At 71.7% G+C, this 57,671-nt stretch carries 50 protein-coding genes (1 of these 50 running past the window's edge); 31 read left to right on the top strand and 19 right to left on the bottom strand.

Going from position 1 to position 57,671, the window contains the following annotated elements; genetic code table 11:
* From ACWEKM_RS15415 to ACWEKM_RS15435, 5 genes are all read left to right on the top strand, one after another.
* Positions 1-714 (top strand): ABC transporter ATP-binding protein (locus ACWEKM_RS15415; protein WP_451621670.1); only part of this gene is annotated, 714 nt, incomplete at its 5' end.
* Positions 715-724: 10 nt separating this feature from the next.
* A complete protein-coding gene (locus tag ACWEKM_RS15420; RefSeq protein ID WP_451621671.1) occupies positions 725-1,486 on the top strand; it encodes a GntR family transcriptional regulator in 762 nt (253 codons plus the stop codon).
* 288 nt (positions 1,487-1,774) lie between these two features.
* Positions 1,775-2,698 (top strand): TauD/TfdA family dioxygenase, encoded by a 924-nt coding sequence (locus ACWEKM_RS15425; RefSeq protein ID WP_451621672.1) that lies wholly within the window; start codon positions 1,775-1,777, stop codon positions 2,696-2,698.
* Positions 2,695-3,303 carry an O-methyltransferase gene (locus ACWEKM_RS15430; RefSeq protein WP_451621673.1) on the top strand — a complete coding sequence of 203 codons (609 nt, stop codon included), beginning with the start codon at positions 2,695-2,697 and terminating at the stop codon, positions 3,301-3,303. Before ACWEKM_RS15425 ends, ACWEKM_RS15430 begins: the two co-directional genes overlap by 4 nt.
* Positions 3,296-4,120 (top strand): 2-phosphosulfolactate phosphatase, encoded by an 825-nt coding sequence (locus tag ACWEKM_RS15435; protein WP_451621674.1) that lies wholly within the window; start codon positions 3,296-3,298, stop codon positions 4,118-4,120. Before ACWEKM_RS15430 ends, ACWEKM_RS15435 begins: the two co-directional genes overlap by 8 nt.
* Before the next feature lie 174 nt (positions 4,121-4,294).
* Here the strand turns inward: ACWEKM_RS15435 and ACWEKM_RS15440 are convergent, their stop codons facing one another.
* Positions 4,295-5,794: a peptide MFS transporter gene (locus ACWEKM_RS15440; protein WP_451621675.1), complete on the bottom strand. Its 1,500-nt coding sequence runs from the start codon at positions 5,792-5,794 to the stop codon at positions 4,295-4,297.
* A complete protein-coding gene (locus ACWEKM_RS15445) occupies positions 5,791-7,194 on the bottom strand; it encodes an NAD(P)/FAD-dependent oxidoreductase (protein WP_451621676.1) in 1,404 nt (467 codons plus the stop codon). The genes ACWEKM_RS15440 and ACWEKM_RS15445 overlap by 4 nt, the downstream gene beginning before the upstream one ends.
* A 380-nt stretch (positions 7,195-7,574) precedes the next feature.
* On the opposite strand from ACWEKM_RS15445, the gene ACWEKM_RS15450 reads away from it, so the two are divergent.
* From ACWEKM_RS15450 to ACWEKM_RS15460, 3 genes are all read left to right on the top strand, one after another.
* Positions 7,575-8,015 (top strand): Lrp/AsnC family transcriptional regulator, encoded by a 441-nt coding sequence (locus ACWEKM_RS15450; RefSeq protein WP_451621677.1) that lies wholly within the window; start codon positions 7,575-7,577, stop codon positions 8,013-8,015.
* A gap of 70 nt (positions 8,016-8,085) precedes the next feature.
* Positions 8,086-11,043, top strand: a complete 2,958-nt coding sequence (locus ACWEKM_RS15455; protein ID WP_451621678.1) for an aminotransferase — start codon at positions 8,086-8,088, stop codon at positions 11,041-11,043.
* A 282-nt stretch (positions 11,044-11,325) separates the two neighbouring features.
* Positions 11,326-12,969, top strand: a complete 1,644-nt coding sequence (locus ACWEKM_RS15460; RefSeq protein ID WP_451621679.1) for an amidohydrolase — start codon at positions 11,326-11,328, stop codon at positions 12,967-12,969.
* Between the two features lie 94 nt (positions 12,970-13,063).
* Here ACWEKM_RS15460 and ACWEKM_RS15465 read toward each other — a convergent pair whose 3' ends face one another.
* Together ACWEKM_RS15465 and ACWEKM_RS15470 are read right to left on the bottom strand one after the other, a co-directional pair.
* On the bottom strand, positions 13,064-13,858 hold the full coding sequence (locus tag ACWEKM_RS15465; RefSeq protein WP_451621680.1) for an alpha/beta fold hydrolase: 795 nt from the start codon (positions 13,856-13,858) through the stop codon (positions 13,064-13,066).
* Positions 13,859-14,099: 241 nt separating this feature from the next.
* On the bottom strand, positions 14,100-14,819 hold the full coding sequence (locus tag ACWEKM_RS15470) for an IclR family transcriptional regulator (protein WP_451621735.1): 720 nt from the start codon (positions 14,817-14,819) through the stop codon (positions 14,100-14,102).
* 118 nt (positions 14,820-14,937) lie between these two features.
* On the opposite strand from ACWEKM_RS15470, the gene ACWEKM_RS15475 reads away from it, so the two are divergent.
* The 16 genes from ACWEKM_RS15475 to npdG all read left to right on the top strand — a co-directional run bounded on the left by ACWEKM_RS15475 (position 14,938) and on the right by npdG (position 31,543).
* Entirely contained in the window at positions 14,938-15,771 is an 834-nt protein-coding gene (locus ACWEKM_RS15475) for a 2-keto-4-pentenoate hydratase (protein WP_451621681.1), read from the top strand.
* On the top strand, positions 15,768-16,724 hold the full coding sequence (locus ACWEKM_RS15480; RefSeq protein ID WP_451621682.1) for an acetaldehyde dehydrogenase (acetylating): 957 nt from the start codon (positions 15,768-15,770) through the stop codon (positions 16,722-16,724). The genes ACWEKM_RS15475 and ACWEKM_RS15480 overlap by 4 nt, the downstream gene beginning before the upstream one ends.
* Positions 16,721-17,740 carry a 4-hydroxy-2-oxovalerate aldolase gene (dmpG, locus tag ACWEKM_RS15485; RefSeq protein WP_451621683.1) on the top strand — a complete coding sequence of 340 codons (1,020 nt, stop codon included), beginning with the start codon at positions 16,721-16,723 and terminating at the stop codon, positions 17,738-17,740. Before ACWEKM_RS15480 ends, dmpG begins: the two co-directional genes overlap by 4 nt.
* A gap of 148 nt (positions 17,741-17,888) precedes the next feature.
* The gene (locus ACWEKM_RS15490) at positions 17,889-18,587 is read left to right on the top strand and encodes a TetR/AcrR family transcriptional regulator (protein WP_451621684.1); all 699 of its coding nucleotides are present in this window, start codon (positions 17,889-17,891) and stop codon (positions 18,585-18,587) included.
* 681 nt (positions 18,588-19,268) lie between these two features.
* The gene (locus ACWEKM_RS15495) at positions 19,269-20,621 is read left to right on the top strand and encodes an MFS transporter (RefSeq protein WP_451621685.1); all 1,353 of its coding nucleotides are present in this window, start codon (positions 19,269-19,271) and stop codon (positions 20,619-20,621) included.
* On the top strand, positions 20,618-21,772 hold the full coding sequence (locus ACWEKM_RS15500) for an asparaginase (protein WP_451621686.1): 1,155 nt from the start codon (positions 20,618-20,620) through the stop codon (positions 21,770-21,772). The genes ACWEKM_RS15495 and ACWEKM_RS15500 overlap by 4 nt, the downstream gene beginning before the upstream one ends.
* 102 nt (positions 21,773-21,874) lie before the next feature.
* Positions 21,875-22,840, top strand: a complete 966-nt coding sequence (locus tag ACWEKM_RS15505; protein WP_451621687.1) for a PDR/VanB family oxidoreductase — start codon at positions 21,875-21,877, stop codon at positions 22,838-22,840.
* A gap of 78 nt (positions 22,841-22,918) precedes the next feature.
* Entirely contained in the window at positions 22,919-24,175 is a 1,257-nt protein-coding gene (locus tag ACWEKM_RS15510; RefSeq protein ID WP_451621688.1) for a Rieske 2Fe-2S domain-containing protein, read from the top strand.
* The gene (locus ACWEKM_RS15515) at positions 24,165-25,025 is read left to right on the top strand and encodes an alpha/beta fold hydrolase (RefSeq protein WP_451621689.1); all 861 of its coding nucleotides are present in this window, start codon (positions 24,165-24,167) and stop codon (positions 25,023-25,025) included. Before ACWEKM_RS15510 ends, ACWEKM_RS15515 begins: the two co-directional genes overlap by 11 nt.
* Before the next feature lie 37 nt (positions 25,026-25,062).
* Complete coding sequence (locus ACWEKM_RS15520; RefSeq protein WP_451621690.1) at positions 25,063-25,233, top strand: hypothetical protein; 171 nt, start codon at positions 25,063-25,065, stop codon at positions 25,231-25,233.
* Positions 25,223-26,575, top strand: a complete 1,353-nt coding sequence (locus ACWEKM_RS15525; RefSeq protein WP_451621691.1) for a M20 family metallopeptidase — start codon at positions 25,223-25,225, stop codon at positions 26,573-26,575. The genes ACWEKM_RS15520 and ACWEKM_RS15525 overlap by 11 nt, the downstream gene beginning before the upstream one ends.
* Complete coding sequence (locus ACWEKM_RS15530) at positions 26,572-27,507, top strand: DODA-type extradiol aromatic ring-opening family dioxygenase (RefSeq protein WP_451621692.1); 936 nt, start codon at positions 26,572-26,574, stop codon at positions 27,505-27,507. The genes ACWEKM_RS15525 and ACWEKM_RS15530 overlap by 4 nt, the downstream gene beginning before the upstream one ends.
* 121 nt (positions 27,508-27,628) lie before the next feature.
* Positions 27,629-28,486, top strand: a complete 858-nt coding sequence (locus ACWEKM_RS15535) for an alpha/beta fold hydrolase (RefSeq protein ID WP_451621693.1) — start codon at positions 27,629-27,631, stop codon at positions 28,484-28,486.
* A complete protein-coding gene (locus ACWEKM_RS15540; protein WP_451621694.1) occupies positions 28,483-29,532 on the top strand; it encodes an LLM class flavin-dependent oxidoreductase in 1,050 nt (349 codons plus the stop codon). The genes ACWEKM_RS15535 and ACWEKM_RS15540 overlap by 4 nt, the downstream gene beginning before the upstream one ends.
* A complete protein-coding gene (locus ACWEKM_RS15545) occupies positions 29,529-30,857 on the top strand; it encodes an MmgE/PrpD family protein (protein ID WP_451621695.1) in 1,329 nt (442 codons plus the stop codon). Before ACWEKM_RS15540 ends, ACWEKM_RS15545 begins: the two co-directional genes overlap by 4 nt.
* Positions 30,858-30,883: 26 nt before the next feature.
* On the top strand, positions 30,884-31,543 hold the full coding sequence (npdG, locus tag ACWEKM_RS15550; RefSeq protein ID WP_451621696.1) for an NADPH-dependent F420 reductase: 660 nt from the start codon (positions 30,884-30,886) through the stop codon (positions 31,541-31,543).
* Positions 31,544-31,630: 87 nt separating this feature from the next.
* Here the strand turns inward: npdG and ACWEKM_RS15555 are convergent, their stop codons facing one another.
* The 7 genes from ACWEKM_RS15555 to ACWEKM_RS15585 all read right to left on the bottom strand — a co-directional run bounded on the left by ACWEKM_RS15555 (position 31,631) and on the right by ACWEKM_RS15585 (position 38,928).
* On the bottom strand, positions 31,631-32,776 hold the full coding sequence (locus ACWEKM_RS15555) for a phosphotransferase enzyme family protein (RefSeq protein WP_451621697.1): 1,146 nt from the start codon (positions 32,774-32,776) through the stop codon (positions 31,631-31,633).
* Positions 32,773-33,573 (bottom strand): ABC transporter ATP-binding protein, encoded by an 801-nt coding sequence (locus ACWEKM_RS15560; protein ID WP_451621698.1) that lies wholly within the window; start codon positions 33,571-33,573, stop codon positions 32,773-32,775. The genes ACWEKM_RS15555 and ACWEKM_RS15560 overlap by 4 nt, the downstream gene beginning before the upstream one ends.
* 134 nt (positions 33,574-33,707) lie before the next feature.
* On the bottom strand, positions 33,708-34,628 hold the full coding sequence (locus ACWEKM_RS15565) for an ABC transporter permease (RefSeq protein WP_451621699.1): 921 nt from the start codon (positions 34,626-34,628) through the stop codon (positions 33,708-33,710).
* Positions 34,625-35,695: an ABC transporter substrate-binding protein gene (locus ACWEKM_RS15570; RefSeq protein ID WP_451621700.1), complete on the bottom strand. Its 1,071-nt coding sequence runs from the start codon at positions 35,693-35,695 to the stop codon at positions 34,625-34,627. The genes ACWEKM_RS15565 and ACWEKM_RS15570 overlap by 4 nt, the downstream gene beginning before the upstream one ends.
* A complete protein-coding gene (locus tag ACWEKM_RS15575) occupies positions 35,692-35,838 on the bottom strand; it encodes a hypothetical protein (protein WP_451621701.1) in 147 nt (48 codons plus the stop codon). Before ACWEKM_RS15575 ends, ACWEKM_RS15570 begins: the two co-directional genes overlap by 4 nt.
* On the bottom strand, positions 35,835-36,794 hold the full coding sequence (locus tag ACWEKM_RS15580; RefSeq protein WP_451621702.1) for an ABC transporter substrate-binding protein: 960 nt from the start codon (positions 36,792-36,794) through the stop codon (positions 35,835-35,837). The genes ACWEKM_RS15575 and ACWEKM_RS15580 overlap by 4 nt, the downstream gene beginning before the upstream one ends.
* 1,423 nt (positions 36,795-38,217) lie before the next feature.
* Positions 38,218-38,928, bottom strand: coding sequence for a GntR family transcriptional regulator (locus tag ACWEKM_RS15585; protein WP_451621703.1), 711 nt, complete (start codon positions 38,926-38,928; stop codon positions 38,218-38,220).
* 248 nt (positions 38,929-39,176) lie between these two features.
* On the opposite strand from ACWEKM_RS15585, the gene ACWEKM_RS15590 reads away from it, so the two are divergent.
* The 7 genes from ACWEKM_RS15590 (at position 39,177) to ACWEKM_RS15620 (ending at position 47,511) form a co-directional block, all read left to right on the top strand.
* Positions 39,177-40,211 carry a sulfurtransferase gene (locus tag ACWEKM_RS15590; protein WP_451621704.1) on the top strand — a complete coding sequence of 345 codons (1,035 nt, stop codon included), beginning with the start codon at positions 39,177-39,179 and terminating at the stop codon, positions 40,209-40,211.
* A 458-nt stretch (positions 40,212-40,669) separates the two neighbouring features.
* Positions 40,670-41,458, top strand: a complete 789-nt coding sequence (locus tag ACWEKM_RS15595; RefSeq protein WP_451621705.1) for a GntR family transcriptional regulator — start codon at positions 40,670-40,672, stop codon at positions 41,456-41,458.
* Positions 41,459-41,495: 37 nt separating this feature from the next.
* Positions 41,496-41,723: a 4Fe-4S dicluster domain-containing protein gene (locus ACWEKM_RS15600; protein ID WP_123762442.1), complete on the top strand. Its 228-nt coding sequence runs from the start codon at positions 41,496-41,498 to the stop codon at positions 41,721-41,723.
* A 14-nt stretch (positions 41,724-41,737) separates the two neighbouring features.
* The gene (locus tag ACWEKM_RS15605) at positions 41,738-43,081 is read left to right on the top strand and encodes an ABC transporter substrate-binding protein (protein ID WP_451621706.1); all 1,344 of its coding nucleotides are present in this window, start codon (positions 41,738-41,740) and stop codon (positions 43,079-43,081) included.
* Positions 43,078-43,962 (top strand): ABC transporter permease, encoded by an 885-nt coding sequence (locus ACWEKM_RS15610; RefSeq protein WP_451621707.1) that lies wholly within the window; start codon positions 43,078-43,080, stop codon positions 43,960-43,962. The genes ACWEKM_RS15605 and ACWEKM_RS15610 overlap by 4 nt, the downstream gene beginning before the upstream one ends.
* The gene (locus tag ACWEKM_RS15615) at positions 43,946-44,713 is read left to right on the top strand and encodes an ABC transporter ATP-binding protein (RefSeq protein ID WP_451621708.1); all 768 of its coding nucleotides are present in this window, start codon (positions 43,946-43,948) and stop codon (positions 44,711-44,713) included. Before ACWEKM_RS15610 ends, ACWEKM_RS15615 begins: the two co-directional genes overlap by 17 nt.
* Positions 44,710-47,511 (top strand): fumarate reductase/succinate dehydrogenase flavoprotein subunit, encoded by a 2,802-nt coding sequence (locus tag ACWEKM_RS15620; RefSeq protein ID WP_451621709.1) that lies wholly within the window; start codon positions 44,710-44,712, stop codon positions 47,509-47,511. Before ACWEKM_RS15615 ends, ACWEKM_RS15620 begins: the two co-directional genes overlap by 4 nt.
* Positions 47,512-47,585: 74 nt before the next feature.
* On the opposite strand, the gene ACWEKM_RS15625 is transcribed toward ACWEKM_RS15620, so the two are convergent.
* The 8 genes in view from ACWEKM_RS15625 to ACWEKM_RS15660 are tightly spaced (at most 58 nt apart) and all read right to left on the bottom strand, a layout consistent with a single transcriptional unit that may run on beyond the window.
* The gene (locus ACWEKM_RS15625; protein WP_451621710.1) at positions 47,586-48,263 is read right to left on the bottom strand and encodes a GntR family transcriptional regulator; all 678 of its coding nucleotides are present in this window, start codon (positions 48,261-48,263) and stop codon (positions 47,586-47,588) included.
* Between the two features lie 58 nt (positions 48,264-48,321).
* On the bottom strand, positions 48,322-50,109 hold the full coding sequence (locus tag ACWEKM_RS15630) for a thiamine pyrophosphate-binding protein (protein ID WP_451621711.1): 1,788 nt from the start codon (positions 50,107-50,109) through the stop codon (positions 48,322-48,324).
* A 45-nt stretch (positions 50,110-50,154) separates the two neighbouring features.
* The gene (locus ACWEKM_RS15635) at positions 50,155-51,384 is read right to left on the bottom strand and encodes a M20 metallopeptidase family protein (protein ID WP_451621712.1); all 1,230 of its coding nucleotides are present in this window, start codon (positions 51,382-51,384) and stop codon (positions 50,155-50,157) included.
* Positions 51,381-52,316 (bottom strand): LLM class flavin-dependent oxidoreductase, encoded by a 936-nt coding sequence (locus ACWEKM_RS15640; protein WP_451621713.1) that lies wholly within the window; start codon positions 52,314-52,316, stop codon positions 51,381-51,383. The genes ACWEKM_RS15635 and ACWEKM_RS15640 overlap by 4 nt, the downstream gene beginning before the upstream one ends.
* A complete protein-coding gene (locus tag ACWEKM_RS15645) occupies positions 52,313-54,379 on the bottom strand; it encodes a hydantoinase B/oxoprolinase family protein (protein WP_451621714.1) in 2,067 nt (688 codons plus the stop codon). Before ACWEKM_RS15645 ends, ACWEKM_RS15640 begins: the two co-directional genes overlap by 4 nt.
* Positions 54,379-56,499: a hydantoinase/oxoprolinase family protein gene (locus ACWEKM_RS15650; protein WP_451621715.1), complete on the bottom strand. Its 2,121-nt coding sequence runs from the start codon at positions 56,497-56,499 to the stop codon at positions 54,379-54,381. Before ACWEKM_RS15650 ends, ACWEKM_RS15645 begins: the two co-directional genes overlap by 1 nt.
* A complete protein-coding gene (locus ACWEKM_RS15655; protein WP_451621716.1) occupies positions 56,496-57,332 on the bottom strand; it encodes an ABC transporter permease in 837 nt (278 codons plus the stop codon). The genes ACWEKM_RS15650 and ACWEKM_RS15655 overlap by 4 nt, the downstream gene beginning before the upstream one ends.
* On the bottom strand, positions 57,329-57,671 hold the final stretch of the coding sequence (locus ACWEKM_RS15660) for an ABC transporter permease (protein WP_451621717.1). Its footprint extends 602 nt past the window's final position; 343 of the gene's 945 nt are visible here — the last part of the coding sequence; its start codon lies beyond the right edge, outside the window; its stop codon occupies positions 57,329-57,331. Before ACWEKM_RS15660 ends, ACWEKM_RS15655 begins: the two co-directional genes overlap by 4 nt.

Below are 57,671 nucleotides of genomic sequence, written 5' to 3' on the forward strand. Positions count from 1 at the left end.
CGCCTCGGACCCGTCATGGGATCGCGGCCCGCCCAACTGTCCGGCGGCCAGCGCCAACGCGTCGGCATCGGCCGCGCACTGGTACGCGAACCCGACGTGCTCCTGATGGACGAGCCCCTGTCCAACCTCGACGCCGAACTGCGCGGCGAACTGCGGACGGAGATCCGCCGCCTGCAGCGCCACAGCGGCACGACCACCTTCTACGTCACCCACGACCAGGCCGAAGCCCTCGCCCTCGCCGACCGGCTCGTCGTGATGCGCGACGGACACATCGAACAGGACGGCCCACCCGAACACGTCTACCAAAAGCCCGCCACCCGGTTCGTCGCCTCCTTCCTCGGCGCCATGAACATCCTCGAACCGGCCGGGCCACACATCACACTGCCCACGCCCCTGCGCACCACACCCGACGGGGACCGGCCCGGCTGCTTCGGAGTCCGGCCTGAAGACCTCCGGGTGGTGACCGGCCCCGAACACGCCACCGATGCACAACTCGTGCTCCACGGCACGGTCGAGGGAAACGAACTGCTCGGCCGGGAACGCCTGGTGCAGTTCCGCACCGGCGGCGACCAACGCGTCCGGGTACGGATCCACGCCGACCAACCGGTGCCCGACAGGATCACCTGCGTCGCGAACACCGCGGACATCCACCTCTTCGACAGCACGGGACAGCGGCTACCAGGCACACTGCCGCTGTCGAGTCGATCACGATAGGAGAGTTACGATGTCCAACGGGGCTGTGCCGAACTATCTCGCGCTTGCCGACTTGCTCGAAACCTCGATCGCCACCATGAACGGCGGCGACCGGTTGCCGAGCGAGAACGAGCTCGCGGCACTGCACGGAGTGAGCCGGGTGACCACCCGCGCGGCTCTCCAGGAACTGGAGCGCAGGCACCTGGTGCGGCGCGCCAAGGGCTCCGGTACGTTCGTGGCCCTGCGTTTGGTGTTCACCATCAGGCCCGACCTGCCGCCGAGTTGGACCCAGACGGTCCGCCGCGGGGGCGGTGAGCCGTCGGTGAAGTCCGTGGACGCCGTCCTCACCCTGCCCGATCCGGAGACCCGCGAACGGCTCGAACTCGGTGTCAAGGACAAGGTGATCCGGTTGCGCCGGATCAACCTGGTCAACGGCCTGGTGGCCAACACGATGCTGAGCTATCTGCCGGCCGATCTCGCACCGGGCTTCCGTGACCTCCTCGCCGCGGGTGGCTCGCTGCACACCATCCTGACCAGCCTCGGCCACCACCCCCAACGTGAGTGGACACGCGTCGACATGCAGGTCCCGGACGAGGAGATCGCGGCCGACCTCGAACTGGAAGGCCGACCTCGGGTCTGGTGCCTCACCAGCCTGGTCGTCGACGGGCGCCATGGCCGGCCCCTTGAGTTCGGCCGTGGCTGGAGCAGGCCGGACGTGTTCGACATGCGCATGGAGTACGAGAACGAGCGCCGCACTCGCAGCTGGGGCGCAGCAAAGACTCATGCGCAGTGATCTGCATGCGCGCACCGGCCCCGGTGCTGTCGTGCACCGACCTCGGTGCTGTCGTGCATGTGCCCGGCAAGCCACTTGACGGCACGGTCGCGGCATGAGTTGCGCCGAGCCGGTGCGGGGAGCCTCGTCGGCAGTCGCCTCCTGATGTGACTGCCACATCCCCCGCGTCGCCGCTCCACCTCGCGAGCGACCACCTCAGAAAACCTCAGAACCCGCGGCGGTGCCGGTCGACGGCCCGCCGTAAGCGGCTGAGCCGCTTCGATACCCAACCCAGGAAGGAAAGCCGGCATGGAAACCACTCGTCCGGCGGCAGGCCGTAGCGCCCCGCCCGCGCTCGACGCGCACTCGATCCATGACGCACTGCGACAGGCCGCCGAACGCATCGACCTGACGGCGGAAGAACTGGAGCCGCCCGCGGTGCAGCAGGCGGTGCTGGAGGAGTTGACGCGGACGGTGCCCGCACTCGCCGACCTCATCCGCCAGGCCCGCGCACAGGTCGAGGTCCACGGCGGGGTCCGCTTCACCGGACTGCCCGTGACCTGCGACGTCGCGCTGATCGGTCTGCTCGCCGCATTCGGGCAGCCGACCAGCAAGGGGAACGGCGCCACCGCCGAGCGTCTCATCTACGAGGTCGCCCCCGACGATGCGGCCGCCGGTCCGACGCACCTGTCCAAGGGGCGCGCCGCCCAGGAACCGCACACCGACTCGCCCGTCCAGCAACGGCCGCACGAGTTCCTGGCGCTCGCGTGCGTGACCGGCGACCCCGCCGGTGGCGGGCTGTCCACAGTGGTCCACGCCGGTGACATAGCGGCCGTGCTCGATGAACGCGACGGCGGCGCGACGACCGCACTGCTGCGCGAGGAGACTTTTCCCTTCCTGGACACACCGCTGCGCCTGGCCGAACCGCCGGTGATCGCGCCCGTCCTGCGGTGGACCCCCGAGGAGCAATGGCGGGTGCGGTGGCGGCACGACGCGCTCATCGCAGGCTTCGAACGGCACCCCCGCGCCGCCAGTGCCGCACATCGCGCGGCCGTGGAGGCGTTCGCCACCGTGGCCGCCGACCCGGCGCTGACCGCGACGCTCCAGCTGACCCCCGGGGACATGCTGCTCCTCGACAACACCCGTGTGCTGCACGGTCGTACCGCGATCACCGGCACCGCGGCGCGACGACTGAAGAGAATAAAGCTGATCGGCGAAGGGAACGTGGCATGACGACGGCAGCAGGCGGACCCGAACACCTCGCCGGCGCTCTCGAACTGGCTGCCCGGTTCGATCTCCCCGCGATCCGGCCCCAGCACAACAACCCGACGTCCTGTCTGCCCGAGGTCGGCAGGTTGCTGGCGACGCTCGCCGCGAGCGCGCGACCGGAGGCCGTCGTCCTGGAACTGGGTACGGGCGCCGGGGTCGGCACGGCCTGGCTCGCGCACGGCCTGGCTCCGGGCGCCCGGCTGGTCACGATCGAGGCCGAGGCCGAGCGGGCCGCCGCGGTCGCCGCGCTGTTCGCCGGGGACCCCCGGGTGAGCGTGGTCCACGGCGACTGGCACGCGGTCGAACCCCCGCCCGGCGGCGTGGGCCTGCTGTTCGCGGACGCGGGGCTGCGCCGTGAACTCCACCCGCCGGCCTGGGACGAGATCGTCGACCTGCTCCACATCGGTGGGCTGCTCGTGTTCGACGACCTCACCCCGCCCGGCGGTCCGGCGCCGTTGCACAACGAAGAGGACAAACGGCGGTTCGTCCTGGGCCATCCACGGCTGCGGGGCGTCGAAGTGGCCGTGTCCCCGGAGTCGAGCGTCCTGATCGGAGCGCGCCATGCCTGAGTCCGGCATGTCGGACCTGCCGAGTGCCCCGTTCGAGCCCTGGCCGACCGCGCAACTGCATGTCGAGTGGGGCAGGCAGGCCGCCCGGCTCGCGGCCGACCGTGGCGACGCGGTCGTGGTCGTGGACACACTCACCTTCTCCACCACGGTGACGATGGCGGTCGGCCGGGGCGCGGCCGTGCTGGCACTGTCCCGTGCCGAAGTCGCCCGGCTGGGCGGTCCGGACGGGGTCGCACGGACCTACCGGGTACCGCCGCCCGCGCTCACCCGGGACCGGACGGATGCGAAGCTCACGTTGTCGCCCAGCAGCGTCGGCAACATCGTCGGTGGTGACGAGGTCGCGTTGACCTCGCTGAACGGCGCGGAGATCGTCCGCAGTGCGCGGCACGCCGAGGTGCTGCTGGCCGGCTGTCTGCGGAACCGGACAGCGGTCGCCCAATGGTGTGCCCATGCCCTCACCAGCGGTGCGGTCCGCCGGGTGACCATCATCGCGGCCGCCGAGCGCTGGTCGTCGGTGCTCGATCTCACCGAGGGGATGCGTCCCGGCATCGAGGACTGGCTCGGTGCCGGTGCGATCGCGGCCGCGGCGGCCGCGCGCGGGGTGAGCCTGTCGACCGAGGCGAAGGCCGCCGCGTCGACCTATGCCGTTGCCGAGCGCGACGGCTTGGACGGGTGGCTACGCGGTTCGACCACCGGCCGCGAGCTGATCCAGAAGAGCTTCGGGCCCGACATCGACGAAGCCGCCCGGCTCGACCACGACGAGACCGTGCCACGGCTCGACGACCGGGGATTCTTCCTCTCCGCCGACCGCACCTGACCAACCCGGACAGGTCTGATCTGGACCGCTGCCTCACGCCGGGCGGGGACGGCTGTCGCCGGTCTGCCTCGCCCCGTACCCCACGTCTGCGGCTGCCGCCGGCGGGTTACGGGAGTACGAACCGTGGTCTCTCGCCGGGGGTTTGTAACGGTGAGGACCAGTCGGTGGATGAGGTCAGCGGTCCAGGCCCGCGCCGAGGAGGCGCCCCAGAGGCGTGCGTCCTGCGAACAGCGTCAGGCCCAGTGCGATGCCGCCCGCTGCGCTGAGGGCGAAGTAGGGGCCGTTGTCGATGGCCGTGAACAACTGGCCCAGCAGACCTGAGAGAGATGAACCCAGGGCGAGGGTGAGGAAGTTCAGGGCGACCATCTGGGAGCGGAACTTGTCCGGGCCGATCCTTGTGGCGAGGGAGAGCCCGATGGGTCCGATGAGGACTTCGGAAGATCCGGCAACCACCATGAACAGGAGGATGAGGAGGAGGGGGATGTCGGATTCTCCGGTGGCTTCGATGACGATGAGCAGGAACAGATAGGCGCAGCCGAGCTGGGTCAGGCCGAGGGCGACCTTGGTGACGGGCCCTGGTTGACGTTCCCCGAGCGTGCTCCACACCCGGGCGATGAGTGGAGTGATGAGGACGGCTGCGAGGGGGGCGGCGGTCGTGACCCAGGCGGCCGGGAAGGCCCATCCACCGATGTGCAGGTCGATTCGTTCGGTGATGAGGATCGATATCGCGGTGAAGTTCTGCCAGAGAAACCCGAAGTACAGGCCGGAGGTCAGAAAGAGGGGCAGGTATCCCAGGATGCGCCGCCGCTCGTCCTTGGTGACCGATGACGCGGTGGTCATGATGAGGAAGGAGGCCGCGGCGGCCACCAGTGCGGCGATACTCACCACCGTGGACAGGTTCTGCGCCCGGAGCAGGCCGGCGGCCACGGCCGTGCCCACCGCGGCGAGGCATACGAGAGCCACGACGATGACGAGTGGACGGCGGCTCGCGGGCAGCGGGTTGCTGACGATCCGGGCGCGCTCGGGCAGGTGCTTCATCGAAACGGCGTACTGGATGAGTGCGGCGCCCATACCGAGCGCGGCCAGACCGAACCCGTAGTGGAAGCCCCATTCGTTCTGGGCGAAGCCGGTCGTGAGCGGCCCGACCACGGCGCCGATGTTGATCGCCATGTAGAAGTAGGAGAAGCCGGCGTCCCGATCACGTTGATCCGGGTTCTGGTCCAGCACGAAACCCACGATCGAGGTGATGCTCGTCTTCAGTGCGCCGGTGCCGAAAATGATGCACAGCAGTCCGGCGCCGAGGCCGCCGAGGCCGGGTGAGAAGGCCAGCACGATGTGCCCGACCGTGATGACGATGGCACCGGACAGCACCATGTACTGCGGGCTGACCAGCCGGTCCCCCAGCCAGGCCCCGAGCACCTGCGACAGATAGACGGCGCCGCCGTAGGCGCCGACGATGCCCGCCGCGACGGCCGGGTCCATGGCGAGGCCGCCGTCCGCCACCGCGTAGAGCAGGTAGAACGAAAGGATGCCCTGCAGGCCGTAGAAGGAGTAGCGCTCCCACAGCTCGGTGAAGGCCATGCTCCGCAGGGCGCGCCGGGAGGCGGGCCCGGGCGCCCCCGGCACCGCCTTCGGCCCGCGCGTATCCAGCATCTGCTGCGATGGGGTGTTCATTCGCTGAGTCCTGCCAGGCGGGAACCGAAACGGGCGATGAGCGAGGTGTTCTGGGAGTGTCGGCTTTCCTCCCAGCGGTCGGCGATGCCGAAGAGCCGGTACATGGCGTGCACGCCGATCCAACGCAGTGGTTCGGGCTCCCAGCGTCCGGAGTCGTGGTCGTTCCACGGAAGCCGGGTCAGCGCGGTGTCGCGACCGGCGGCCCGGTCCAGGAGTGTCCTTGCCGCGAGTTCGGTGGCCGCCATGCCGTGTCCGGCGTATCCACGCGCCACGCCGATTCTGCTGTACGGGTCGAAGTGGACTCCGGCGCACCAGTCACGTGTGACACCGATGGCGCCCCGCCAAGCGTGTTCGATCGTGAACTGTACGTCGGGGAAGAACATGCGAAGGCGTTCGCTCAGCATGCGCACGGTGCGGGCGTCCACAGTGCCCTGGCCGGGCATGCCGGAATGGAAGGCGTAGGGGGTGCCGCGGCCGCCGATGGCGATACGGCCGTCCTCGGTGCGCTGTGCGTAGATGAAGGTGTGCGCGCCGTCGTCGAGGCATTCGCGCCCCTCCCAGCCGATCCTCTCCCACACACGTCCGGGGAGCTGGTTGGTGACGACCATGGAGGAGTTGATCGGGATCACTTCCCGCTTGCCGAGGCCGCGGGCGTCGCTTTCGATCTGCCCGGAGAACGCCTCCAGACAGGACAGAACGGTCTTGGCGTGTACGGTCCCGCGCGAGGTCGTCACCGCACCGGGCGCGATACGGGTGGCACGGGTGCCCTCCACGATGCGTACGCCCTTGGCCTCCACGACCGCGGCGAGACCTTGTACCAGCTTGGCGGGGTCGACGCGCACCGTGCTGCGAGCGAAGAGGCCGCCCAGCGCCGGATCGATGGCGATCCGCTTCTTCACGGCTTCGGCGTCGAGGAGTTCAAGATCCTCCGCACGGTATCCGTTGGCGAGGTTCGCGGCGTACGCGTGCTGGAGTCGCTTCATCGCCGCCGGGGTGGTGGCCACGTTCAGATGGCCGCCCCGGTGCTGATCCGCCTGTATTCCTTCCGTCTCCAAGATCCTGAGCGCGTTGTCGATGGACGCGTCCATCTCCCGCTGGAAGGACGCGACGGCGGCCGCGCCGTCCCGCCCCCGCTTGCTCACGGCCTTGGCGAATACGGCCCGGTTGCCCGGGAGGAGCGGGGAGAGCCAGCCGCCATTGCGTCCGGAGGCTCCGTAGCCGACCTCGTTGGCCTCCACGACGGTGATCTTCGCTTCGGGGCGTTCGACCATCGCGTGGTAGGCGGCCCAGATACCGGTCAGGCCGCCGCCGACGATGACGAAGTCCTGCTCCTCGTCCGGCAGACCGATGCGCTGCCGCGACGGGCCGGTCTGCCCGTCCGCGGTGCGAGCGGACCTCATCCAGTGTGATATTTCGCCGTTGCGATACGGGGTCATCAGTGCTCCGACCTGGATGCGTGTGATGCGGGAAGCAGGACTTCAGTAGGTGGGCGGTGACGTCGTCCAGAGGGCTCTGGACTCGTGCGTGTGTCGCACCCACGGTGTGCTCAGGTGGAGCGTTCGCCTGCTGCGACGTAGCCGGGAACCGACGCCCCGTCGGCGTCGGCTCGGTCAGTCGACATGGCCGGGAACTTAACAGGGCTGCGGCGCGCTCACAAGAGTCCACCGCCCAAGATTCGCTCGATTCTGTCGTCCGCACAGTTGATTCGAGCGAGAAGATCCGTCATTGTGCTTGAAACGACTGCATGGCTTGGTGTTCATGCAGAAGAGAGGGGCACTTCATGGACGACATCGACCGGGCCATCCTGCGGGAGCTGCAGGTCGACGGTCGCATCCCCTACGCCGAGCTGGGACCGAAGGTGGGGTTGTCGCCTTCGGCCGCGAGGCTCCGGCTGCAACGGTTGATCGACACCAAGGCGGTCCAGGTCGTCGGGGTGACCGACCCGATGACCATGGGACAGCAGGCGATGGCGCTCCTCGGCCTGCGCATCGGCGGCGATTCCCGCGCGGTGGCCGATGAACTGTCCCGGCATGACGAAGTCGTGTACACGGTCCTGACCTCCGGTCGCTATGACCTGTTCGCCGAGGTCGTATGCGGTCGCCCTGGTGATCTTCTGGACTTCATCAACGACGTCGTACGGGCCGTCGAGGGTGTCACATCCGTGGAGACCTTCACCTACTTCGCGATTCACACCCACCGCTTCTTGTGGGAAGTCGACTAGGCCCGAGCACCCGAGCATCCGCGCCCGGCCCGCCCACACCACGCTCCACCCACCAGCCGAGGAATCCCGCATGCTGCACGACGAGCACCACACCATCGACTTCTTCGCCCAGGACGCTCTTCCCGCACCACAGGTGACACCGGCCCAGGCGGAGCGCATCTGCGCCGAGCACCTCGGCATCGACGCTCGTGCGGAGGCGCTGGGAAGCCAGCAGGACGCCAACTTCCTGCTGCGTGCCGACGATGGGACGGCCTTGGCTGTTCTGAAGATCGCCAACCCCGCCTTCAGCCCTACGGAGATCGAGGCCCAGGACACGGCCGCCGACCTGATCGCCGCGGCCTACCCGGAACTGCGCATCGCCACCGTCCTGCGCCGCCCCGACGGCTCCCCGCGGTGCGCGACGGTGGACACCGAGAGCGGGCCGGTCATCGCGCGGCTGCTGCGCTACCTGCCCGGCGGCCCGCTCTCGGGACCGCGGCACCTGTCCCCGAGCACGGTGGCGGCCATGGGCACGATCGGCGGAAAGATCAGCACCGCCCTGGGCGACTTCCGGCACCCGGGCCTCGATCGCGTTCTCCAGTGGGATCTGCAGCACGCCGACCGCGTCGTCGCAAAGCTCGCGGAGCACATCGACGAGCCCGAGCAGCGCGCCGCCGTCCAGGCCGCGACCGCGGACGCCTGGGCGCAGGTCCAGAAGCACGCCGCCGTACTGCCGTCGCAAGCCGTGCACCTCGACCTCACCGACGACAATCTGATCTGTTCTCCCGACCGCCACCTGCCCACGCCCGACGGAATCATCGACTTCGGTGACCTGGCCACGAGTTGGGCGGTCGGCGAACTGGCCGTGCCGCTCTCCTCGATGCTCCACCACGACGGTGTCGAGCCGCACCACGTGCTGCCCGCCGTCCGGGCCTTCCACGCCGTGCGGCCGCTCTCCCTCCAGGAGGCGGAGGCGCTCTGGCCGCTCGTGGTCCTGCGCGCCGCCGGCCTGGTCGTCAGCGGGCGCCATCAGGCCGCCGTCGACGAGGACAACGCCTACGCCAAGTCCGCGCTCGACCGTGAGTGGCGGATATTCGAGCAGGCCACCCGCCTGCCGCTGCCGGTGATGAGCCACCTCGTCAAGGACGCGATCGGCCTGGCCGACCTGCCTGCTCAAGCCGATGCACCGGTGCACTCCCTGCTGCGAGGTCTCGCCGCCGACGACATCACCCTCCTCGACCTGTCCACCGGCGCCGACTCCACGGACCACGGTGCCTGGCTCGAAGCCGGCACCGAGGACCGGCTGTCGGCCACCGCGCTCATGGACGGGGCGGCTGCGGTGGCCACCCGGTACGCGCATGCGCGGCTCACTCAGGCTCCGGCGTTGTCAGCCGTGTCCGCTCCCACGGTACCCACCGGCATCGACCTGTGGCTCGGCCGGGCCACCGTGGCGCAGGCTCCCCGCGCGGGGACGGTCCTCGCCGCGGCACCGGACCGTGTGGAGATCGGCTACGGCCCGCAGGTGCTGACGTTGTCCTTCGCCCGCACGGTCGACCCGGTGGTCTGCGCCGGCTCGGCGGTCGAGGCGGGCGACGACCTCGCCCATCTGCCCTCCGGAACCTCGGTCCACGTCGCGCTGCGCACCGCCGACAGCCCTGGCGTCCCTCCCTTGGTGCGCCCCGAGTACGCCGCCGGCTGGCTCGCGCTCACCGCGGACCCCGCCCCGCTCATCGGTCTCCCGGCCGCCGACGGTGCGGAGCACCGGGATCTGCTCGACCGACGTGACGCCGTGTTCGCGACCGTGCAGGAGCACTACTACGCCAAACCGCCCCGCATCGAGCGTGGTTGGCGTCACCATCTGCTCTCCACCGACGGCCGCTCCTACGTCGACGTCGTCAACAACGTCACCCCCTTGGGCCACGCTCACCCTCGCGTCGAGCGGGCGGTCTCCCAGCAGTTGCGGCGGCTCAACACCAACTCGCGATTCCACTACGCCTCGGTGGTGGAGTTCACCGAGCGCCTCGCTGCCCTCCTGCCCGAGCCGCTGGACACGGTGTTCCTGGTCAACTCCGGTTCCGAGGCGGTGGATCTGGGCCTCCGGCTGGCCATCGGTGCCTCGGGACAGCAGGACGTCGTCGCACTGCGCGAGGCATACCACGGCTGGACCTACGCCTCCGACGCGATCTCCACCTCGCTCCAGGACAACCCGAACGCCCTCGCCACCCGTCCGAACTGGGTCCACACCGTGGACTCGCCCAATTCCTATCGCGGCCGGCACCGCGGGGCGGATGCGGTGCGCTACGGGCCCGAGGCCGCCGCGGTGATCGACGAGCTGGCCGCTTCCGGCCGCCCGGCAGGAGCCTTCCTCAGCGAGACCTTCTACGGCAACGCCGGTGGAGTGCCCCTGCCCGACGGCTATCTCGCCGAGGTGTACGCGGCGGTCCGCCGGCACGGCGGCCTGGCCGTCGCCGATGAGGTCCAGGTGGGCTACGGCCGTCTGGGACATTGGTTCTGGGGCTTCGAGCAGCAGCAGGTCGTCCCGGACATCGTGTGTGTGGCCAAGGCCATGGGCAACGGCCATCCCCTCGGCGCCGTGATCACGTCAAAAACGGTTGCCGAGCGCTACCGTGACCAGGGCTATTTCTTCTCCTCCACCGGTGGCAGCCCGGTCTCCAGCGTCGTGGGCCTCACCGTCCTGGACGCCCTGCTCGATGAGGACCTCCAAGGCAATGCGGTGCGCGTCGGCGGCCGTCTGAAGAGCCGCCTTGAGGCACTGGCCGACCGCTACGGCATCATCGGCGCCGTCCACGGCTCGGGCCTCTACCTCGGCCTCGAACTCGTCCGCGACCGCGTCACCCTGGAACCCGCCACAGAAGAGACCGCCGAGCTGTGTGACCGCATGCTCGACCTCGGCGTGGTCGTACAGCCGACCGGTGACCACCTCAATGTCCTGAAGATCAAGCCGCCGCTGTGCATCGACGCCGCCGCGGTCGACTTCTTCACCGACATGCTGGACCGCGCCCTCGCCCAACTCGGGTACTCCGGCTGACTCCGGTGCGGCGCGCCGGCCGGCGCGCCGCACCGGCAGCGATTCTCAACTCCCAAGGGGTGTATGGGTGTTGGGTCAGCACCTGGCAACCTCGCCCATCTGCTCGGCACCCTCGCCATGGCAGCACCCCGTTCCCGGGCCTCGCCGTAACGACGCAGGCCAGGGTCGACTGGTCGACGCTCGTCGTCCTCCCTACGGCCGGACTCCTCCATCTGCTGTTCCCTCGCTCCCCCGACCTCCCGGCCGAGCGGCGCGACGTCGAAGAAGAAGGGCTGCTCGATCTTGCACACTGACCTGATCATCACCGGCGCCAGGGTCCGCATCGCAGCGAAGCGCTGGGCCGAGGCCATCGCCGTCCGGGGCGGACGGATCGTCGTCCTCGGCGCCGAGGACGAGATCCGGGCGCTGGCCGGACGGCGCACCGAGCGCATCCACGCCCCCGGCGGCCTGGTGCTCCCCGGTTTCCAGGACGCGCATGTGCACACGCCTTTCGGCGGACGGAACCTGCTGCGGGTCTGGCTCAACGACCTCGTCGGCCGCCAGGCGTACCTGGACGCGATCGCCGCCTACGCCCAGGCCCACCCCGACGAAATGTGGATCACCGGCGGCGGCTGGGCCATGGAGCACTTCCCCGGCGGCACCCCCCGCAAGGAGGACCTGGACGCCATCTGCCCGGACCGTCCCGTCTTCCTGTTCAACCAGGACGTGCACGGCGCCTGGGTCAACTCCCGCGCGCTCGAACTCGCCGGGATCACCAAGAACACCCCGGACCCCACCGACGGCCGCATCGAACGCGACCCGGTCACCGGTGAGCCCACCGGGACCCTGCACGAGGGAGCGGCCTACACCGTCAACGACCGGATCGTCCCACTTCCGGACCAGGAGGAATGGCGGGCCGCGATCCTGGCCGGCCAGGACCATCTGCACGCCCTCGGCATCACCGGCTGGCAGGACGCCTGGGTCACCCCTGACACCCAGCACGCCTACCAGGCCCTCGCCGCCGACGGCAGGCTCACCGGCCGCGTCGTCGGTGCCCTGTGGTGGGACCGGCACCGCGGCCTGGAGCAGATCGATGACCTGGTCGCCCGCCGCGAGTCGGGACACCCCGTCAACTCCCCCCGCGCGCATCTCGGTTCGGGCTTCTTCCCGACCTCCGTCAAGATCATGACGGACGGCATCCTGGAGAACTACACCGGCGCGCTGCTGGAGCCCTACTGCGACGGCTGCGGCGGTGTCAGCGACAACCACGGCCTCACCTACGTCGACCAGGAAACGCTGACAGCCGCGTTGGTCCAGTTGGACGCGCTCGGCTTCCAGGTGCACCAGCACGCCATCGGCGACCGCGCCATCCGCAACGCGCTCGACGCCATCGCCGCGGCTCGGGCCGCCAACGGTCCCGGTGACCGTCGGCATCACATCGCCCACCTGCAAGTGGTCCAGCCGGACGACGTCAGGCGTTTCGCGGATCTGGACGTGATCGCCAATCTGCAGACCTACTGGGCGCAGAGCGAACCGCAGATGGACGAGCTCACCGTGCCCTTCCTCGGGCCGGAGCGCGCTGCCATGCAGTACCCCTTCGCGGACCTCTGGGCGGAGGGCACCCGCCTGGCCATGGGCAGCGACTGGGCGGTGACCACGGCGAACCCGCTGGAACAGATCGAAGTCGCCGTCCGCCGCGTCGACCCGGGAAACCGTGACAACGCGCCCTTCCTGCCGGATCAGCGCCTCGCCCTGGACACGGCCGTCGACGCGTTCACGGGGGGCTCGGCCTATGTCAACCACGACGCCGAGGGCGGCGCCCTCCGCGTGGGCGCCCGCGCCGACCTCGCCCTGCTCGACCAGGACATTTTCCGGCCCGACTGCCATGTCTCCGATGCCAGGGTCCGACTGACCGTCGCCTCGGGCGAGATAGTGCACCGCCTGTGACGGCGATCAGCGGTGGACCCGGACCCGCCCGACCGTACGCCCAGCGCCGCAGGAAGCCCGCCGAGAGCCTTCGGCCGCGGCCACCCGGATGCCGTCAGCGGGCCTCAGCGGATTCGACGGCTTCCAGGACCAGTCGGGCGAACTCGTCCGGCCGCTGTTCCGGGAACGGCACACCGGCGCCGGGCACGATGTGTCCCTTGGCCGACAGCGCGTTCACCATGGGCTCGAAGCTGGGCATCGACGGGTCGTCGTCCTGCCCGCAGATGACCGTCACCGGGGCGGTGATCAGCGGCAGCCGCTCGTCCATCCGGAACAGCCGGACCGCGACGTGGCCGTCCTCCGCTCGGTCCAGCACCCGCAGGGCGTCGGCCACGAACCGGTTCAGCGCGGCCTCCTGCCCCGGCTCGTAGAAGTGCCGCCGCCGGTTCCACAGCTCCAGGAGGTGGGAGCCGTCCGGCTTCGGCTGCACCCAGTCGACCGGACGCTTCCACACCGCCCGAGCACGTGTCTCGGGGGTGATGAACGGGACCGCGGAGAGCACCAGGCTCCGCACCCGGGAGCCGAGCCGCGCCGCCACCTCCACCGAGACCACTCCGCCGGTGTGGTGGCCGACCAGGTGGAACGATTCGAGTCCCAGTCCGTCCACCAGGTCTTCGACCCCGTCGGCGAACATCTCGATGCTCTGGTCGTCCGCGGGTTTCGCCGAGGCCCCGTACCCGACGGTGTCCATCGCGATCGCCCGGTGACCGGCGCCGACCAACGGCAGCACGTCCTGGTACTCGGTCCAGGACCGCGGTGTCTGGTGGAGCAGCAGCACGGGTTCGCCCGCACCGCACTCGACATAGTGCAGTTGGCCGAACCGGCTGGAGACATAGTGGGCGCTCAGCATGCGAACTCTCCTGACGTGGACAGATGGGCGTCGCGGCCGCAGCACCGGCGACCGCGATCAGGGCCACGAGCCCCATGAAGGTGCGGGTGATGAACGATTCCCCGTCCCGCAGCAGCCAGGTCGCGGCGGTTTTCGACCTGCGGCCGCTGACCTGTGCTCGCCCCCTTTCTCGTCGTACTTTGTACGGGCAGTTGGATCGGCGTCAAGGGGTCGGTCCCCCCTTCGAGATCGGGCGCCGAGATCAAAGGCCGCGCAGCACACGGGAGAGGCCGAGGGCCGCTGTCCGTACGGCCGGCGCCAGCTGGGCGGGACGGAACCGGGACCGAAGGACCGCCACCGAGAGCGCGGCCACGGTGGTCCCGTCGGCGAAGACCGGGGCCGCGATGCAGCTCACTCCGAGTGCAGCTTCCTGCTCCTCGTAGGCCAGCCCGGACACCTGGATCTTCTCCAGCGCGGTGCGCAACCGGATCGGGTCGGTGATCGAGTACGGGGTGAGACTGGGCAGCGGCCCGGACAGTACGTCCTCGGTCAGCTGTGTCCCGGAGAAGGCGAGCAGGGCCTTGCCCACACCGGTGCAGGTCAGGGGCAGCCTGCCACCGATACGTGACGGGAGCTGGAGGGCGTCGTGCCCATGGATGCGTTCGAGGTAGACCACCTCCAGGCCGTCGCGGACACCGAGGTGGACCGTCTCCCGCGTGGCTTCGAACAGGTCCTGCAGAAACGGCAGCGCCGCCTCACGCAGGTCGCGCCGCCGCGGCACCAGGGCCCCGAACTCGAACAGCTTGGCGCCCAGCCGGTAGTGGGCTCCCGAGCGCTCCAGCCAGCCCAGCCGTACCAGGTCGGCCGTCAGCCGGTGCACCGTCGGTTTGGGCAGGCCCGTTCGCTCGACAAGTTCCGTCAAGCGGTACGGGCCTCCGGTCGGAGGGAAGCATGCGAGGATCGATGCCGCCTTGTCGAGCATGTTGCCGCTCGTGTTGTTCCGTGTCACGGAACAAAGGTTGGCCCCTCGCAGGTGCCGCGTCTATACCGGAGGTGCGCCGAAACCCCTGGCCCTTGTGTTCTCCCTCTGGAGGTAGCCCATGCCCAACGCACCCGACAGTGTCCCGACGGACACCTGGCCCGGGGCCGTGGTCAAGGCCGCCGACGCGCTGGCGGAGGCCGCCCGCAGCCAGATCGCCTGCCCGCCGGTGCGCACGTTCCTCGACGAGGGGGACATCGAGGCCGCGTACGCGGTGCAGCGCTTGAACCTGGAGCGCGAGCAGGCCGCCGGACGCCGGATCGTCGGCCGGAAGATCGGCCTGACATCTCCTGCCGTGCAGCACCAACTCGGCGTGGACCAGCCGGACTTCGGTGCGCTGTTCGCGGACACGGCGGTACCGGAGGACGGCGAGGTGCCCGCCGGCCGGCTGCTTCAGCCCAAGGTGGAGGCGGAGGTCGCGCTCGTGCTGGGCAGCGACCTGCCGCACCGGCAGTGCACCGTCGTCGACATACTGCGCGCCACCGACTTCGCGCTGCCCGCGCTGGAGATCGTCGACAGCCGGGTACGGGACTGGGACATCTCCATCGTCGACACGGTCGCCGACAACGCGTCCTCGGGGTTGTACGTCCTCGGCGCCTGCCCGGTGCCGCTGACGGGGCTGAACCTGCGTTCCGTGCGGATGACCATGACATGCAACGGCGAGGCGGTCTCCGCGGGAACCGGCGCCGACTGCCTCGGCGGCCCCCTCAACGCGGCCGTCTGGCTGGCCTCGGCGCTCGCTGAGCGGGGAGACCCGCTGCGAGCGGGCGACCTTGTGCTGACCGGGGCGCTGGGGGCGATGGCCCCCGCCTCCCCGGGCGATGTGTTCCAGGCCCGTATCTCGAACCTGGGCTCCGTGGGGGTCAGGTTCGCCGCAGAAGGAGACGACCGGTGAGCAGCAGGACCGACACCCGCACCAAGGTGGCCGTCATCGGGTCGGGCAACATCGGCACCGACCTCATGATCAAGGTGCTGCGGCTCTCCGACAGCCTGGAGATCGCGGCGATGGCCGGGATCGACCCCGCTTCCGACGGCCTGGCCCGCGCCCGACGGCTGAAGGTGGCCACCACCCACGAAGGGGTGGCGGGGCTGGTGAAGATGGACGAGTTCGCGGATGTGGAGATCGTCTTCGACGCTACGTCCGCCGGCGCCCACCGGCACCATGACGAGGTGCTGCGTTCCCTCGGCCGTGTTCTCGTCGACCTCACCCCGGCGGCCGTCGGCCCGTACGTGGTGCCCCCGGTCAACGGCGAGGCCCATCTCGACGCCCCGAACGTCAACATGGTGACCTGCGGCGGCCAGGCGACGATTCCGATCGTCGCCGCCGTCAACTCGGTCACACCGGTCCACTACGGAGAGATCGTCGCCTCCATCTCCTCCCGCTCCGCCGGTCCCGGCACCCGGGCCAACATCGACGAGTTCACCGAGACCACCGCCTCCGCCATCGAGCAGGTGGGCGGCGCCGCCCGCGGCAAGGCCATCATCATCCTCAATCCCGCCGAGCCGCCGCTGATCATGCGCGACACCGTGCACTGCCTGGTCTCGGAGTGCGCCACCGAGCAGGTCACGGCCGCCGTCGAGGACATGGCCGGGCGCGTCCGGGCCTATGTTCCCGGATACCGTCTCAAGCAGAAGGTGCAGTTCGACACGGTCACCGACGAGGACCCGCTGCGGACGCTGGTGCCCGGCGGCACCCGGGCGATGAAGGTGTCGGTCTTCCTCGAGGTCGAGGGCGCCGCCCACTACCTGCCCGCCTATGCCGGGAACCTCGACATCATGACCTCGGCCGCGCTGCGCACCGCCGAACGCATGGCCGCACACCGCTCCACGGAGGGGGCATCCCGATGACTTCCCTGTATGTGCAGGACGTGACGCTCCGGGACGGCATGCACGCCGTCCGGCACCGCTACACCGTCGAGCAGGCCCGCACCATAGCGGCCGCCCTGGACGCGGCCGGGGTGGCCGCGATCGAGATCGCCCACGGTGACGGTCTGTCAGGATCCAGCATCACCTACGGCGTTGGCGCCCACACCGACTGGGAGTGGATCGAGGCGGTGGTGGGCGCCGTACGGCAGGCCGTCCCCACCACCCTGCTGCTGCCGGGCATCGGCACGGTCCACGACCTCAAGCGGGCGCACTCACTCGGCATCCGCTCCGTACGCGTCGCCACGCACTGCACCGAGGCCGACATCGCCGCGCAGCACATCGCCGCCGCACGGGAGCTGGGCATGGACGTGGCCGGTTTCCTGATGATGTCGCACATGGCCGAGCCCGCCGAACTCGCCCGCCAGGCCAAGCTGATGGAGTCCTACGGCGCCCACTGTGTGTATGTCACCGACTCCGGCGGCCGGCTCACCATGGACGGCGTACGCGACCGCTTGCGCGCCTACCGCGACGTCCTCGACCCAGCCACCGCGCTCGGTATCCACGCCCACCACAACCTCGCCCTGGGTGTGGCCAACACCGTCGTCGCCGTCGAGCACGGTGTCACACGTGTCGACGCCTCCCTCGCCGGCCAGGGGGCGGGCGCCGGCAACTGCCCACTGGAGGCGTTCGTCGCGGTCGCCGACCTCATGGGCTGGAAGCACGGCTGCGACCTGTTCCCCCTGATGGACGCCGCCGACGATGTCGTACGCCCGTTGCAGGACCGTGAGGTCCGTGTCGACCGCGAGACCCTCACCCTCGGCTACGCCGGCGTCTACTCCAGCTTCCTGCGCCATGCCGAGAGCGCCGCCGCCCGCCATGGCCTGGACACCCGCGCGATCCTGGTCGAAGTCGGCCGCCGCAAGATGGTCGGCGGCCAGGAGGACATGATCACCGACATCGCACTCGATCTGGTGGCCCGCACGGACACCGCCTCCTGATCGCCCGGCCTGATCCGGATACGTCGACCGGGCCGGGACCGCGCTCACCCCGTGCGGCCTTTGTGCGGACTCAGGACGGCTGTACGGTGTGCTGTACGGCGTCGGGTGCCTGAGCCGATTGTGGCGGTGCGAGGAGAGGAGAGTCCGCGTGGCGGGTCCGCGGGCGCGTACGAAAACGCTCACTGCCGAGCGGATCATCGAGGTGGCCACCCGGATCTGTGACGAGGAGGACATCGAGGTACTGACGATTCGGCGACTCGCGTCGGATCTCGGTGTCGGTGCCATGACGCTCTACAGCTACTTCCGCGGGAAGGAGGAGATCCTCGACGGCATCGCCGACTACGTCATGGGGAACTTCCGTCTCCCCGCCGCCGAGGAGACCTCGCCCGCGGCGGTCGTGCGCGATCTGGCGCTGGCCTTCCTGGAGATGATGCGGGAGCACCCCAGTATCGTGCGGCTCTTCTCCACCCGGGTGAACACCACCCCGGAGTCGATGCGAGGCGCGTTCGAATCGGTCATAGGGCGGCTGCGCGAGGCGGGCTTCGCGGATGGGGACGCGGTGCGCGTCTACGGTCTGATCGTGCAGTACAGCCTGGGTTTCGCCAGCTACCAGGCCCCTCGGCCGTGGGGGCGGCCAGATCCTTCCGACGCCGAGGAGGTACGGCGTCAGCGCCGGCACTTCTACGCGGCGCTGCCACGCGACGACTTCCCCAATATGGTGGAACTCGCCGCGCAGGTGACGGCGCTGCCCAGCGACGAACAGTTCCTCTTCGGGCTTGAGTGCCTGATCGACGGTGTGCTGCAGCGGGTCGGTACCGGCGGCGACGCGACGTCGGCGACGGCCTGACTTCCGGCGGGGAAACCTCGGCGACGACCCGGTCGCCGTTGGTGCGGTGCTGGGATCTCGGTCCGGCGGTGAGGGACGCAGGCCCTCCCCGGTACGTGTGTGCGTGAGCCGATCACGGTGCCGGGCCGTCCTTGCGCGGGGCTCGGCGCCAGGTCCGGCGGGGCGGCCGTTTCCCGTGGCCGACGGTCGTGATCGTTTCTCGTGGCCGATGGTCGTGATCAGTGAGTGTCCCGCCGTGCCGCTGCCCGGGCTGTTTCCGGCCACGGGGAGGGCGCGGCCCGGCGTGGATCACGGTCGGCCGACGTCCCGCCAGAACTTCTACCGGCCTGGGGTCCGGACTCCCGGGGCCGCTCTCGGCACCTTCCGCGGGCGGTCGGCCACCATCGATTTTCCGCCGTGGTGAATTCCGTTGGAAACCTTGACCACATACGTCGAACGGTACATAGTACGACCACTCGGTGACCGCTGTAACCGGCCAACTGACCGTCCCAGCGGGCTTCACGGGCAAGACACGGAACCGACCTCGGCTTGGCCCCGGACGTTGTCCGGTTTCTCGCCGCCGCACGAGGTGACACACCTTCGGCAACACCCTCGGCGTGGCGATCCAGGCTCCCGGCCACCACGGGAGCGTCGGCGTACCTCATAGACACGCTTCGCCTGTCCCCCGGACAAAGGACCCTCATGACAGCAACCGCCGTTCGTGCACCCCGCCGAGACCAGAGCAACAGAGCGCTGGTGGCCGGCTGGCTCGGTACCACCGTCGAGTACTACGACTTCTCCATCTACGGACTGGCCTCGTCGGTGGTGTTCGCGCAGCTCTTCTTCCCCCACTCGGACCCGGTCGTGGGCACCCTGCTCTCGTTGTCGACGTTCGCCATCGGTTTCATCGCCCGCCCGGTCGGCGCGGTCGTGTTCGGGCACTACGGCGACCGCATGGGCCGCAAGTCCACTCTGGTCGCCACATTGGGCCTGATGGGCCTCGCGACCTTCGCGGTGGGCCTGCTGCCGACCTACGGCCAGGCCGGGATCCTGGCCCCGGTCCTGCTGGTCATCGCCAGGCTTGCCCAGGGATTCTCCGTCGGCGGCGAATACGGCGGGGCGATTCTGATGACGGTCGAGCACTCGGGGCGGGACGAACGCGGCTTCCGGGGCTCATTGATCAACACCGGGACCTCGGCCGGGCTCCTGCTGGCCAACCTCGTCTTCCTGGGGGTGCTCCAACTGCCGGACGACCAGCTGATGTCGTGGGGTTGGCGCCTGCCGTTCCTGCTCAGCGCGGTGCTCGTCGGTGTGGGGCTCTTCGTGCGCCTCAAACTGGAGGAGAGCCCCGAGTTCGAAGCGGTCAGGGCGCAGAACTCGGTGGACCGGTTTCCGGTGGTCGATGTGTTCCGTGAGTGCCCCCGGCAGGTCGTGCTGGTGGCCCTGGGCATTCTCAGCGCCGGGGTGGCCTTCACGCTGGCGACCGTGTACAGCCTGAGCTATGCCAAGGACGGTCTGGGCCTGAGCAAGGACACCATGATCTCCGTCCTGCTGCCGGCCACGGCGGTCATCATCGTCTGTGTGCCGCTCGCCGGAAAGCTGGCGGACCGGATCGGGAGCCGGACCGTCTTCCTCGCCGGAGCGATCTCGTTGATCTTCCTGCCGTTCGCGTGGCTGGCACTGCTGCAGACCCGGCAGTACTGGCTGATGCTGTTGGGCTTCACACTCCTGTTCATCGGCTACTCGCTGAACTACGGGGTGGTACCGGCGTATTTCTCGCAGGTCTTCCCGGCCCGTCTGAGGTTCACCGGCATGTCGATCGGCTTCACGATCGGGCTGATCGCCGGAAACGCGTTCGCTCCCGACATCGCGGCGTATCTGCTGCATGTGACCGACGGCTGGGTGGGGATCGCGGTGTACATGGCGGCGATGTCGGTCGTCTCGGTGGTCGCGGGGCTGTTCCTGAAAGAACCGGCCGACGCCTCGGCCCCGCCCCTCGCCCCGGTTTCGCAGGTGGCCGATCACAGCACGGCGCAGGTGCGGGGCGAGGCGTGAGCACCGCCCGGAACCGGGACGCCGCAGCCGACGCTGCGGCCCCCGGTCGGCCCGTGGTCGCGTGGATCGCCACCGGTGGGACCATCGAGGCCCGCGGGCACGACCGGCTGGACCGCACGGTGTACGGGGAGAGCGGCCGGCGAACGTCTCCGCGTGACCTCCTGGTGGACCTGCCGGAACTCTCGGCCGCGGCCGAGATCCGGCTGGTCGCCTGGCCCTCGGAGCCCGGTCCGGCCGGATCCGCCCGGACCGGATCCGCCGGGACCGGATCCGCCGGGACCGGATCCGCCGGGACCGGGGCCGAGCGTGCGCGGCCGCCCAGCCACGCGTGGACGCTGCGGGACCTGGTCGAGCTGGCCCGCGCGGTGGCACGCACGACCGCCGATCCCGACGTGACGGGTGTGGTCGTCAGTTGCGGCACGAACGGTCTGGAGGAACTGGCGTTCTTCCTCTCCCAGGTCGTCGGCGGTGACGCTCCCGTGGTCGTCACGGGGGCCATGCGTCCGGCGTCGGCGCTGGGCGGCGACGGCCCGCTGAACCTGCTGAACGCGGTCCGGGTGGCCGCGCATCCCCGCTCGGCCGGTCGTGGCGTGCTGGTGGTCTTCGACGACGCGATCCTGGCGGCCCGTGACGTGGCCAAGACGGCGACCTACCGGCTCGGCGCGTTCCGGTCTCCCGGACTCGGCCCGATCGGTTTCGCCGACGCGGACGGTGCGGTGGCGTTCCACCGGCGCACCGACGAGCCGCCAGGCGGGCCGCCGTTCGACCTGACCGCCCTGCCTGCCGTACTGCCGCGCGTCGACATCGTGGTGTCGTACCTGGGCGCCGACGGGGCACTGGTCGATGCGGCGGTCGCGGCCGGGGCGGCCGGGATCGTCAGCGCGGGGCTGGGCGCGGGTTACCCCACCCCGGCGGAACAGACGGCCCTGGAGCGCGCGGCGCGGCAGGGGATCGTGGTGTGCCAGGCGTCGCGTGTCGGTTCCGGGAGGGTCGTACCGCACGCCGGAACGACGGCTCACGGGATCGTCACCGCCGGCGACCTCAGCCCCTGGAAGGCGCGGCTCCTGCTGAGCCTCGCGCTGGCCGACCAGCGGCCCGTCGCACTGATCCAGCACCTGTTCGACGCTCCGGCAAGGGGCCTGCCGCAGTAGATCGTCAAAGCCCGGACCTGCGGATATGCAGGTCCGGGCGTCAGTCCGTTGACTTGCGTACGTTATACCGTACATAGTACGAACAACTTTCAGGAGGAGACCGTGAGCGAACCACTGGACGACGACGGCGTCCTCGACCTGCGGGTCGAGCAGATCCGCCGGGAATCCGACGGGGTCGTCTCGGTGACCCTCGTGGACCCGGAAGGAGCGGCGCTCCCGGCCTGGACCCCTGGCTCCCACCTGGACCTGGTGCTGCCCGGCGGCACCCGGCAGTACTCGCTGTGCGGGGATCCGGGCGAGCGGTACGAGTACCGCTTCGCGGTGCTGCGCGCGGAGCCGTCCCGCGGCGGCTCGCAGTATGTGCACAACACCCTGCGGGTCGGCGATCTCGTCGAGGTGGGCGGTCCGCGCAACCGCTTCGCCCTGGCGCCCGCCGAGCGGTATCTGTTCCTCGCCGGCGGCATCGGCATCACCCCCCTGCTGCCGATGGTGGCGGCCGCCGAGGCGCGCGGAGCGCGGTGGTCCCTGGCCTACGGGGGCCGGCGCCGCTCGTCGATGGCCTTCCTGGACGAGCTGGCCCGCTACGGCGACAAGGTCGACATCGTCGCGGAGGCCGAGCGCGGCCCGCTCGACCTGGACGCGCTGCTCGGCACGCCCGCGCCGGACACCGCGGTGTACTGCTGCGGCCCCGAGGGCCTGCTCGCCGCCGTCGAACAGCGGTGCGCGTCCTGGCCCGAGGGCAGCCTGCACGTCGAACGGTTCAAGGCGAAGTCCCCCACGGCGGGCGAGATCGCACCCGACCGGGAGTTCGAGGTGGTCTGCGAGCAGGCCGGGACATCCGTGCGGGTACCCGTGGGCCGGTCGGTCCTCGACTGCCTCGACGAAGTGGGAGTCGTCGTGCCCAGCGCCTGCCGGGAAGGCGTCTGCGGAAGCTGCGAGACGAAAATCCTGGCGGGCGAGGTGGAACACCGCGACTCGCTGCTCACGGCGAGCGAACGGGAGTCGGGCCGGACGATGATGCTCTGCGTCTCCCGGGCCGTCTCCGACCAGTTGGTCCTTGACCTGTGAAGTGCCGCCTTCCCGCCCAGGAGCGGGGCCTTGTACGGAATCGGTTGTGAAGCTCGGAAACGGACTCGGAGTTCAGCCATGGTGAATAACGGAAAGAACGCGGGCGGCGACGCCGCGGCCGTCGGGGAACCGCCCGTGGCCCGGCGCAGGCCGCGCACCCCCGCCGCCGCCCAACTGCCCGTCGCCCAGGCGGCGCTGCGGCCGGTGTCGGACCCCGAGGGGCAGGACTGGTCCGCCTGGCCCGTCTACAACAGCGCCACCCTCGGCTTCCGGGACTTCTGGTACCCCGTGCAGTGGGCCGGACAGGTCGGCGAGAAGCCGGTCCCGATCACCCTGCTCGGCGAGAAGATCGTACTGGTCCGGGACAAGGGTGTGGTCCATGCGCTGCACGACCGCTGCCCGCACCGCGGGGTCCCGCTGTCCCTGGGCCGCCGCCAGTTCCCCGGTACCCTCAGCTGCCCGTACCACGGCTGGACCTACGACCTGAACGACGGCAAGCTGTGCGCGGTCCTCACGGACGGCCCCGACTCGCCGATCTGCGGCAAGCTGGCGGTCCGCACCTACCCAGTCGCCGAACGCCTGGGCCTGGTCTGGGTGTACATGGGCGACGGCGAGGCCCCGCCGGTGGAGCGGGACATCCCCGAGGAACTCCTCTCCGATCCGTTCGTGATGGGCGGCAGGACCGACATCCGCAAGGGGAACTGGCGGTTCGCCGCCGAGAACGGCTTCGACGAGGGCCACGCCAAGTACCTCCACAACACGGCTCTGTGGCGGCTGTTCAAGGTCATGCCCGCCTGGAACAAGACCCGCATCGTGGAGTCCGGTTCCTGGCTCATCCGGGTCCAGGACGAGGTGCACTGGGAGGCCGACTACCCGGGCGTGGGCACCTGGTCCAACAAACGCTGGTGGAAGCGGGCGGCACTGCCGGACCGCCCGGGCAAGTCGGGGGACATCAACCCGGTCATCGCCAGGATGGACCTCCCCGGATTCGTCTCGATCCGCCTTCCCGGACTGCTCCGGGTGGCCTACCCCCACTTCATCCACTACGAGTGGTACGTCCCGGTGGACGCCGAGCACGTCCGTTACGTGCAGATCATGGTGCGGTTCGAAACCGGACCCAAGGCCGCGCTGTTCAAGGCCAAGTACCTGGCCGCCGTCCGGTGGCTCTTCCACGGGCAGTTCACGGGCCAGGACGCCTGGATGGTCGACGTCATGGACGCGCCGCCGGAGCGGCTCTACCGCCCCGATCTGTCCCTGACCGCCTGGCGCCGCCACATCGAACGCAGCCGGCCGACCGTCCAGCCGCAGCGCAAGGGCCGGGCAGATGGCAACTGAGGTCCCTCCCGGCCGCCGGTTCCAGGTCCACGGGGTGGGGCTGCGGGTGATCGAACTCGGCACGGCCGGCACGCCCACCGTGCTTCTCCACGGCGGCGGGCCGGGCTGCTCGGCCTGGACGGACTTCGCAGCCGTCGCCGCACCGCTCGCCGAGGGGCGCCGGCTGATCCTGATCGACCTGCCGCAGTACGGCGGCTCGGACATCCCCGACATCACCGGACCGCTGTTCTCCTTCCACGCCGCGCATGTGCTGGGCGTGCTGGACGCGCTCGGGATCGGCCGCGCCGACTTCGTCTGCCAGTCGCTCGGGGGCTCGGTGGCCCTGCGCCTGGCCGCCGGGCATCCGGACCGCGTCGGCCGCCTGGTGGTCACCGGCAGCCAGCCGATCCCACCGCCGGAGCCGGACCCGCACGCGGCCTCGCTCGCCACGCGGATCCGCGACGAGTACTACGACGAGGGCGGACCGAGCCCGGACAAGATGCGTGCCCTGATGACCCGCCTTGAATGGTATGACCCGGCCGGGCCGCCCCCCGAGACGGTCGCCCTGCGCTACGCCCACAGCACCACCCCGCGTGCGCTGGCGCTCGGGACGGACCGCACACGGCGAGGCGCGTCCGAGGACCTCACCGAGGCGCTCGCCCGGGTGACGGCGCCGGTGCTGTTGCTGTGGGGAGCGCATGACCCCTTCTGCGGCCCGGACTACGTCCTCGCGCTGGCGCGACGGCTGTCCTGCGTCGATGTGTCCGTCCTCGGCCGGACCTCGCACCACCCCGCGGAGGAGCGGCCCGCGCACTACGCCCGCCTGGTCCACACCTTCCTGACCGAAGACTTCCCGTCCCCCCACCCGTGATCGGCGCACCGCGCCAGAACAAGCGGAGGTTCATCCCATGTCACGTACGGCGCTACTGGCGGGCGTCACCGGCGCCCTCGTCGCTCTCGCCGCCGCCACACCCCTTCGACGCGCCGGAGCCGCGCTGATCCTCAAGACCACCGGCACCGTGATCCGCGACGAGCGGCCCCGGGCCCACACGGCGGGAACGACCCACGATGGCCACTGACATCGCCGGTCTCGACCCGCAGCGACGGGCCTGGACCGAGGCCGCCTGGAAACAGATCGACGATCACCGTCTCAGCGAACTCGTCGTCGGTATGGTGGGCATCCCCAGCCCGACCGGCGAGGAGGGACGACTGGCCGGCTGGCTCGCCGAACGGCTCGACGAATCCGGCGCCGAGGGCCGGTACCAGCCGATCGACGAGACCCAGGGCAACGCGGTCGGCCGACTGCGCGGCGACGGCACGGGCGTGGACCTGCTGCTGTACGCCCCGATCGACACGCTCACCGTCGGCACGGAGGAGGAGGACCTGCCATGGGCCGGCCCGGTGCTCCGCCCCGACATGCGCGCGGAGCCGACCGTCGACGGCGACTACGTGCTCGGTCTGGGCGCGAGCAACCCCAAGGGGCACGGTGCCTGTCTGATCGCCGCCGTGGAGGCGGTCCGGCGTGCCGGGGTGCCGCTGCGGGGTGATGTGCTGGTCGGGCTGGGCGCGGGCGGTATGCCGACCAACCGGCGGCCCGTTCCGCACGCCCGGTACAACGCCGGGCAGGGCAACGGCTGTTCGTTCATGCTCGAACAGGGGATGTGGGCCGACTACGCGCTGATCGCCAAGCCCGGCTGGACCACGGCCTGGGAGGAGGTCGGCCTGTGCTGGTTCGAGGTCCGCCTGCACGGGACCTACGGCTACGTCGGCAGCCGTCACCGCATGACGTACCGCAACCCCATCGTGGACGCCGGCATCGTGATCGCCGAGTTGGAGCGATGGCTGCCCGAATACACCGCACGGCACACCGACGGGCTGGTCGCCCCGCAGGGCAACGTCGGCTCCATCGAAGGCGGTTGGCCGCGGACCGCCTCGCTCTCCCCCGCCCTGTGCCGGTTCACCGTCGATCTGCGGATCAGCCCCAGGACCAGCCCGGTGCAGGCCCGGCGCGAGTTCGCCGCGGCGATGGAGGCGATCCGCGCCGCCCACCCGGAGATCGGCCTGGACTGGGAGATGACGCTCGCCGTCCCCGGCACGTCCACCCCGGAGGCCAGCTGGATCGTCCGCGCCGGCAAGGCCGCCTGGGAGGAGATCGAGGGGCGCCCGCATGAGCCGATCCTGCTCAACAGCGGTGCCACCGACGCCAACATCCTGCGCAACCGGGGCATCCCCACGGCCCGGATCGGCATGGACCGGATCGACGCCGAGGCCCCGCTGCCGCTGGACTTCCCCGCCGGAATGAACGTCGTGGACCTCCGCGAGGCCCATCGCCTGACCAGGTGTCTGGTACACGCCGTGATCAACACCTGCACCCGTACGAGGACGGAAGTTACCGACGCGGAAGGAAGTGCCCTGTCATGAGTTCGGTGGTCCTGGGGGTGGGTGCCTCGCACAGCACCCTGATGAACACACACTGGCAGGAGGTGGACCACCTCCCGGGCGCACACCGTTTCCGTGACGGACTGCACGAAGCCGCTCGCGCGCTGGCCGAGGCCCGCCCCGACGCGGTCGTGGTCATCGGTTCGAACCACTTCCGCGGGTTCTTCCTGGACATGATGCCGGCCATCACCGTCGGCGTCGGCGAACTGCTGGGCGCGGGCGAGGCCGGCACGCCCTCGGGCGCGCTGCCCGTGGACACCGCGCTGGCCCGCCACCTGGTGGAGTCCCTCGTCGGCGACGGATTCGACCCGGCGTTCTCACTGCGGCTGACGGTGGACCACGGCATCACGCACAGCCTCCAGCACCTGGTGCCGGAACTGGACGTGCCGGTGGTGCCCGTGGTGATCAACATGTTCGCGCCGCCGCTGCCTTCACTGGCCCGCTGCCACGCCCTCGGCCGGGCGATCGGCTCCGCCGTCCGCGGCGACGGCGAGGCCAAGCGGATCGCGGTGCTGGCCTCCGGCGGGCTGTCCCACCAACTGCCCTGGCCCGCATGGTTCGAGGCGCTCAGCGACGACGACCGCTTCCTGGTCGAGGCGTGGCTCAACGGCCGGGACTCATGGGCCGAGTACGAGGTGCGGCGCCGCCAGATCATCCGGGCGGCCGAGCCACAGATCAACGAGGAGTTCGACCGGCGCTTCCTCGACATGGTCGAGGCCGGTGACCTCGGCCCGCTCCTCGGCCTCAGCTCCGAGGAGGTGGCGGCCCAGGCCGGCAACGGCGCCCAGGAGATCCGCTCCTGGATCGCGATGGTCGCCGCCCTCGGCCCGTGCACCGGACGCGCTCTGGCCTACGCCGCGATGGACGAGTGGCTCACGGGGATGGGCGTCGCCGTCCTCGAACCCCGGTCCTGATCCCGCCGAAGGACCCGAACCCGAAGTGGCCGAAGTGGCCGAAGTGGCCGCTGACATCAGAACAGCTCAAGACGCCGAAATGGCCCAAGACGTCGAACGACTGAAGAAAGCGACATCCCTCATGACCATATGGACTGATCTGACCGGCGTGGACTTCCACCTCGGACATGTGAACGCAGGGGGCATCCGCACCCGGACACTGCGCGCGGGAACGGGCGAGGCCGTGGTCTTTCTGCACGGCACCAGCGGCCACCTGGAGGCGTTCGTCCGAAACATCCCCGCCCACGTGGCCGCCGGATACGCCTGCCATGCGATCGACATGATCGGTCACGGCTACACCACCGGCCCCGACTACCCGTACCGGATCCCCCGCTACGTGGAACACGTACTGGCGTATCTGGACGCCTGTGGTATCGATCGCGCCCACTTCGTGGGCGAGTCGCTCGGCGGCTGGGTGGCCGGGCGGCTGGCCGCCGACCACCCCGACCGGGTGAGCCGTCTCACCCTGGTCGCGCCCGGTGGCACCGTGGCCAACCCCGAGGTGATGGAGCGCATCAGAACCAGCACCCGCAAGGCGGTGGAGAGCGACGACATCGCCTTCACCCGCAAGCGGCTCGAACTGCTCATGTTCGACCCCGCGGCAAATGTCAGCGACGAACTGGTCGAGGTCCGGCACGCGATCTACCACCAGCCCGAGTTCGTCAAGGCGCTGCCGAACCTGCTGTGCCTACAGGAGATGGAGAACCGTGTGGAGGATCTGCTCAGCCCCGAGCAGATGGCCCGGATCACCGCGCCGACACTGATCGTCTGGGGCGCGCAGAACCCCTTCGGTGACGTCCCCGAGGCACACGCCCTGCACCGGAGCATCCCCGGTTCGACCCTGGAGATCTTCCCCGAGTGCGGTCACTGGCCCCAGCACGAGCACGCGGACCGGTTCAACGCCCTGCACCTGGAGTTCCTGAGCGGGGCGCGGGCATGAACGTCCCGGGGCAGGGCGGGCCGCGCATCGGCATCCGCATACCGCCGTGCGACCGCGTGGACCGGCTGGCGGCGACGGCCCGGCGGGCGGAGGAACTCGGCTTCGACCAGGTGTGGTTCCCCGACTCCCAGCTGCTGTGGCGGGACGTGTTCACCGTGCTGACCGCGGCTGCCCTGGGCACCGAGCGGATCGGCCTCGGCAGCGCGGTCACCAACCTGGCCACCAGGCACCCGGCCGTCGTCGCCTCGGCCGCGCGCAGCGTCGCCGAACTGGCCCCCGGCAGGTTCACCCTCGGCCTCGGTGTGGGCAACAGCTCGGTCGCCCCCATCGGGATGCGGCAGAGCACCGGGGCGGAGCTGCGCGACGGACTCGCCATGCTGCGGGCACTGTTCCAGGGACATGAATGGGACTTCAACGGCGTACGGTCCCGACTTCGGGACCCGGCCCCGAACATCCCGATCCACCTGGCCGCCAGCGGACCCCGGAACCTGCGGCTGGCCGGGGAGATCGCCGACGGGGTCATCCTGCTCAGCGGCGTCTCGCAGAAGACGCTCGCCGGCGCCACCGCCCGGGTGCGGGAGGGCGCCGAGGCCGCGGGCCGCACCACCGGGTCGATCCCGCTGACGGTCTCGGCGTACTGCGCGGTGACCGACGACGTGGCGGCCGACGCCCGGCTGCTCAAGCCGATCTGCGCATCGATCGCGCAGAACGGCGGAGCGCCCTTCCTCGCCCTCGCGGGCATAGAACTGGACGTTCCCGCAAGGGTGGAAGGGGTCTACCCGGATCTTGTACACGCCGAGGACTGGAACGCGGCCGTCAAGATCACCTCACAGTGGGTGAGCGACGAGGCCGCCCTCCGTTTCGCCCAGGAGTTCTGTCTGTTCGGCACCGCCGAGGAGATCACCGAACGGCTGAGGACGCTGCATGCCGACGGGGTGACCCATGTGTTCCTCCAGCACGTGGGTTCCTACGACCCGCCCACCGAGCTGATCGAAAGCCTCGGGTCCGAGGTGCTGCCCGCGTTGCGGCCGGAGCCTGACCGGTGAGCGTCCTGGAGGAACTGGCCGAGCGCGGCCGACGCGGCCTCCACACAGCCGACGAGACCACGCGGTCGCTGGCCGCCCTGCACGTCCTGGACACGCTGGGCTGTGTGGTGGCCGGTGCCTCGCATCCGCTGGCGGCGCCGCTGGCCCGGTTCGCGTCGCAGACCGGTGACACCGGTGAGCTGTGCACACCGGCCCTGGCCGGGGGGCACTCCCTGCGGATGGCGGTGCTCGCGGAATCGGTGCTGGCCCACGTCGACGAGTACGACGCCCTGCATCCTGCCGCGGCGGTGGTGCCGTCGGCCGTGGTGGTCCCGGCCGCCCTGGCCGTGGCCGACCGCGAGGGGCTGCCGGGCAGGGCCGTCACCGACGCCGTGATCATCGGTTACGAGGTCGTCGTCGAGGCGGGGCTGCGGTTCGGCGGTCCGAAGCTGTACGGCAACGCCTGGTGGCCGACCGCGGTCTTCGGCGCGCTGGGCTCAGCGGCGGCCACGGCGCAGCTGCTGCGCCTCGACCACGAGGAGACACTCGCGGCTCTGGGCCTGGCGGCGGCCGGGCTCGGCGGGCTGCTCAGCACGGATGAACTCGCCGCCGGGCACTACCTCCTCGCCGGGCGGGCCGCGGCCGACGGGGTGGACGCCGCCTATCTCGCCCGGGCCGGCGGCCGGGCCAGCCGCACCCTGCTGGACGAGCCCACGACCGCCGCGCTCGGAGCGAGCGCCGCACCTCCCTCGCCCGGCGGAAGGCCCCATCTCGGCGACTGTGTGTTCAAGGCGTACCCATGCGCCCGGCCGCTGCACGCGGCGCTGGACGCGCTCGACGCGCTGGCGGTCGGGGGCATGCCGATCCACACGGCTCGTCGGGTGGAGATCCTGCTGCCCGCGACGCTGCTGCGCTTCGTCACCGCCGACCGGGCACCCTCGGGCCCGACCGAGGCCGCGGCCAGCGCGGTCTTCGCCGTCGCGGCCTGGCTCCATGGGGCCGCGGGCGACGTCTCCTTCTTCCGGGGTGCCCTGCCCGAGGACACTCCGGAGGTGGTCCTGGGCCACGCCCCCGAACTCGACTCCCGCCTGCCGGAGCACTGGGGCGCCCGGGTGATCGTCGACCTCGCGGACGGACAGCGGGGCGAGTTGGAGATGACGGGCGCGGGACGGGAGGCCGCACGGTCCACACCCACGGAAGCGGTCACGGCCAAGTTCCGGCGTCAGACCGGAGTCGACCGGGACGCCCCGGACTGGCAGCGGTGGATGGTGCGGTGCCTGTCGCTGGACACCGTGGCAGACATCGGCGCCTTCCGGCACACCCTGTGCCGGCTGGCCGGCCGGTAGTACCCCTCGAATCGCAAGGAGCCGACATGTCCCCCTACAAGATCGCCGTCCTGGGCGGCACAGGTCCCCAGGGCAAGGGCCTGGCCTACCGGTTCGTCAAGTCCGGTCATACGGTCGTCATCGGATCGCGGTCCGCCGAGCGCGCCGAGGACACGGCGGCCGACATCATGCGCCGGGTCGGCGAGGCCGCCTCGGTCAGCGGCACGGACAACGCCACCGCCGCCGAGGCCGCGGACGTCGTCGTTCTCGCCGTGCCCTACCAGGGACACGCCGAACTGGTCGCACACCTGGGGCCCCGACTGGCGGGCAAGGTGCTGATCAGCTGTGTCAACCCGCTCGGCTTCGACCAGCGGGGCCCCTACGGTCTGGCCGTCGCCGACGGCAGCGCGGCCGAGGAGGCGCAGCGACTCGTCCCCGAGGCGAAACTGGCCGGTGCGTTCCATCATCTGTCGGCCGTGAACCTGTGGAGCGAGGCCGAACTGCTGCACGAGGACGTGCTCGTCTGCGGCGACGACGAGCAGGCGAAAGCAGTGGCCGCGGAGCTCGCGCAGACGATCACCGGCCGGGTCGGCATCGACGCGGGGGCGCTGCGCCTGGCCCGGCACCTGGAACCGCTCACCGCCACCTTGATCAGCATCAACAGGCGGTACAAGACCCGCTCCGGTATCCGTGTCATCGGCCTGTGACACGGCTGGCGCGGTCGGGCCGCGGTCGAGCCGCGGTCGGACTGCCGGAACTGTCCGGGCCGGTTCGGGGATGCGTGCGGCGTGACTTCAGCGGGCGGTCAGCAGCCGGCAGGTCTCCCGTAGCTGACGCAACACGGCCAGCCCGTCCGGCGAAGCGAACCAGCGGGTGTGGTCGGTGAAGTACGCCCGCGCCAGCGCGGTGTTGGCGGCGGAGCGCGTCACACCGTGGAAGTAGTCCATCTCCGACAGCGCGTACTCGGCGTTGACCAGCGGCAGCAGTGCGGGCAGCGCCTCGGCCTCCGCCTCCGTCAGCGGACGGACGCCGGCGTAGCCCTCCAGCAGGGCCGTCATATGCGCGTACTGCACCGGCACCTGTCCGCCGGGCAGGTCCAGCCAGCCGAAGGCATTGCGTTCGAGGGCCACCGCAAGGTCGTGCACGGCCGTGGTCCGGTCGCTGAGGCCGAAGTCGAGCACGGTGGCGACCGTCTCCGCGCCGTCCGCGGTGTTCCACAACAGGTTGGAGGCGTGCCAGTCGTTGTGTGTCCACAGCGGCTCCAACTCGCGCAGCACCGGTGCGAGTTCGGCGTGCAGCGGCAGATGCCAGCGGGCCAGGTCCGGATCGAGGGGGTGCGAGCGCAGTGCCTCGGCCAGGGCCGGCCGCTCGGCGGTGTAGGCGTCGAGCGCCGCCGCCGGATCGGGGGCCGAGAAGATCCGGAAGGACGACACCAAGGGCTGCGCCCGGCGAGCCGGGGCGTGGTGGCCGACGGCCGCCCGGTGCAGCCGGGCGAGCGCGGCGCCCGCCTCCCGGGCGTGCCGGGTGGCGGCGAACGGTGTCCACGACAGGGCGTCCTGGTACAGGTCGGACCCGGTGCCCAGGGAGTGCACCTCGTAGGTCCACTCGCCGCGCGCCGCGCTGTCGAGGACCTCCACCACGGGGGCTCCGTGGGAGCGCAGATGGCGCAGGAACGCGTGTTCCTCGGCCAGTCCGTCGAGGGTCCGTACGGAGCTGTGGTGCCGTTTGAGGAACACCCGCTGCCCGTCGTGCTCGACGACGGCCGCCGCGGACAGTGGCCGGGGGCTGTGCCAGTGCAGCCGTACCGGGCCGCCGAGCACGTCCGCCGCTTCGCTGCCGGTCAGCGGCGCCCAGTCCGGCTCGACCCGCTCGTAGCCCAGGCCGTGGGTGGCCGGCCGGGTCGCTGCCGTGGCGTCGTTGGCGTCGTGGGCGTCGGTCATCGTACGGCTCCCACCGGGGCGGCGAGCGCGGCCAGCACCTGCTTCTCGACGGCGGCGGCCGTGACCGGGTCCAGGGCGCGGGGCCCGTCTCCGGCGGGCGACGGTCGGGGCACTTCGATGCGTGCGGTCACCGATGCGGGCCGAGGCGAGAGCACATGGACCGTGTCGGCGAGCACCACCGCTTCCCGGATGTCGTGGGTGACCAGCACCACTGTCCAGCGGTACCGCTGCCACATGTCGGCCAGCCAGTGCTGCAGATCGGTGCGGGTGAGGGAGTCCAACGCGCCGAACGGCTCGTCCAGCAGCAGCAGCGGCCGTTCGAGCACCACGGTGCGCAGCAGCGCGGCGCGCTGCCGCATGCCGCCGCTGAGCTGGGCGGGGTAGCTGTCCTGGAAGCCGTCGAGGCCGAACGCGTCGAACAGGGCGGCGGCCCGGCGTCGGGCCTCCGCCCGCCGCACGCCCTGGGCCTCCAGGCCGAGCGCGGTGTTGGCGAGGATCGTGCGCCAGGGGAAGAGCAGGTCCTTCTGCGGCATGTAGGCGACCCGGCCGGAGCGGGTGCGCGGGGGCTCCCCGTCCACCAGGACCTCTCCCGCGGTGGGCCGGTCCAGTCCGGAGACGAGGTTGAGCAGGGTGCTCTTGCCGCTGCCGCTCGGGCCGATCACGGCGACGAACTCGCCGGGCGCGACGGACAGGTCGAGGCCGCGCAGGACTTCCAGACCGTCGTAGGTCTTGTCGACCTGCCGCAGCAGGAGTCGGGGGTCGGGGCCGGACGGGGCCGGGGCGCCGGGAGCGGTCATGGCGTCCTGCCTTTCAAGGCGTGGGTCTGATCTGGAAGGGCCGCGGACAGGACCCGTCGGCACTCGCGCGCCGACGCCTCGACGTCCTGGGGGCGATGATCCGTGGCGGAGCGCGCGGTCACACTTCACCCCCGTCACCCTCGGGGCGTGACAACACGACTGGGGTGTTCCTTTCGCCGGGTCGCTCGCGACCAGGGCAGGACGAGGCGCTGGAGGAGGTAGGTCGCCGCGAACAGGGCGATGCTCAGGGCGGCGGTCACGGCCACGGCGGCGAAGACGAGGTCGGTGCGGAAGGCGCTCTTCTGCGCCTGCATGTAGATGCCGAGTCCGTTCTCCGCTCCGGCGTACTCCGCGAACACCGCGCCGACCACGGCATAGGTGATGCTCACGCGCAGTCCGGCGAAGAAGTAGGGCATCGCGCTGGGCACCCGTACCATGCGGAACGCGCGCAGCCGTCCGGCGCCCAGGGAGCGCAGCAGCCGAAGGGCCTCCGGGTCGGCGGAGGCGAACCCGGCGGCGAGGTTGGCGGCGAGCGGGAAGAACGTGGCGAGGGTGACCACCAGCATCTTCGGGAACAGGCCGAAGCCGAACCAGATGATGAGCAGCGGCGCGACGGCCACGATCGGGATGGTCTGGGAGGCGACCAGCAGCGGGTACAGGCCGCGCCGGGCCCAGACGGAGAAGTCCAGCAGGACCGCCACCAGCCAGGCGGCGGCGAACGACATGGCGAAGCCCGCCACGGTCTCCTGGAGCGTGGGCAGGGTGGCCTCCCACAGGTCCTGCCGGTTCTGCCAGCCCTGGGAGACCACCCGCCAGGGTCCGGGCAGGACGGTCGGGTCGACGTCGGCGGCGCTGGTGTAGGTCTGCCAGACCGCGAGCAGCACCGCGACGACCAGGATCGGTGGCAGGACGACGGACAGGCGGCGCGGGCCACGCCGGGCCCGGGGCTCGGTGGCGGCCCCGGGTCGGGGGTTCGCCGGGTCCGGCCCGGGGGCGGGCCGCGTGGACGCCGCCCGGACGGCGGGGCCGGGCGTGCCGGTGGTGGTGCCGGTCACGACTTCTCCGGAAGGTAGTCGTTCGTGAACCACGCCGAGGTGTCCGGCGTGGCGGTGAGCTTCTTGCCGCCTGCGTCGCTCAGCAGCCCGGCCTGGTACTCGAAGTCGGCGAATGCCTGCCAGCGCCGGGCGGACTGGGTGCCGAGCGAGCCGTCGGCGGCACGGTAGTAGGAGTCGGCGAGCAGCTTCTCGCTCTGCTGGACCAGTTCGGTGTTGGTCAGCACGCTCTTGTTCGCCTTGATGAGCAGGTCGGCGGCGCTCGAGGGGTTGTCCACGGCGTAGGCGTAGCCGCGCTCCACCGCGGCGAGGAACTTCCGTGCCGTCGTGCCGTTCGCCTTCAGGTACTGGTCGGAGGAGGCGATCAGGGTGGAGTAGATCTCGGGGAAGCCGTAGTCGGTGAGTTCGAAGTTCTTCAGGGGCTTGCCGCTGAGCTTCGCTTCCAGTCCTTCCCAGGTCGGCATCGGCATCGCGAAGTCCGCCTTGCCCGCGTACAGGGCGGAGTAGGCGGAGGTGCTGAGGGTGACCGCCTTGAAGTCGCCCTTGCCGCCCGCGTTCTTGATGACGGACTGCAGCAGGGGCTTCTCGTAGGCGGCGCCGAACCCGGCGTACGTCTTGCCGTCCAGGTCCTTGGGCGAGGTGATGTCGTTGCGGCGGGCGGAGACCGCGATGGTGACGTCGGTCTTCTGCGTCACGGCGTAGACGGAGGTGATGTCCTGCCCGGCCGACCGGGCGGCGGTGATCCCCTCCTGGTAGGAGATGCCGAAGTCCGCCTTGTGGTTGGCGATGAGTGTCTCGGGCGAGGTCGAGCCGTAGGGCACGATCTTCAGGTCGATCCCGGCGTCCTTGAACCAGCCGAGCTGCTGGGCGACGTAGATGCCGGTGTGGTTGGTGTTCGGCGTCCAGTCGAGGGCGAGGGTGACCGGGGTCAGGCCCTTGGCGCCGTCGGCGGAGGGGCCGGAACCGGAGGAGCAGGCGGCGGTGGCGAGCAGGGCGGCGAGGGCGGCGGCCGCCACCGCGACGCGGGCGGTGCGGTGCGACGCTCGGGAGAGCGGGTGGATCGGGTTCACAGGACGGGCTCGTTTCTGGCGGCGGGCGGGGGCTGCCCGGTGCGGGCGAGGAAGGCCGGGGGGTGGCGGGTGACGCCGGGACACGGCAGGGCGTCGCGGGGCCGACCGGACCCGGTGCACGCGGCGGCCGGTGCCGGGTTCACGCGATCTCCTGGCCGGCCGGAACCGCTGCGGAGTCCCGCGCTTCGACGCGGGGCAGCAGTTCCGTGGTGTACGCCGCGCGCCAGCCGTCGGCATCGGACAGTACGCCGTGGGCGGCGAGCCAGTCGGCGTAGGGGCCCATCCGGTCCTCGGCGATGACGCCCCACCGGCCGTCCGGGTCGGTCCAGGTCGGAGCCACCAGCTCCAGCGACCGGGCGATCAGCGGGCGCGGGAAGTAGGGGATGACGCGTTCCAGCAGGGCCAGGGTGGCGGGCTGGTCGGCGGCGGCGGTGGCGAATCCGCGCGCGGTGACCGCGAGGAACCGGCGCATCGCGTCGGGGTCGGCCCGCACCGTCTCCTCGTGCGCCCCCAGCAGATAGCTGTGGTAGCGGGGGGCGCCGATCTCGTCCACGGGCCAGGTCAGGCGGCGCTCCTCGCGCAGGTCGCCGCGGAGCGCGTCCCATGACCAGTAGACGCCGAAGGTGGCGTCCGCCTCCCCGGACTCCAGCTCGTCGACGGTCAGTTCGCGGTACCCGGAGTCGACCGTCACCACGGCGTCGGGGTCACCGCCGTCCGCGGCGACGAGGTGGCGCACCATGGCCCGGCCGCGCGGTGTCGGGTTGTACGCCAGGCGCCGCCCGGCCAGGTCGCGGGGCCGCTCGATGCCACGGCCGGTGACGGTCTGCACTGCTTCCAGGGCACGGTGGTTGACGGCGGCCAGCGCGACCAACTGCTGCCCTTGGGATCGGCGCACCAGCAGCCGGTTGGGCGGGAAGACGCCGAAGTCCGCCTGGCGGCGGGCCAGATACTCCAGGGTGTCGCCGCGGCCCGGATCCTGCACGCGCAGTTCGACCTCCAGCCCGGCCTCCCGGTACCAGCCTCGGTCGCGGGCGACGAAGAAGCCCGCGGAGTTGGGCCAGGGGTGGAAGTAGTCGAGCATGACACGGATGTGGGACACGTCGGCTCCGGATCGGGTGGGGGTGGGAAGGGAAGGCGGAAGCGGCGCGGCGGGGCGGGGCGGTCAGCCGCGCCGGTGGCGGGGACCGACGGCGGCCGGGGCCGCACATGTGCTCGCGCGGGGCGGCGCCCTGGTAATCGGTCCAGGTCCACAACACCCGCCCGCGACACCGGAGTTCGGCCACGGCGATCGTGATGGCGGTGTTGGTGGCGATGGGGGAGAACCGCGGGCACCGTTGAGCAGGTTCCCCTGTGGTCGGCGGGATGCACCTTGGCGGGGTCTGCGAGCCCGCCGGAGGCGGCGGCACGGAGCACGGCGTCGTCGTCCGCCCGGCTGCCTTCCCGCAACTTGTGGACGTCGTCGGCCATGAACTCCTCGGCCACGGCGTGCCGTTCGTCGTGCGGGGTCCGCCGCCGCAGGCCGAGGTCCCGGGCGGCGCGGTCCAGGGCCGAGCTGACGATGTCCCCACCGATCCGCCCGTTGCTCGGGTGGTCGAGCGTGGTCGTCTTCCGGGCGAACGCCAGCGGGCGTTGGCCGGTGGCGGAGACGGTGGGGACGCATCCGAGGTGCGTGGTGGCGGCGGTCGGAGCGCCGATCAGGAGCAGCGGGTCGCCGCTGGGGGTGGCTATGCGGTCCCGCTGGGCCGCGTCGACGGAGCCCTGGTGGACGTCGAGCGGGGCGGTCCCCATCCGATGGGCCAGGTCACGGTGTCGGTGTGCCTGGCTGTCGGGGTGGCGCCACAGGCCCATCGCGGTCCGCCCCACGGTCGACCGGCGCGGACCGCCACGGGGTATCCGCCGGGGCGCGGGGCCGGCAGCGGGAGAGGACGGGCTCATGGTGATGCTCCGGGTCGAGGGGAAGGCGGGGCGCGGGCGGGCGGTGAAGGGCGCGCGCCCATTGCGCCGTGGGGGGCCGGTGAACGAACGGCCGGACAAAGGGCCGACGACGGGGGGCCAGGTGGAGCGGGCAGCCGGGGGCCTGTTACGGCTGGGCGTCCGCGCGGCACGGCGGGAGGTGCGGCGCCGGTGCGGCGTCCGCGGGTCAGCCGGCGGTACAGAAAGCGCTGGCGCAGCGCCCGAGATCGACATGGCGGCGCAGCGTGAGGCGACAGTCGCGGCCGACGGCGGCCGGGCGGAGGAACGACGGTCCGCTCAGGAGGTTCGTGGGCATCCGTGGCTCCTCTCCGGTCGGTCCGGCACGGTCGGGGACGCACATCCGGTCCGCAGAGCGGAAGTTGATGGCGTGATAGTGCACTTTATCGGGATAACATCCGATGTAGTGGCGGCGAGCCTAACATTCATTCGATTCCGGTCAACCCGCCGTCCGCATGGCGGCACGGGGGCGGTCCGCGGCGCCATAGGGCCGGTCGCGCCGCCTCGGGCAGCCGGTCCGTGCCGCGCAGCGCGGTCCCTCGCCCGTGGGGTCATGGCTGGTCGCCGCCGTCGCCGCCGACCAGCGCGGTGATGCGCTGCTCCAGACTCCGGCGCAGATGCGTGCGCGCGGCCTCCCGGGCCCGGTCGGGATCGTGGTCGTGCAGGGCGTTCAGGATCAGGTCGTGCTCGTGCTGCAACGGTTCGATCCCGCCGAACGGGGACGGTGGTCCGCTGTCGTAGATCCGCAGCCGTGCGGTGAGCTTGACCAGCAGCTCGTTGATGGTCGCGTTGTGCCCCGCCAGCCACAGCAGTTCATGGAAACGGAAACTGGCCGCGCGGGCGGCCGCTCCCCCGTCGCTCCCGCCGGCGGCCAGGATCATCTCGTGCTGGCGGCGCAGCCGGGCGAGGTCGAGTCCGGTGGCCCGCAGCGCGGCCGAGGCCGCGGCCTCCGACTCCAGGGCGATGCGCGCCTCGTAGATCTCCACGACGTCCTCGGCCGTGCCCGACCTGACGCGGAATCCGCGCTGGGCCCGCTCCAGCAGCCCGTCGTGCTCCAGCAGTGCCAGGGCTTCCCGCATCGGCGTCCGGGACACCCCGTAGTCGCTGCTCAGGGCGGTCTCCATGAGGGCCGAGCCGGGCGGGAAGCGACCCTCCAGGACGTCACGGCGCAGCCGCCAGTACAGCTCCGAGCCGGACGGCACCGCCTCGACGGGCGCGGCCGGTGTCCCGGAGTCGGGTGGGGACGGAGTGCGTCTCGGCATGGCGGTCCTCGGTCGGCCGGTACGGGTCACCCGCCTGACGGTGGGACGGCGACCCCGACAGAATGGATACGGGCAGGGCCTACCGTACAGGATGCGTATCCATGCGTATACGCTGGTGCCGCCCAGGGTGTTGTTACCCCAGGTGGACGGCGCACGGCCGACCCGACTGACCACACCCGCCGTCGCGCCCGTCTCCGCCGATCCACCCCTCCGGGAACTCCCGGACCGACTTCACGAAAGGCGGACGCATGAGCCAGGGCACGCCCGGTACGCGCCGCGAGGACGTACTGATCGACGTCGACGAACTGACCAGCCTGCTCGCGGCGGGCCACGGCACCGCGCAGGACGCCGACCCGGCGCACCTGGACCCGTACGGGGCAGACTCGGCGGACGCCGCCTGCCCCGTGTTGGTGCTGGACGCGACGGTCGCCCTGGCCCAGCCCGCCCACGACGGCGACTACCGCGCCGCCTCGGGTGCCGCGGCCTGGGCCCGGGCCCATATCCCGGGCTCCCGGCACGTGGACCTGCTGACCCGCTTCACCGACCCGACGGCGCCGTACCACTTCGCCCACCCCCCGCGCCGCGCGGTCCGGCGGGAGCTGGCCTCGCTGGGAGCCACCGAGGAGACCACCGTCGTCCTGTACGACCAGGGTTCGGTGCAGTGGGCAGCCCGGCTGTGGTGGATGCTGCGGGACGCCGGCGTCCCGGCCCGCGTCCTGGACGGCGGCCTGCCCGCATGGACCGCGGCGGGGCTGCCGGTGGCGACGGCAGCCGAACCCGCACCGGTGGCGACGGCACCCGCACCTGCACCCGCACCGGTGGAGGCCGTACGCCCGCCCGAAGCCGACCCGTTCCCCCGTGCCGCGGCCGGTGACGCCGCCCGCCCCTCGCTCTGGGCCGACAAGGAGGACGTCAGGGCGGTGAGCGAGCGCCGCACGGCAGGCACCCTGGTGTGCGCCCTCAGCGCCGCGCACTTCGAAGGCACCACCCCCACCCGCTACAGCAGGCGCGGCCGCATCCCCGGCAGTGTGAACCTGCCCGCCCAGGCAGCCCTGAGCCCCGGCGGGCTGCTACTGACGGGCACTCAACTCAGAGCCTACGCACGCCAGTTGCCCGACGGGCCCAAGGATCCGGTCGTCCTGTACTGCGGAGGCGGCATATCCGCCACACTCGGCGCCCTGGCCCTCACCGTGGCAGGCGTCGGCGAACTGGCCGTGTACGACGGCTCGTTGGAGGAATGGACAGCCGATCCGGGGTGCCCCGTCCACACCGGAACCGCCTGAGAGCGGCACGAGGGCCAGGGCGCCACGCGCGGTACACACGACAGCGCGGATCGGCCGACGGTACGGCAACACCCCGGAAAGCCCACCGCGAACACACCGCCGACACCCGGCCGACCACCGCGGCGACTTTCGCGTCCGCCCGTCGACGCCCGCGCCCGCCCCCTCGACCACCGGCCCGACCAGCCCTCACCCCACTTCCCCCCACTCCCCCGCTCCCCTCCGCAGACGCCGTCGTGCCGACCGTCCTCGGGAGTGGCCGGCCACGGCGCGCGCATCCGGCTCGGAGACATCCGCCCCGGCGACACGGTGTTCGTCACCGGGGCAGCCCGCCGGGCGCCCTGGCGGAACTTCCCTCCCGGCCGTCGAAAGTCCAGGTCAGCGGCGTGTCCGGCGATGTGTCAGGTGGCGCAACAGTTCCGCAACACCACCTTCCCTACCGGATGGGTATGGTTCCGGCCATGCCTGCGACCGACCGCATCCGAGACCACGCCGGCCAGGGCGCGACCACCGTCGCCGCCCACCGCGCGCGACGTCGGCTGCGCGCGGACCGGGCGCGCCAGCTCGCCGACCTCCTCCGTCACCAGATCCTCGCCGACGGCTACCCCTCCGGGACCCTCCCCCATGAGTCCACTCTCGCCACCGACTACGACGCCTCCCGCAACACCGTCCGCGAGGCCCTGGACCTGCTGCGCGCCGAGGGCCTCGTGGAACGCCAGCCCGGCGTCGGCACCGTGGTCGTGGCCCGCAAGTACCCCCATGGCCTCGACCGCCTGATGGGCCTCGCGGAAACCCTTCACGAGCACGGCCGGGTCACCAACGAGGTCCGCACGATGGGCCCCGCCCCGGCCCCCCTCCCCGTCGCCGACCGCCTCCGCGTCCCACCCGGCAGCGATGTCCTCTACATCGAACGCCTGCGCCGTCTGAACGGCCTCCCCCTCTCCCTCGACCTCACCTACATCCCCCTGGACATCGGTTCCGCCCTGCTGGGTGAGGACCTGGAGAACACCGATGTCTTCCGCCTCCTGGAGGCCGTCACCGGCCGGCGGCTCGGCCACGCCGAGATCACCCTGGAGGCGGTCAACGCCGACCCCCACTCCGCCGCCGTACTGCAGGCTCCGCGCGGCTCGGCCGTCCTCATGCTGGAACGCCTCACCCACCTCGCCGACGGCCGTCCGGTCGACCTGGAGTTCATCCGCTTCCGCGGCGATCGCATCTCGATGAGCGGCCTGCTGCACCGCTCCCTCTGACGCACCCCTCAAGTGCTCGACCTCCCTGGAGACAGCCATGGCCTTGGCGCCCCAGCGGGCCGACGTGCCCGTGACCATCGACGAGTCGAAGTGCATCGACGGCTGCACGCTCTGCGTGGACATGTGCCCGTTGGACTCCCTCGCCATCGACACCAGCAGCGGCAAGGCGTACATGCACGTCGACGAGTGCTGGTACTGCGGCCCGTGCGCGGCCCGCTGTCCCACCGGAGCCGTCACGGTCAACATGCCCTACCTGCTCCGGTGAAAGGCCCCACCACCATGAAACGCACGGCAGTCTCCGTGTCCGCGGCCGTCCTCCTGCTCCCGCTCGGCGCCTGCGGCACCGGCGCCGGGTCCGGCAGCGGCTCCACGGTCACCGTCACCGTCGGCTACCAGTCCAAGACCATCAACACGGTCACGGCCGGCACCCTGCTGCGCTCCCTCGGCTACTTCGAGAAGCAGCTGAACTCGCTCGGCGACGGCATCACCTACAAGGTCGTCTGGCAGGACTACGCCACCGGCGCCCCCATCACCGCCCAGATGACCGCCGGAAAGATCGACATCGGCTCGATGGGGGATTTCCCGCTGCTCATCAACGCGGCCCGCGGCAAGCAGCTCTCCCGCCCCACCCGCCTGGTCTCGGTCACCGGCTACAACCTGCGCGGCGGCCTGAACACCATCGTCACGGCCCCCGACTCCAAGCTCGCCTCGCTGAAGGATCTGCAGGGGAAGAAGGTTTCCACGAGCGTCGGCTCCGCCGCCGACGGCACACTCGTACGAGCCCTGCAACGCGCCGGCATCGACCCCGACAAGGGCATCGAGAAGCTCAACCAGCAGCCCGCGGTGGGTGCTTCGGCCCTGGCCGCGGGAAGCGTGGACGCGCTGTCGCAGTTCGTCGCCTGGCCGGGCCTGCTCGCCCGGCAGGGCAAGGCGAAGGCGCTGTACGACGGCGCGCAGCTGAACCTGCCCACCTTCCACGGCGTCACCGCCCGGGAGGACTTCGCACAGCGGCGCCCGGCCGTACTGGAGGCGTTCCTCAAGGCCCAGGCGCAGGCCACCGACTATCTGAACGAGCATCCCGTCACGGCCGCCGAGAAGGTCGCCGAGGCCACCGGGCTGCCCGCCGAGGTCGTCTATCTCTACAACGGCGCCCACGGCATCGCCACCTTCGACCCGGCCCTCAAGCCACAACTCGTCTCCGCCCTGAAGCAGGATGTGTCGATCCTGAAGGCCGCGAAGCTGACCGGTGACGTGGACGTGGACTCCTTCGTCGACGACCGCTATGTGAAGAAGGCCCTGGGGGCGGCGTACGCCGAGCGGCTCGCCGCCTCGCCCCCGGCCGCGGTGAGCGAGGTGTGGCCGAAGGGCTCGGCACGGACGCGGACCTTCCCATCGCCTGCCGAACTGCTGAGGTACGTAGCCGCCCACCGCGACGCCGTCCGCGCCGCCTACGTCCCCGACGCCACCACCGGCACCCTGTGGTTCGCCGACCAGGCGGTGTGGGTGGCCGACGGTGACAAGCTGCTGCCGTTCGTCGCCCCGGCGACCGCGCGGGCGTACGCCGACGGACACGACGGGGCGCGTGTCATCGCCTACGCCGATGCCCTGGAGCGTGCCTCGTGAGCCGGGCAGCACCACGAGCCGCCCGCTACGCGCTGCGGCTGACCGCCCTCGTGGCCGCCCTCGGCCTCTGGCAGCTGCTGACCAGCCGGCACATCGACATCTGGCTGCGCTTCTCGCAGTTCCCCACGGTCACCGATGTGGCCCGTGCCTTCGCCGACCGGCTGTCCGGCCCCGACTACTGGACGGATCTGACCGACAGCCTCACCCGTATCCTCACCGGTTTCCTGCTGGCCGCTGTCGTGGGGGTCGCCACGGGTGTGCTCGTGGCCCGCTCGCGGCTCGCCGAGGACCTGCTCAACCCACTGCTGGAAGTCGCCCGGCCGATCCCGGCCATCGCCCTGGTGCCCGTGGCGATCCTCCTGTTCCCCTCCAACGAACAGGGCATCGTCTTCATCACCTTCACCGCCGCCTTCTTCCCGGTCCTGGTCTCCACCCGCCACGCGGTGCGCGCGCTGCTCCCCGTGTGGGAGGAGGCGGTGCGCACCATGGGCGGAGGCCGGTGGCGGATCCTCGGCTCGGTCGTCCTGCCGGGCGCGCTGCCCGGCATCTTCGGCGGCCTGTCGGTCGGCATCGGCGTCTCGTGGATCTGTGTGATCTCCGCCGAGATGATCTCCGGTCAGTACGGGGTCGGTTACCGCACCTGGCAGGACTACACGGTCGTCGACTATCCCGGCGTGTTCGTCGGCATGGTCACGATAGGCGTGCTCGGCTGGCTCACCTCCACGGCCGTCGAGGTGCTGGGCCGCCGCCTGACCCGCTGGTTGCCGCGTACGTCGTACGTCCCCGCCGGCCGGACCCCGCGCCGGGTGCGCGGCGCCACCGCCCTCGAACCGGCCGGTTCCAGGACCGAGGAGGACGCGCCCCATGACCAGCTCGTCTGACGTGCGTTCGCCCGCCCGCACCGGTGCGGGCCTGGCCCTGCGCGGTGCCACCCTCGGCCGGCCGGGCGCGCCCGTGCTCGACGAGGTGGACCTCCAGGTGTCCCCCGGCGAGATACTCACCGTCGTCGGCCCCTCCGGCTGCGGCAAGTCGACGCTGCTGCGCACACTGGCCGGGCTGCTGCCGCCCCTCGCGGGTGAGGTCACCCAGGACGCGGGCCCGCTGACGGGCCCCGCCGCCGACCGTGCGCTGGTCTTCCAGGAGGACGCCCTGCTGCCCTGGCGTACCCTGCGCGCCAATGTCGAACTGCCCCTCGCCATCAAGGGATTGCGGCGCGTCGAACGCCGTGCCCAGGCCGAGTCCTGGCTCGCCCGTGTCGGGTTGACCGAGCAGTTGCGGCAGCTGCCGCACCGCGTCTCCGGCGGGCAACGCCAGCGCGCCCAACTGGCCAGGGCGCTCGCGGGCACGCCCCGTGCCGTCATGATGGACGAACCGTTCGGCGCCCTCGACGCGCAGACCCGCGCCGGCATGCAGGACCTGCTGGTCGAGGTGTTGCACGGCACGGGCGCCACCGTCGTCTTCGTCACCCACGACGTGGACGAGGCCCTGTTCCTCGGTGACCGCGTGGCCCTGCTCGGCGCGGGCCGCCTCATCGCCGTACGGAACGTACCGCGCCCGCGCGAGCGCGCCGCCCACGACGATCCGGCGCGTATCACCCTGCGGCGCGACGTCCTCACGTCACTCGGTTCTTGAAAGGCACCCTGGTGGACACCCCCTTGCAGATCCCGGCCCTCACCGACGCGGACGAGATCGGCTGCGACGTGCTCGTGATCGGCGGCGGCACCGCCGGCACCATGGCGGCGCTGACCGCAGCCGAGCGCGGCGCCAACGTCCTGCTGCTGGAGAAGGCGCACGTACGCCACTCCGGCGCGCTCGCCATGGGCATGGACGGCGTCAACAACGCGGTCATCCCCGGCCGCGCCGAGCCCGACGACTATGTCGCCGAGATCACCCGCGCCAACGACGGCATCGTCGACCAGTCCACCGTCCGCCAGACCGCCACCCGTGGCTTCGCCATGGTGCGGCGGCTGGAGTCGTACGGGGTGAAGTTCGAGAAGGACGAGCACGGCGAGTACGCGGTCCGCCAGGTCCACCGCTCCGGCTCGTACGTGCTGCCGATGCCGGAGGGCAAGGACGTCAAGAAGGTCCTGTACCGGCAACTGCGGCGGCGTGAGATGCGGGAGCGGATCCGCATCGAGAACCGGGTGATGCCGGTGCGTGTGCTGACGGCGGGCGAGGGCGAGGACCGCCGGGCGGTGGGGGCGGCGGGCTTCGACACCCGTACGGGACGGTTCGTCGCGGTGCGGGCCGGGGCGGTGATCCTGGCGACGGGCGCCTGCGGTCGACTCGGCCTGCCCGCCTCGGGCTATCTGTACGGCACGTACGAGAACCCGACGAACGCCGGTGACGGCTACGCGATGGCCTACCACGCGGGTGCCGAGCTGACCGGCATCGAGTGCTTTCAGATCAACCCGCTGATCAAGGACTACAACGGTCCGGCCTGTGCGTACGTCGCCAACCCGTTCGGCGGCTATCAGGTCAACCGGCACGGCGAACGCTTCGTCGACTCCGACTACTGGTCGGGACAGATGATGGCCGAGTTCGCGGGGGAGGTGGCGAGCGACCGGGGCCCGGTGTACCTGAAGCTGAGCCATCTGCCCGAGGAGTCGATCTCGGCTCTGGAGTCGATCCTGCACTCGACGGAGCGGCCGACCCGCGGCACCTTCCACGCGGGCCGCGACCACGACTACCGGACCCATGATGTCGAGATGCACATCTCCGAGATCGGGCTGTGCGGTGGCCACTCGGCCTCGGGGGTACGGGTCGACGACCACGCCCGTACGACCGTCCCCCGTCTGTACGCGGCCGGGGACCTGGCCTGTGTTCCGCACAACTACATGATCGGCGCGTTCGTCTTCGGGGACCTGGCGGGCGCCGACGCGTCCCAATATCCGCCGTACGAAGGGGAGTTGCCCCTTGACCAGCTCCAGGAAGCGCATGAGCTGATCTACCGCCCGCTGCACAACCCCGACGGACCACCGCAGCCGCAGGTCGAGTACAAGCTGCGTCGCTTCGTGAACGACTACGTGGCTCCGCCGAAGTCCGGCGCCCGGCTGTCGCTGGCCCTGGAGGCGTTCGAGCGGATGCGTGCCGACATCGCCGCGATGGGCGCCCGTACCCCGCACGAGCTGATGCGCTGCGCGGAGGTCGGCTTCATCCGCGACTGCGCGGAGATGGCCGCGCGGGCCTCCCTGGCCCGCACGGAGTCCCGCTGGGGTCTGTACCACGACCGTCTCGACCATCCGCATCGTGACGACGCGTCCTGGTTCCACCACCTCGATCTGCGCAAGTCCCGCACGGGGGCGATGGAGTTCACGGCCCGGCCGGTGGCTCCCTATCTGGTCCCGGTCGATGGGTTCAGCCCGGTCGGCGGCCCCTCCCGTCACCTCGGCGAGATCCACCCGGAGGAGGTGGCGATCGCGGGGGCCCGGGAAGCCGCGCCGGTGGCGATGCGGCAGGAGCCCGCCGGGACCGGTACGACCGCGCAGCCCGGTGCCCACGCGGCCGCCCCGGCCACGCCGCGCCTGGTCGAACTCCTCTCCGTCGCGGAGGACGAGCCCTCTCTGGCCGCCCTGACCCGCTATCTGACCGACCCCGACCCCACCGTCCGCCGAACGGCCGTCACGGTCCTGACGGAGACGGTGCCGCCGGGCACCGGAGCGGCGCTGGCCGCCGCGCTCGCCGACCCCGACGCCGGTGTCCGCGCCGCCGCGGCCGCCTCACTGCGCGAACTGGTCGAGACGCTGGACCCCGAACCGGCCCTGCGCGAGGGTCTCGCCGCCGCCCTGTCCGAGGCCGACCCCGTCGCGCGCGCCGCCGCGCTGGACGCGCTGCGCGTCCTGCGCCTCGGTGACACCGGGCTGTTCGCGCACTGCCTGTCGGATCCCGACATCGCCGTCCGTGGCGCGGCCGTGCGAGCGCTTGTGTCGGTCGACGCCGCCGGAGAGCTGGCCCGCGCGGCGAGCGCCGACCCGTCCCGCGAGGTCCGCGTGACGATCGCCAAGGCCCTGGCCACCGTGACCGCGGGGCGACCTGACGACACCGCGGCGGACAGCCCCGGACCCGACCTGGTCCGCTCGGCCCTCGCCGAGCTCGTCGACGACCCCGACGCCCTGGTGCGTGCGGCCGCCTACGAGGCGCTGGGCACGACCGGCTGCCCGCTCCCCCTGGCCACCCGCGCGGGGGCGGCCCTGTCCGATCCGGCCTGGCAGGTGCGGGCCGGCGCCGCCATCGCGCTGTCCGTCGCGGACCCCGGCCTCGCCGTCCCCGCCCTGGCCAAGGCCCTCGCCGACCCGAACGCCGACGTCCGCAAGGCCGCCGTGACCGCGCTGACCAGGCACCGTGCCGCCGAGGACGCCCGAGCGGCCCTGGCGACGGCGACGACGGACCCGGACGCCGACGTCAGGGCCTATGCGGCCCGGGCGCTGTGACCGCACTGTGAGCACGAGGGGACCGCTCCGCCCGAGGGCACGCGGCCGGTGACCGACCAGTGCTGCGGGCACCCTCAGAACAGCTTGCGCAGAATGATCTCAAGGGAGTACTCCGTGTGTTCCCGCGCCGTCCGCCCGGCGCGGGACACGTCTCCCTCACAGACCGCGCTGATGAGGTCGCCGTGCTGACGCGAGGAGACCGCGATCTCCTCGGCGCTGTACAGCGCGGCGATGCGCTTGTTGAAGTGGAACAGCCGGTTCGCGTGGATCATCTCCAGCAGCCGGGGGTTGCCGGAGGCGGAGGTGATGGTGTCGTGGAAGGCGTCGTTGCTGGAGACGCGGTCGCACAGGGAGTCCGCCGTCGGTGAGGTCATCCGCTCGCGCCACCCGGCGATCGTCTCGCGCTCCTTCGGTGTGGCGCGCAGCGCGGCCAGCCGGGCGGCCTGGGCCTCCAGACCGGCCCGGACCTCGTAGAGATGGGCCACTTGCTCCTGGGTGTACTCGTGCACCACCCAGCGGCGCCGCTGCGAGCGGATCAGGCCGTCGGCCATGAGCCGCTGCATGCTCTCGCGGACGGGGGTGCGCGAGACGCCGAGCCGGGACGCGATCTCGTCCTCCACGAGCGGTGCGTTGGGCCGCAGGACTCCGTCGACGATCTCCTGTCGCAGGGTCCAGTAGACCTCTTCCGACCGGCGTCGGGCCGGCACCTTGGCGGCGCCGCCCGATGAAGCGTCCGGATACTGTTCCGTCACTGGCCCGTCCTGTCCCCTCGGTTGTGTTGCCGCCCTGGCCCGTCGCACCGAAGTGCCGTCAGTACACGGGTCGTTCCGCGTTCCCGGCCCGGCCACGGTCCCAGGCGGGCACCGGCGGCGTGTAGTCGATCATGTGGGGTACCTCGACGTCCAGGTACAGCGGCCGTGGGCGCGCGGCGAAGTCGGCGACGTGGACGGCCAGTTCGCCGGTCGAGCGGACCGCGTACGCCTCAACGCCGCATGCCGCGGCAACGGCGACCGCGTCGATCGTACCGGGGTCGACGCCGAAGTAGCGCTGTCCGGTGTAGAGGTGCTGGAGCATCTTGATCCAGCCGAGGCTGTGGTTGGTGAACTGCACGAACAGGACCGGAAGTCCAAGACGGGACACCGTCTCCAGCTCGCCGCACGCCATCGCGAAACTGCCGTCCGCGGTGAAGGACACCAGCGGAGTGCCGGGCCGGGCCATGGCCACCCCGACGGCCGCCGGTATCGCATAGCCCATGGGGCCGTGACCGCGGGGCACCACCACGGTGCGTCCGGCCCGGTGCTGCCGCCAGTACACGGCGACGTTGGGGGTGGGCGTGCCGGGATCGGCAAGGGCAGGCGTGTCGGCGGGCAGGCCGTCGCACACGATGCGGACCACCTCGTCCGGCAGCAGCTGTCCGTCGGCCTGGGCCTCGGCGCCCGCCGGACGGGAGGCGGGTGCCGAGGGCGCGCCGACCGCCCGGACGGCCATCAGCCGATGGGCGCGCTCGGTGTCGTCGATGGGGGTGACGGCGTCCAGCAGCTGGTGCAGAACGGTGTCCGCGTCGCCGGGAAGGGCGAGCGCTCCCGTGAAGTTGCGGCCGGCGCGCGCGGGATCGATGTCGATCTGGATGACGGGGACACCGCTTCGGGCGGGTCCGGTCCAGCTGTTGGTGTCGGTGGCGTTGGCCCGGGTGCCGACGAGGAGCACCGTGTCGGCCTGACGCATCAGCGCGTTGGCGCCGGGCAGTGCGCCGTTGTTGCCGACCACGCCGATCGACCAGGGACAGTCGCCGCGGACCGCGCCGCGCCCGTGGATGGAGGTGGCGACCGCGGCGCCCAGCGCATCCGCGAGCTGTTCGAGGGTCTCCCAGGCCCCGGAGATATGGACGCCGGAGCCCGCGAGGACGGCGGGCCTGCGCGCCTGGGACAGCAGCCGGGCCGCCTCGGCGACGGCGTCGGCGGGGGCCGCGGGGCGCTCCGCGGGCAGGGTGGGCGCGGCGGCGTCGTGGGCGGGGCGGACCTCGGTCGGCTCGTCCAGGACGTTCTCCGGGACGATCAGGGCGACCGGGGCCGGGCGTCCCGACACGGCCTCCTTGAGCGCACGGGCGACCAGCTCCGGCAGTTCGTCCGCGCTCTGGGCCACCCGGGTCCACTTGGTGACCGCGGAGAAGAGGGCGACCTGGTCGATCTCGGTCAGCGCACCGGTGCCACGGCTGCCCGCGTGGATGTCGGAGGTGATCAGCAGCACGGGGACACCCGCCGCGTATGCCTCCCCGAGGCCGCCGACGGCATACGTGGTGCCGCCGCCGCTGGACACCTCCACCACACCCACCCGGTTGCCGCTGCGGGCGTAGGCGTCGGCCATGGCCGCCGCGTGCCGTTCGTCGCGCGCGAGGATGTGCTGGATGTCGTCCATGCGCCGGTAGAGCGCGTCGTACAACGCCACCCCGGTGTCGCCGGGCACACCGAACAGGGTCGTGACGCCTGCGGCCACGAGCGCGTCGACGAGCGCGTCACATCCCCGGCGCGCACCGGGCGCGTCACCCGGCTCTGCGGCGGCCGGGGTGAGGGGCACCTGCTGGGGCTGGACGTCGTACACGAGAACTCCTGGTGGTGGGCGCCGCGAGGCGCGCGGTGAGCGGGGTCAGGGACAGGACGTGGAGGTGCGGCCGAGGTGCTGCCAGGCGAGCGCCGCGAGCAGCAGCGCGGCGTCGGGCAGGACCGACTCGTCGAACACGGCGGTCGGGGCGTGGTTGCCGGCGGGGCGGGCGTGGCCGGGCGGGGCCGCGCCGAGATAGCCGTACGCTCCGGGGACGCGTTGCAGCACTCGGGAGAAGTCCTCGGAGCCGATGCGGGGCCGCGCCAGTTCCTCGTAGCGGTCGGGGCCGAAGAGTTCGACGGCGGTGCGGGCGAACCGGCCCGCGTGCGCCGGGTCGTTGACCGTGGTGGGCAGGACGGTCGTGAAGGTCACGTCGGCGTCCAGGCCGTGCGCGCGGGCGATCCCCTCGACCAGCGGGGGGAGTTCCGCCGCGAGGCGCGCGCTGGCCTCCGCGGAGAAGGACCGGACACCGGCCCGGAAACGGGCGTCGGCGGGGATGACGTTGGGGGCGGTGCCCGCGTGGAACTCGCCCACGGTGACCACGACGGGGTCGAAGGCGTCGAAGCGGCGGCCGGTGTAGCTCTGGACGGCGGTGGCCGCGGCCATGGCCACGGGGACCGGGTCCAGTGCCTCGTGCGGTCTGCCGCCGTGGCCGCCGCGGCCGCGGACCGTGGCGTCGAGGATGCCGTAGGCGGCCATCACCGGGCCGGGACGGGTGTAGCAGCGCCCGGCGGGCAGGTCGGCGACGACGTGCAGGGCGTACGCCGCGTCCACCGGCCGGCCCGCGGCGTCGAGGACGCCCTCGGCGAGCATCGCCCCGGCGCCGTCGTAGCCCTCCTCGCCGGGCTGGAACATGAACACGACGCTGCCGTGGATGCTCTGCCGGTGCTCGGCCAGCAGCCGGACGGCGCCCGCCAGGGCGGTGGTGTGCAGGTCGTGCCCGCAGGCGTGCATGCGGTCGGCGTCGACAGCGAACGGCAGTCCGGTCGCCTCCCGCAGCGGCAGTGCGTCCATGTCGCCGCGCAGGAGCACCACCGGGCCGGGCCGGTCGCCGTGCAGGACCGCGGTCACGGAGTCGAGCGAGGTGCCCGTGGTCACCTCCAGCGCGGCCCCGGTCTCCTTGGCCGTCGACGACAGGGCATCCAGTACTACGGCCTGGGTGAGCGGCAGGCGCAGGCCGACCTCCGGCACGGCGTGCAGTCGGCGGCGCAGGTCGGTCAGGTCGCCGGCGAGTTCGCGGGCGCGGGCGCAAAAGACCTCCCGCGCGGTGCTCACGGCCGCTCCCCGGCCCGCAGGCGCGGCAGCACGTCCGCCACGACCTCCTCGAACACGCCCTCGCGGTGCGGGCCTTGGAGGGGGAAGGGGAACATGAACTCGGTGATGCCGATGTCGGTGAAGCGGCCCACGAAGTCCCGGAAGCGTTCCACCGACTGCCAGGGGGCGTCCTCGGTGAATCCGGCCATGAAGGACTTGCGGATCGACGCGGGGTCGCGTCCGGCACGTTCGGCGTGGGCGTCGAGCAGGGCGCCGCGCTCCTTGGTCAGGCGCAGGCTCTCCTTCTCGTCGAGTTTGACGCCGCGGCGCAGTTGGGAGAAGAGGGTGCCGTAGCTGCTCCACACATCGGCGTGGCGGGCGGCCACCGCGAGGGTGGCGTCGACGTGCGCGGCGACGAGCAGCGGGGGCCGCTCGGCGCCGACGGGCGCGGGGGCGCGGACCGCGCCCTGCACGGTGTAGTACGTCCCGTCGTGGTCAAAGGCGTCCCGCTCCAGCACACCGCGTACGACGGTCAGGTACTCGTCCAGCCGGGCCCCCCGCTCGGCCTGCGGCCAGGGTGGCGCGCCCGCGTACGCCAGGTCCTTCGGGTTGCCTCCGGCCCCGATGCCGGCCACGGCGCGGCCACCTGACATATGGTCGAGCGTGATGGCCTGCTTGGCGACCAGGGCGGGGTTGCGCAGCGGTGCGGCGCTCACCAGTGTGCCCACGGTGACGCGGGAGGTGGCGGCGGCGATGCCACCGGCCAGCATCCAGGCGTCGAACCGGTTGCGTATCGGGCGGCCTTCAGGATCGAGGGTGCTCCACAGATGGTCTCCGGCCCACAGGCTGTCCCACCCCTGGTCCTCGAACTGTCGCCAGCGTGCGGTGAGTTCGGCCCAGGGGGCGGCCTCGTACGTCATCAGGCCGAACCGTGTGGGGGAGGTGGCGGTCATCGGGCGGTCGCTCCTGTCGTGTGCGGGTCCTCGGTGCGGGTGTGGGTGTGGGGTCCGTCGGTTGCGGAGCCGGTCCCCGCGGTGGCCCGGCGTACGGCGTGGGTGACGGCGGCGGAGGTCACCGTGCCCGAACCGGCCTCCCGGTCGGCGGTGACGTAGGCGGTGCGGTAGACCCGGGCGCGCTCGGCCTGCGGGAGGCGGCCGACGGCGTCGACGAGTTCCCGCTGCACCTGCGGGGGCCAGCGCCGCTCGTAGCCGATGCGGGCCGAGCCGAGGGTGAACGTCCCTTCCCGCTGGGCCAGTTGTGCGCGGAGCCCGGCGGTGGTCTGCTCGTCGACCGTGCCGTCCGCGTGCAGGGCGACGCCGTATGCCGCGTGGGCCTTGTCGGGGTCCAGCAGTCCGCGGGCCACGTCGGCGGCGACCGTGTCGGCGGGCCGGTCGCCGGGGTGGCCGAGGCCGCCGCCGCCCGCGGTCTCGACCAGCAGGACGTCCCCGGCGGCCAGGGTGACGACGTTGACACGGCCGAGGTTCCGCTCGCGCGGGGTGCCGGGGTTCAGCAGTGCGCGGCCGGGTGCTCCGGTGCCGCCGCCGTGCACGCCCCACGGTTCGAACAGCAGGCGTTCCATGCCGCGCACGGCGAGGGTGACTCCGTCGGCGAGGGCCCGGATCCGCAGGGTGATGCCCGCTCCGCCCGGCCGGGCTCCGGCGCCGCCGGAACCGGTGCGGTACCGGTACTCCTCGACGAGGACGGGGGCGTCCTGTTCGAGGAGTTCGCCTGGGACGTTGCGCAGCCAGCCGCCGGTGAAGCTGGTGCCGTGCAGACCGTCGCGCCCGGGGCGCCCGCCGGATCCGCCGGTCAGCGGCTGGCCGACGGCCACATGGCGTCTGCCGGTGACCGGGTCGGTGTGCGCGACGGTGGCGATCGCCACCGCGCCGGACCCGGTCGCGAGGGCGTCGTCGGGCGCCGCCTGCGCCAGGCAGCCGAGCACGCAGTCCATGATGCGGAAGAACACGGCCGCGCGGACGCCGCAGGTGGCGCCGGCGCCGGGGTTCACCACCGAGCCGGGCGGCAGGTCGGCGGTGACGGCGCGGACGAGGCCGGAGTTGTAGGGGATGCCGGGGTCCTTGGAGACCAGGTAGTTCACCAGGGCGAAAACCAGCATGTAGTGGCCGGGGTCGCCTCCGGTCGGCAGGTTGACGGCCTCGGCGACCTGGGGGGAGGTGCCCCGGAACGACAGATGGGGGCGGCCCTGGGCGAGGGTGAGTTCCAGCGCGAGCCGGGTCGGCGGGACCGTCACCGTCTCCTGGCCGTCCGGGCCGGTCTCGATGAGTCCCTCCACGTAGTCGACGAACCGGTAGCTGCCGTCGTGGAGTTCGCCCAGCAGCCCGGTCGCACGGGCCTGAGCCTCGTCCAGCAGATCCGCGACGGCGTCCTCCAGGGCGTCGGCTCCGTGCCCGGCGACGATCTCGTCGATACGGCGTTGCGCCGCCACCAGTCCGGTGATCTGGGCGTCGATGTCGCCGTGGTTCTCCTCCGGCACCCTGGTGTTGGCGAGGACCGTCCGAAGCAGCGCCGTGTTCTCCCGGCCGGCCTCGTGCAGCTTGGCCGGCGGGATCAGGACACCCTCCTGGGCACGGTCGGTGTGGGTCCAGGAGATGGAACCGGGCACCGAGCCGCCGATGTCGGAGGCGTGCACGAAGCTGAACGCAAAGGCGACGATGCGGCCCGCTGCGTACAGCGGGGCCCAGGTCCACACGTCCGGCAGGTGAGTGACCAGTCCCCCGGTGGCGTCGGGGTCGTTGCTGATGCCGATGTCGCCCGGCGCGTAAGGGGCCAGCGACTCGATGGCGGCCCGCGCGGGCGCGCCGATCATCAGGTTGCCGGAGATGCCCCGGGGCGCGGCGAACACCTCGCCGCCGGGGGTGACCAGACAGGTCCCGAAGTCGGCCGTCTGCTTGACGAAGACGCTGAAGCTGGTGCGTCGGATGGTCTCGGCCATCTCCTCCACGACGGCGGTCAGCCGGCGCGAGAGAATCTCCAAGGTCACTGGTGAGCTGCGCATCAGGCGGCCCTCCCCCGGGCTCGCCCGGCGTCGATCAGCAGGTTCCCCATCGCGTCCACCTCGGCGTGGGCGCCGGTGGGCAGGAAGAGCGTGGCGTCCGGCGCGGAGACGACGAGCGGCCCCTCAAGGCGGGTGCCGGGCGCGAGGTCGGCTCGTTCGACACAGCCCGCCGCGACACGACGGCCGTGCTCGACGACCGTGTGCGGCCGGGGCCGGACCTCGCTGCCGGAACCGGCGCGCAGGGTCAGGGGCCGCGAGCGGGCCGTCAGGGTGATGCGCAGACTGCGCACGTCGAGTTCGCGGCCCGAGGCGTCCACGCCGTAGGCCGCGCGGTAGCGGGCGGTGAACGCCTCGCTGAGCGCGGCGATGGTGGGCTGTTCGTCCTCGGGCAGGGTCACGGGCAGGGTGAAGGACTGCCCGGCGAGCTGTACGTCCGCCCAGCGGGCGAGCCGGACCTCGTGGTGGAGGGAGGCGGACTGGTCGCGGTACCAGAGGCGGGCGCGCTCCTCCAGGTCCTTCCACACGGTCCGCAGCCGCTCGTCGTCCAGCCGGCCGGTGGTCTGTCCCACGGCGGCGACCAGGTCGTGGCGCAGGTCGGTGACGAGCGCACCGAACGCGCACAGGGTTCCCGGGGACGAGGGCACCAGCAGCTGCCGGATGCCGAGTTCGCGGGCGAGCGCCACGGCCTGGACGGGTCCGGCACCGCCGTAGGGCAGCAGATGGCATACGGCCGGGTCGACGCCCCGGCGGGCGAGGAGCGGGACGAGTTGGGCGTGCATCATCGCGGTGGCCACGTCCACGACGGCTTCCGCGGCACCCTCCACGTCCGTGGCCAGCCGCCTCGCCAGCGGCGCGAAGGCATCCCGGGCGGCGTTGCGGTCGAGGCGCACCGCTCCCCCGGCGAAGTCGTCCGGGTCGAGGTAGCCGCACACCACGTAGGCATCGGTGAGGGTCGGTTCGGTGCCGCCGTGTCCGTAGCAGGCGGGGCCCGGCCGCGCGCCCGCGCTGCGCGGGCCGACCTTGAGCACGCCGGAGGCGTCCAGCCAGGCCACCGAGCCGCCGCCGGCGCCGATCGAGGAGACCTCCACCGACGGAGTGATCAGGGGGAAGTCGCCCAGTTCGGCGTCGGTGGAGTAGGGGATGACGCCGCCCTCGACGATCGAGCTGTCCACGCTGGTGCCGCCCATGTCCATCGTGACGAGGTCGCCCACCCCGGCGGCGGTGGCCAGTCGCACGGCACCCGCGACGCCCGCCGCGGGACCCGACAGCAGGGTCTCCACGGCCGCCCGCAGCAGCGCCGCGCTTCCTTCGCCGGTGGCGAGGGCTCCGGCCACGGACATCACACCGCCGTTGGACTTGGTGATGTGCAGCGGGCAGCGCAGCCCCTGTTCGCGCAGCCGGTGCGAGAGGTCACGGAGGTAGCCGCCGAGCAGTCCCGCCACATGCGCGGCGAGAACGGCGACGGTGGCCCGCTCGTACTCCTTCTCCTCGGGCCACAGTTCGGCGGAGCCGGCCACGATCAGATGGGGGTGCGTCTGCCGCAGCAGTGCCACGGCCCGCTGCTCGTGCTCGGGGTGCGCGTGGGCGTGCAGGAAGACGACGGCCAGTGCCTCGACTCCGTCGGCGAGCAGGTCGCGGGCGGCGGCGAGGAGGGCCGCCTCGTCCAGTGGACGGTCGACGGTGCCGTCCACCCGCATCCGCTCCGGTATCTCCCGTACGTCCTTGCGGTCGGCCAGCGGGCGGCGGGGGTCGGCGAAGAAGTCGATGGGGTCGCGCAGGCGGAGCCGTCCGATCTCCAGCAGGTCCGGGAACCCGGCGGTCACCAGCAGGCCGGTGCGGGCGCCGGACCGTTGGAGAACGGTGTTCAGGGCGAACGTCTGCCCGTGTGCGAAGTACTCCACCTGCTCCGGTGCCACCTGGTGCCGGGCGAGGATCCCGGTCACGGCCCGCACCACCGCGGCGGCCGGCTGGGCGGCGTCGGAGGGAACCTTGGCGGTGTGCACGGCGGAGCCGTCGGCGGCGGCCAGTACGACGTCCGTGAAGGTGCCGCCGACGTCGACGCCGATGCGGTACGGCGGTGCGGCGGACGAGGTCGCGGCGGCCGGGAGACGGTTGTTCACTGGGCGGAATCTCCTTGTGGTGCGGGGGCGTTCACCAGGGCACCGGCCACGCGGCGGGCCGCCACCGCCGCGAGCGCCGCCAGCAGGAGTGAACCGGCGATCAGCAGGCTCGACATGGCGGTGACCGTGGGGTCCTGCCGCTGTTCGAGGCGGAGGAACATCGCCACCGGCAGCGTCGTGGTGTCGGCGGGCATCAGGAACACCGAGGTGTCCACCTCGTCGAACGAGGTGAGGAACGCGAACACGGTCGCGGCCAGCAGCGCGGCCCGCACCTGTGGCAGCGTGATCCGGACGAACGCGGCGAGCGGGGAGGCTCCCAGGTCGCGGGCCGCTTCCTCCAGTGCCGGGTCCAGGCCGGCCAGCGCAGCCCCCATGACGGCCACGACGAACGGCATCAGCAGCAGGCAGTGCGCGAAGGCGATACCGCCGACGGTGCCGTAGGCCGCGGGGAAGAGCGAGGCGTAGAGGACGAACAGGCAGAACCCGGCGACGACGCGGGGCAGGCTCAGCGGCATCACGAACACGGAGCGCAGCAGTTCACGGCCGGGGAAGGACAGTCTGGCGATGGCGTAGGCGGCGGCCGTGCCCATGACGACGGAGACGAGCGTGGCCAGCACCGCGACCTGGGTGGAGTACTGCAGCCCGACGGTGAACGGCTCGTAGGACAGCGCCTCCTTGAACCAGCGCAGGGTGAAGCCCTCTCCTGAGCCGGACGCGGTGGTGCCCCGGAAGGACCGGTAGACCACCACGGCGAGCGGCAGCAGCACGAACACCATGGTCGCCGTGAGGAAGAGGCCGCGGACGACCGGCAACAGGCGACGGGACGTCGTCACGCTCCCACCTCCCGCCGGCCGTCGGCCGGAACACGGTGGCGTACGTCGGCCAGGCGGCCCAGCCGGTTGAAGGTGGCCAGCACCACCAGCGCCACACCGAGCAGGACCAGCGCCTGGGCCGCGGCCAGCGGCCACTGGAGTTGCTGGATGTTCTGGTAGACGGACTGCGCCAGCACCGCAACACGTCCGCCGCCGAGCAGGGCGGGGGTGGCGAAGGCGCTGACCGTCAGGGCGAAGACCAGTTGGAAGGAGGCGATGACGCCGGGCATGGTCAGCGGCAGGAGCACCGACCGCAGCCGCCGCCACGGGGATGCTCCCAGGTCGGCCGCCGCCTCCAGC

This window comes from Streptomyces sp. NPDC004752 (assembly GCF_053601275.1).

Coding starts and splice junctions, on each gene's coding strand:
- ACWEKM_RS15420 (WP_451621671.1), top strand. CDS start 725: ATGTCCAACGGGGCTGTGCCGAACTATCTCGCGCTTGCCGACTTGCTC.
- ACWEKM_RS15425 (WP_451621672.1), top strand. CDS start 1,775: ATGGAAACCACTCGTCCGGCGGCAGGCCGTAGCGCCCCGCCCGCGCTC.
- ACWEKM_RS15430 (WP_451621673.1), top strand. CDS start 2,695: ATGACGACGGCAGCAGGCGGACCCGAACACCTCGCCGGCGCTCTCGAA.
- ACWEKM_RS15435 (WP_451621674.1), top strand. CDS start 3,296: ATGCCTGAGTCCGGCATGTCGGACCTGCCGAGTGCCCCGTTCGAGCCC.
- ACWEKM_RS15440 (WP_451621675.1), bottom strand. CDS start 5,794: ATGAACACCCCATCGCAGCAGATGCTGGATACGCGCGGGCCGAAGGCG.
- ACWEKM_RS15445 (WP_451621676.1), bottom strand. CDS start 7,194: ATGAGGTCCGCTCGCACCGCGGACGGGCAGACCGGCCCGTCGCGGCAG.
- ACWEKM_RS15450 (WP_451621677.1), top strand. CDS start 7,575: ATGGACGACATCGACCGGGCCATCCTGCGGGAGCTGCAGGTCGACGGT.
- ACWEKM_RS15455 (WP_451621678.1), top strand. CDS start 8,086: ATGCTGCACGACGAGCACCACACCATCGACTTCTTCGCCCAGGACGCT.
- ACWEKM_RS15465 (WP_451621680.1), bottom strand. CDS start 13,858: ATGCTGAGCGCCCACTATGTCTCCAGCCGGTTCGGCCAACTGCACTAT.
- ACWEKM_RS15470 (WP_451621735.1), bottom strand. CDS start 14,819: ATGCTCGACAAGGCGGCATCGATCCTCGCATGCTTCCCTCCGACCGGA.
- ACWEKM_RS15475 (WP_451621681.1), top strand. CDS start 14,938: ATGCCCAACGCACCCGACAGTGTCCCGACGGACACCTGGCCCGGGGCC.
- dmpG (WP_451621683.1), top strand. CDS start 16,721: ATGACTTCCCTGTATGTGCAGGACGTGACGCTCCGGGACGGCATGCAC.
- ACWEKM_RS15495 (WP_451621685.1), top strand. CDS start 19,269: ATGACAGCAACCGCCGTTCGTGCACCCCGCCGAGACCAGAGCAACAGA.
- ACWEKM_RS15510 (WP_451621688.1), top strand. CDS start 22,919: ATGGTGAATAACGGAAAGAACGCGGGCGGCGACGCCGCGGCCGTCGGG.
- ACWEKM_RS15515 (WP_451621689.1), top strand. CDS start 24,165: ATGGCAACTGAGGTCCCTCCCGGCCGCCGGTTCCAGGTCCACGGGGTG.
- ACWEKM_RS15520 (WP_451621690.1), top strand. CDS start 25,063: ATGTCACGTACGGCGCTACTGGCGGGCGTCACCGGCGCCCTCGTCGCT.
- ACWEKM_RS15525 (WP_451621691.1), top strand. CDS start 25,223: ATGGCCACTGACATCGCCGGTCTCGACCCGCAGCGACGGGCCTGGACC.
- ACWEKM_RS15530 (WP_451621692.1), top strand. CDS start 26,572: ATGAGTTCGGTGGTCCTGGGGGTGGGTGCCTCGCACAGCACCCTGATG.
- ACWEKM_RS15535 (WP_451621693.1), top strand. CDS start 27,629: ATGACCATATGGACTGATCTGACCGGCGTGGACTTCCACCTCGGACAT.
- ACWEKM_RS15540 (WP_451621694.1), top strand. CDS start 28,483: ATGAACGTCCCGGGGCAGGGCGGGCCGCGCATCGGCATCCGCATACCG.
- npdG (WP_451621696.1), top strand. CDS start 30,884: ATGTCCCCCTACAAGATCGCCGTCCTGGGCGGCACAGGTCCCCAGGGC.
- ACWEKM_RS15555 (WP_451621697.1), bottom strand. CDS start 32,776: ATGACCGACGCCCACGACGCCAACGACGCCACGGCAGCGACCCGGCCG.
- ACWEKM_RS15560 (WP_451621698.1), bottom strand. CDS start 33,573: ATGACCGCTCCCGGCGCCCCGGCCCCGTCCGGCCCCGACCCCCGACTC.
- ACWEKM_RS15585 (WP_451621703.1), bottom strand. CDS start 38,928: ATGCCGAGACGCACTCCGTCCCCACCCGACTCCGGGACACCGGCCGCG.
- ACWEKM_RS15590 (WP_451621704.1), top strand. CDS start 39,177: ATGAGCCAGGGCACGCCCGGTACGCGCCGCGAGGACGTACTGATCGAC.
- ACWEKM_RS15595 (WP_451621705.1), top strand. CDS start 40,670: ATGCCTGCGACCGACCGCATCCGAGACCACGCCGGCCAGGGCGCGACC.
- ACWEKM_RS15600 (WP_123762442.1), top strand. CDS start 41,496: ATGGCCTTGGCGCCCCAGCGGGCCGACGTGCCCGTGACCATCGACGAG.
- ACWEKM_RS15605 (WP_451621706.1), top strand. CDS start 41,738: ATGAAACGCACGGCAGTCTCCGTGTCCGCGGCCGTCCTCCTGCTCCCG.
- ACWEKM_RS15615 (WP_451621708.1), top strand. CDS start 43,946: ATGACCAGCTCGTCTGACGTGCGTTCGCCCGCCCGCACCGGTGCGGGC.
- ACWEKM_RS15640 (WP_451621713.1), bottom strand. CDS start 52,316: ATGACCGCCACCTCCCCCACACGGTTCGGCCTGATGACGTACGAGGCC.
- ACWEKM_RS15645 (WP_451621714.1), bottom strand. CDS start 54,379: ATGCGCAGCTCACCAGTGACCTTGGAGATTCTCTCGCGCCGGCTGACC.